Annotated in this window: 39 protein-coding genes (2 of these 39 only partly in view); 23 read left to right on the top strand and 16 right to left on the bottom strand. The window is 52.1% G+C overall.

Annotation, left to right across the window (positions count from 1 at the left end; all coding sequences use genetic code 11):
- Nucleotides 1-2,343: the 5' portion of a SusC/RagA family TonB-linked outer membrane protein gene (locus IEY24_RS25735; RefSeq protein WP_229223148.1), read on the bottom strand. Its footprint begins 804 nt before the window's first position; only the first 2,343 of its 3,147 coding nucleotides appear in the window; it begins with the start codon at nucleotides 2,341-2,343; its stop codon lies off the left edge, out of view.
- A gap of 246 nt (nucleotides 2,344-2,589) precedes the next feature.
- Between IEY24_RS25735 and IEY24_RS25730 the strand changes: the two genes are divergently transcribed.
- The 4 genes from IEY24_RS25730 (at nucleotide 2,590) to IEY24_RS25715 (ending at nucleotide 5,914) form a co-directional block, all read left to right on the top strand.
- Nucleotides 2,590-3,852 (top strand): ribulose-bisphosphate carboxylase large subunit family protein, encoded by a 1,263-nt coding sequence (locus IEY24_RS25730; RefSeq protein ID WP_188937814.1) that lies wholly within the window; start codon nucleotides 2,590-2,592, stop codon nucleotides 3,850-3,852.
- Complete coding sequence (locus IEY24_RS25725) at nucleotides 3,849-5,243, top strand: four-carbon acid sugar kinase family protein (RefSeq protein WP_188937812.1); 1,395 nt, start codon at nucleotides 3,849-3,851, stop codon at nucleotides 5,241-5,243. The genes IEY24_RS25730 and IEY24_RS25725 overlap by 4 nt, the downstream gene beginning before the upstream one ends.
- Before the next feature lie 105 nt (nucleotides 5,244-5,348).
- Nucleotides 5,349-5,582: a DUF433 domain-containing protein gene (locus IEY24_RS25720; protein WP_188937810.1), complete on the top strand. Its 234-nt coding sequence runs from the start codon at nucleotides 5,349-5,351 to the stop codon at nucleotides 5,580-5,582.
- Entirely contained in the window at nucleotides 5,579-5,914 is a 336-nt protein-coding gene (locus tag IEY24_RS25715) for a DUF5615 family PIN-like protein (RefSeq protein ID WP_188937807.1), read from the top strand. The genes IEY24_RS25720 and IEY24_RS25715 overlap by 4 nt, the downstream gene beginning before the upstream one ends.
- Here the strand turns inward: IEY24_RS25715 and IEY24_RS25710 are convergent.
- From IEY24_RS25710 to IEY24_RS25655, 12 genes are all read right to left on the bottom strand, one after another.
- Nucleotides 5,890-7,197 carry a bile acid:sodium symporter family protein gene (locus IEY24_RS25710; RefSeq protein WP_229223146.1) on the bottom strand — a complete coding sequence of 436 codons (1,308 nt, stop codon included), beginning with the start codon at nucleotides 7,195-7,197 and terminating at the stop codon, nucleotides 5,890-5,892. The genes IEY24_RS25715 and IEY24_RS25710 overlap by 25 nt on opposite strands.
- Nucleotides 7,197-7,865, bottom strand: coding sequence for an aspartate/glutamate racemase family protein (locus tag IEY24_RS25705; protein WP_188937805.1), 669 nt, complete (start codon nucleotides 7,863-7,865; stop codon nucleotides 7,197-7,199). The genes IEY24_RS25710 and IEY24_RS25705 overlap by 1 nt, the downstream gene beginning before the upstream one ends.
- A gap of 188 nt (nucleotides 7,866-8,053) precedes the next feature.
- A complete protein-coding gene (locus IEY24_RS25700) occupies nucleotides 8,054-9,652 on the bottom strand; it encodes a DUF5060 domain-containing protein (RefSeq protein WP_188937802.1) in 1,599 nt (532 codons plus the stop codon).
- Between the two features lie 2 nt (nucleotides 9,653-9,654).
- Complete coding sequence (locus IEY24_RS25695) at nucleotides 9,655-11,166, bottom strand: FGGY family carbohydrate kinase (RefSeq protein WP_188937800.1); 1,512 nt, start codon at nucleotides 11,164-11,166, stop codon at nucleotides 9,655-9,657.
- A gap of 369 nt (nucleotides 11,167-11,535) precedes the next feature.
- Nucleotides 11,536-13,872, bottom strand: a complete 2,337-nt coding sequence (locus IEY24_RS25690) for a DUF5703 domain-containing protein (RefSeq protein ID WP_188937793.1) — start codon at nucleotides 13,870-13,872, stop codon at nucleotides 11,536-11,538.
- Nucleotides 13,873-13,910: 38 nt separating this feature from the next.
- Nucleotides 13,911-14,807, bottom strand: coding sequence for a sugar phosphate isomerase/epimerase family protein (locus IEY24_RS25685; protein ID WP_188937789.1), 897 nt, complete (start codon nucleotides 14,805-14,807; stop codon nucleotides 13,911-13,913).
- A gap of 10 nt (nucleotides 14,808-14,817) precedes the next feature.
- Nucleotides 14,818-15,906: a sialidase family protein gene (locus tag IEY24_RS25680; RefSeq protein WP_188937786.1), complete on the bottom strand. Its 1,089-nt coding sequence runs from the start codon at nucleotides 15,904-15,906 to the stop codon at nucleotides 14,818-14,820.
- A 13-nt stretch (nucleotides 15,907-15,919) separates the two neighbouring features.
- Complete coding sequence (locus tag IEY24_RS25675) at nucleotides 15,920-17,470, bottom strand: MGH1-like glycoside hydrolase domain-containing protein (RefSeq protein ID WP_188937783.1); 1,551 nt, start codon at nucleotides 17,468-17,470, stop codon at nucleotides 15,920-15,922.
- Complete coding sequence (locus IEY24_RS25670) at nucleotides 17,470-20,673, bottom strand: DUF6298 domain-containing protein (protein ID WP_229223144.1); 3,204 nt, start codon at nucleotides 20,671-20,673, stop codon at nucleotides 17,470-17,472. The genes IEY24_RS25675 and IEY24_RS25670 overlap by 1 nt, the downstream gene beginning before the upstream one ends.
- An 8-nt stretch (nucleotides 20,674-20,681) precedes the next feature.
- Nucleotides 20,682-22,379, bottom strand: coding sequence for a pectate lyase family protein (locus IEY24_RS25665; protein ID WP_229223142.1), 1,698 nt, complete (start codon nucleotides 22,377-22,379; stop codon nucleotides 20,682-20,684).
- A 107-nt stretch (nucleotides 22,380-22,486) separates the two neighbouring features.
- Nucleotides 22,487-24,235, bottom strand: a complete 1,749-nt coding sequence (locus tag IEY24_RS25660; protein ID WP_188937780.1) for a RagB/SusD family nutrient uptake outer membrane protein — start codon at nucleotides 24,233-24,235, stop codon at nucleotides 22,487-22,489.
- Between the two features lie 14 nt (nucleotides 24,236-24,249).
- Nucleotides 24,250-27,378, bottom strand: a complete 3,129-nt coding sequence (locus tag IEY24_RS25655; RefSeq protein ID WP_188937778.1) for a SusC/RagA family TonB-linked outer membrane protein — start codon at nucleotides 27,376-27,378, stop codon at nucleotides 24,250-24,252.
- 463 nt (nucleotides 27,379-27,841) lie between these two features.
- Between IEY24_RS25655 and IEY24_RS25650 the strand changes: the two genes are divergently transcribed.
- A complete protein-coding gene (locus IEY24_RS25650) occupies nucleotides 27,842-28,324 on the top strand; it encodes a DUF7678 domain-containing protein (protein WP_188937774.1) in 483 nt (160 codons plus the stop codon).
- Nucleotides 28,325-28,399: 75 nt separating this feature from the next.
- Nucleotides 28,400-29,425 carry an ankyrin repeat domain-containing protein gene (locus IEY24_RS25645; protein WP_188937773.1) on the top strand — a complete coding sequence of 342 codons (1,026 nt, stop codon included), beginning with the start codon at nucleotides 28,400-28,402 and terminating at the stop codon, nucleotides 29,423-29,425.
- Here IEY24_RS25645 and IEY24_RS25640 read toward each other — a convergent pair.
- A complete protein-coding gene (locus tag IEY24_RS25640) occupies nucleotides 29,391-29,594 on the bottom strand; it encodes a hypothetical protein (RefSeq protein WP_188937771.1) in 204 nt (67 codons plus the stop codon). The two genes, IEY24_RS25645 and IEY24_RS25640, sit on opposite strands and share 35 nt — an antisense overlap.
- 72 nt (nucleotides 29,595-29,666) lie before the next feature.
- Between IEY24_RS25640 and IEY24_RS25635 the strand changes: the two genes are divergently transcribed.
- The 16 genes from IEY24_RS25635 to IEY24_RS25560 all read left to right on the top strand — a co-directional run bounded on the left by IEY24_RS25635 (nucleotide 29,667) and on the right by IEY24_RS25560 (nucleotide 53,981).
- On the top strand, nucleotides 29,667-30,911 hold the full coding sequence (locus tag IEY24_RS25635; protein ID WP_188937768.1) for an ATP-binding protein: 1,245 nt from the start codon (nucleotides 29,667-29,669) through the stop codon (nucleotides 30,909-30,911).
- Between the two features lie 13 nt (nucleotides 30,912-30,924).
- Nucleotides 30,925-31,698: an exodeoxyribonuclease III gene (gene xth, locus IEY24_RS25630; protein WP_188937765.1), complete on the top strand. Its 774-nt coding sequence runs from the start codon at nucleotides 30,925-30,927 to the stop codon at nucleotides 31,696-31,698.
- Between the two features lie 11 nt (nucleotides 31,699-31,709).
- Nucleotides 31,710-31,958: a hypothetical protein gene (locus IEY24_RS25625; protein WP_188937764.1), complete on the top strand. Its 249-nt coding sequence runs from the start codon at nucleotides 31,710-31,712 to the stop codon at nucleotides 31,956-31,958.
- A 75-nt stretch (nucleotides 31,959-32,033) separates the two neighbouring features.
- Nucleotides 32,034-32,753, top strand: coding sequence for a hypothetical protein (locus tag IEY24_RS25620; RefSeq protein ID WP_188937761.1), 720 nt, complete (start codon nucleotides 32,034-32,036; stop codon nucleotides 32,751-32,753).
- 64 nt (nucleotides 32,754-32,817) lie between these two features.
- The gene (locus IEY24_RS25615) at nucleotides 32,818-33,816 is read left to right on the top strand and encodes a TolB family protein (protein WP_229223140.1); all 999 of its coding nucleotides are present in this window, start codon (nucleotides 32,818-32,820) and stop codon (nucleotides 33,814-33,816) included.
- Nucleotides 33,817-34,139: 323 nt separating this feature from the next.
- Nucleotides 34,140-41,192: a type I polyketide synthase gene (locus tag IEY24_RS25610; RefSeq protein ID WP_188937759.1), complete on the top strand. Its 7,053-nt coding sequence runs from the start codon at nucleotides 34,140-34,142 to the stop codon at nucleotides 41,190-41,192.
- Nucleotides 41,193-41,225: 33 nt separating this feature from the next.
- Nucleotides 41,226-45,545, top strand: a complete 4,320-nt coding sequence (locus tag IEY24_RS25605; protein ID WP_188937758.1) for a type I polyketide synthase — start codon at nucleotides 41,226-41,228, stop codon at nucleotides 45,543-45,545.
- A complete protein-coding gene (locus tag IEY24_RS25600; protein ID WP_188937756.1) occupies nucleotides 45,533-45,832 on the top strand; it encodes a phosphopantetheine-binding protein in 300 nt (99 codons plus the stop codon). Before IEY24_RS25605 ends, IEY24_RS25600 begins: the two co-directional genes overlap by 13 nt.
- Entirely contained in the window at nucleotides 45,823-46,626 is an 804-nt protein-coding gene (locus IEY24_RS25595) for an alpha/beta fold hydrolase (RefSeq protein WP_188937753.1), read from the top strand. Before IEY24_RS25600 ends, IEY24_RS25595 begins: the two co-directional genes overlap by 10 nt.
- Before the next feature lie 187 nt (nucleotides 46,627-46,813).
- Nucleotides 46,814-48,022, top strand: coding sequence for a glycosyltransferase (locus IEY24_RS25590; protein WP_188937751.1), 1,209 nt, complete (start codon nucleotides 46,814-46,816; stop codon nucleotides 48,020-48,022).
- On the top strand, nucleotides 48,015-49,217 hold the full coding sequence (locus IEY24_RS25585; RefSeq protein ID WP_188937749.1) for a glycosyltransferase: 1,203 nt from the start codon (nucleotides 48,015-48,017) through the stop codon (nucleotides 49,215-49,217). The genes IEY24_RS25590 and IEY24_RS25585 overlap by 8 nt, the downstream gene beginning before the upstream one ends.
- A gap of 3 nt (nucleotides 49,218-49,220) precedes the next feature.
- The gene (locus IEY24_RS25580; protein WP_188937748.1) at nucleotides 49,221-50,531 is read left to right on the top strand and encodes a condensation domain-containing protein; all 1,311 of its coding nucleotides are present in this window, start codon (nucleotides 49,221-49,223) and stop codon (nucleotides 50,529-50,531) included.
- A complete protein-coding gene (locus tag IEY24_RS25575) occupies nucleotides 50,528-51,808 on the top strand; it encodes a condensation domain-containing protein (protein ID WP_188937747.1) in 1,281 nt (426 codons plus the stop codon). Before IEY24_RS25580 ends, IEY24_RS25575 begins: the two co-directional genes overlap by 4 nt.
- Before the next feature lies 1 nt (nucleotide 51,809).
- Nucleotides 51,810-53,093, top strand: coding sequence for a condensation domain-containing protein (locus tag IEY24_RS25570; protein ID WP_229223138.1), 1,284 nt, complete (start codon nucleotides 51,810-51,812; stop codon nucleotides 53,091-53,093).
- A gap of 127 nt (nucleotides 53,094-53,220) precedes the next feature.
- Nucleotides 53,221-53,388: a hypothetical protein gene (locus IEY24_RS25565; RefSeq protein WP_188937745.1), complete on the top strand. Its 168-nt coding sequence runs from the start codon at nucleotides 53,221-53,223 to the stop codon at nucleotides 53,386-53,388.
- Nucleotides 53,388-53,981: a GNAT family N-acetyltransferase gene (locus IEY24_RS25560; protein ID WP_188937744.1), complete on the top strand. Its 594-nt coding sequence runs from the start codon at nucleotides 53,388-53,390 to the stop codon at nucleotides 53,979-53,981. Before IEY24_RS25565 ends, IEY24_RS25560 begins: the two co-directional genes overlap by 1 nt.
- Here the strand turns inward: IEY24_RS25560 and IEY24_RS25555 are convergent.
- A complete protein-coding gene (locus tag IEY24_RS25555) occupies nucleotides 53,978-55,735 on the bottom strand; it encodes an ABC transporter ATP-binding protein (protein WP_188937743.1) in 1,758 nt (585 codons plus the stop codon). The genes IEY24_RS25560 and IEY24_RS25555 overlap by 4 nt on opposite strands.
- Nucleotides 55,719-57,464: an ABC transporter ATP-binding protein gene (locus IEY24_RS25550; protein WP_188937742.1), complete on the bottom strand. Its 1,746-nt coding sequence runs from the start codon at nucleotides 57,462-57,464 to the stop codon at nucleotides 55,719-55,721. The genes IEY24_RS25555 and IEY24_RS25550 overlap by 17 nt, the downstream gene beginning before the upstream one ends.
- Before the next feature lie 117 nt (nucleotides 57,465-57,581).
- Here IEY24_RS25550 and IEY24_RS25545 point away from each other — a divergent pair, with 117 nt between their 5' ends.
- A protein-coding gene (locus tag IEY24_RS25545) for an arylsulfatase (RefSeq protein WP_188937741.1) crosses the window boundary here: on the top strand, nucleotides 57,582-57,671 show its 5' end (the start). Its footprint extends 1,413 nt past the window's final position; the window shows 90 of its 1,503 coding nt (coding positions 1-90); it begins with the start codon at nucleotides 57,582-57,584; its stop codon lies beyond the right edge, outside the window.

The following is a 57,671-nucleotide window of genomic DNA, read 5'->3' as shown; positions in this document are numbered from 1 at the left end:
CAGTTGCAGCACTTTGTTGCGGTTTCTGGAAATGTTAAAATCGGTTGTCCAGGTAAATGCGCCCGTCAGGTTTTTGGTTGAAATATTCAATTCCACGCCCCGGTTGCGCATTTTACCAATGTTGGTAAGCTGAGTTGAGAAACCGGTAATGTCGGGCACCGGCACGAAAAGCAACATATCGCGGGTCACAGAGCTGTAATACTCGGCCGAAAGGTTAATGCGGTTATTGAAAAGGCCTAAATCAACGCCGATGTTGAACTGATTCGTCTTCTCCCATTTCAAATTCGGGTTCGCCAGACTGCTCACTTTCAAACCATTGGCCAGGTTTGTCCCATTCACATATTGCGCCGCAGCCAGCAGACTGATCGCCCCATAGTTCGGGATCTGGTTGTTACCGGTCACCCCGTAGCTCGCGCGAAGTTTCAGATTGTTCACAGCCGTCACGCCCGACATAAATGCCTCGTCCGAAAGCAACCAACCCGCCGAAACGGAAGGAAAATAGCCCCATTTGTTGTTCTCGCCAAAGCGCGACATTCCGTCTCGGCGCAGCGCTCCGGTCAGGAAATACCGGTTTTTGAAATTGTATTGAACCCTCGCCAGGTAGGATAGCAGCGACCATTCGCTGGCTGTCGTGTTACCGGCTGTCACCGTTCCGGCATTCAGTGTGTGGACGAGGTCGTTCGGGAAATTGTTGGCCGCCACGTACATGGTTTCGTCGCGCTGCTTCTGACTGGTGTAGCCAAGCAGGCCGGTCAATGCATGTTCGCCAAACTTCTTATCGTACGTCAATGTATTTTCACTCAGCCAGTTCAGCATGTACGCATCGCTCGCATTGCCCTGAGCGGCCAGTACAGCAGAATAGCCGTATTTCTGTTTATCATTCCAATAAAAATTGCTACGCGTATTGTAAAGGTTGCCGCTCAGGCTCGTACGGAACCGGAGCCCGTCGATGAGTTCGTATTCCAAATAACCCGTCGCCAGCGTATTGAACGACTTCCGGCCCTTATCTACCTCGCGTGTAAGCGAGTACGGGTGCCACAGGTTCATATCGGCAAAAGAAGTAAAGCGAAACCAGGTCGAATTCGGATCGCGGAAACCGAGGTTGCCGTTTTCATTGTAGACGGGAAAAATAGGGTCGCTTTGCAGGCCGAGGCTGATCACGTCACTTTTGCCTTGCGTACCCTCCGTACGGTCAAAAATAGAGGTTATTCCAATATTCAAACCTGCGCTGAGCCGTTTCGTAATCTGGGTTTTAAGGTTTGATCGCACAGCCAGGCGCTTGTAATAGTTAGCGTCCAGTACAGCCGTCTGATCCAGATAAGCGCCTGAAAACATGTACTGCGTCTTTTCGGTGCCGCCCGTGATCGTCACTTGGGCGTTATACGAAGGTGCCGTGCGGAACATCACATCCTGCCAGTCGGTACCCTTCCCGAACTGTTGCGGATTGGTCGTAAAGTCTTCCGGAATGCGTAATGTCGTCGGACGGGCGCTGTTGGGATCGCTCGCATTCCCCCCTTGTGCGGTCCATGCATTGTTTTTTGCATCAATGTAAGTCTCGATATACTGCTGCGCATCCATCATTTTCACGCGGCGCGTTACTTTCTGCGAACCGTACTCGACGTTCGCACTCACATTCACCTTGCCTGGCTTACCGGTTTTCGTGGTCACGATAATCACCCCGCTCGATCCGCGCGACCCGTAAATCGCGGCCGAAGAAGCATCTTTGAGTACTTCGATCGACTCGATATCCTGCGGGTTGATCAGGTTGAGATTGAAGTTTTCCAACGGCACGCCGTCCACAACAATCAGCGGGTTGGTACCGGCGGTAATCGAACTGATCCCGCGGATTTTAATCACCGGCGAAGCGCCCGGGGCACCTTGTGATTGCGAAATATTTACACCCGGCAGCGTTCCGGCCAGCGACTGGCTGACGTTGCTGAATGAACGGTCTTTGAATTTGTCATAATTGACGGAAATAACCGCGCCGGTCACCGCCCGCTTGCTTTGCGTTCCGTAACCTACTACCACCACTTCTTCGAGTGATTTGTTCTCAGGCACAAGCCTTACGCCGATGTCGGTGCGGGCACCGACAGTTTCCTCCACAGATTTGTAACCTACAAAACTGAATACCAGCACGGTAGCGTGATCCGGAACTTCGATCTGGAAAGCTCCGTCCGAATTGGTGGTCGTGCCGCGCTGGGTGCCTTTGATGACGACACTCACACCCGGCAGCGGGTCGGCGTCGCTTACACCCGTCACCCTGCCCTTCACGGACAGCGTCTGCGCATGAACCGCCGGAACTACCAGGAGACATGCCAGGATGATGCGTAAGAGTTGTTTCATAAACATTCAAACGATTAGGGAAGTAGTGATTTTCTTTTTCTTTCTTTTATATTCTAATTTTTACGAAAAGTATGAACAATTTTATTTTAAAAAAATATTTGTAAATTTTTTCTGTCTTATTTTTATAAATAATTGTTAAAATCGGGTTTTTGTTACTTCAAGATGCGTAAACAGGGCATTTAATCGCCTTTAAATCGAATCAAAAAGAACTATATTCGTAAGTATAAATATATCATCAGGAAATAAATGGAAAGAATAACGGCACGGTATTACATTGAAACCCCCTATCCAGTCGAAAGAGCAGCAACGGTGCTGGCCGGCGAGCAATCGTCGGGAACATTCGTGGCGGTGCCGGGCGAGACGGAGGAGCTGAAAAACCGATTCGCAGCCCGTGTGGAACAAATCGAACACCTCGAAACCGTTGCTCAACCAGCCATTCCGGGCGCTTCTTCCCCCGACGGATTGTATCGCCGTGCATTCGTAGACGTTTCCTGGTCGGCAGAAAACTTCGGACATAACCTCCCTACGCTTGTCTCGACCTTGCAGGGTAACCTGTACGAAATCACGCAGTTTACAGGCCTGAAACTCATGGATATCCGCTTCCCGGAATCTTACGCAAACTACTATTACGGTCCCCGATTCGGCATCGACGGCTGCCGCGAGCTTACAGCCACCGATATCGGCAAACCGCTCATTGGAACGATCATCAAGCCGAGTGTGGGACTTACGCCTGCGCAAACGGCCGAAACCGTGGGGGTACTGGCAAATGCAGGCATCGATTTCGTGAAGGACGACGAGTTGATGGCCGCCACCGCCAACTCCCGCTTCGAAGACCGCGTGGATGCGGTAATGCAGGTCATCAACCGCCACGCCGACCGTACCGGCAAAAAAATAATGTACGCATTCAATATCAGCGACGAAATGGAGCCGATGCTCCGGAAATACGAGCATATAGTCAAATCGGGCGGAACCTGCGCGATGATCAGCCTCAACAGCGTCGGCCTGTCGGGCACCAAGCGCATATGCGACCTGGGCGAGCTAGCGATCCACGGCCACCGCAACGGCTGGGGCATGCTGAACCGCCACCCATTGCTCGGTATCGAATTTCCGGCTTACCAAAAACTCTGGCGGCTCGCCGGTGTGGACCAGTTGCACGTGAATGGCATCCAAAACAAGTTCTGGGAATCGGACGATTCCGTGGTACGCTCAATTGCCTCGTGCCTCGATCACGCACCGCTGGATAAACCGATCCTGCCGGTAGTATCCTCCGGACAATGGGGCGGACAGGCATTTGAAACTTACCGTCGCACGAAAACCACCGACCTGCTTTACATGGCCGGAGGCGGCATCATGGCACATCCGGGCGGACCTGCGGCCGGTGTTGCCGCATTGCAGCAAGCCTGGGAAGGCGCTGTAAACGGCTTGACACTCGAAGAAGCCGCACGGCAATATCCGGAATTCGGGCAGTCGGTTGAAAAGTTCGGAAACCTGCAATTCGACCGCGCATGAGTTCCAGCAACGTGCTCCTGGCCTTTTATGGTGACGATTTTACAGGCTCCACTGACGCGCTGGAGATCCTTGAACGAAACGGCGTCCGCACCGCATTATTCATAGAACCACCGACGCCGAAAGACCTCGCCCGCTTCCCGCATATCCGGGCATTCGGCATCGCGGGGATGACGCGCGCGATGGCCCCGGCGCAAATGGAGGCTACGCTCCGCCCTGCGTTCGCGGCGCTTAAAACTTCCGGTGCGCGGCATATTCATTATAAAGTCTGCTCCACGTTCGATTCGTCGCCGGCCATCGGCAGCATCGGCAAAGCCATTGACATCGGAGCGGAAGTATTTGATCCGAAATTCACATCATTAATCGTGGCGGCGCCTGTGCTCGGTCGCTATTGTGCATTCGGGAACCTATTTGCAAGGATGGGCATCGGCAGCAACGGCCACATCCACCGACTCGACCGCCATCCTAGCATGAGCAAGCACCCGACCACACCGTCGGACGAAAGTGATCTACGGCTACATTTGGGTAAGCAAACGGGCAAACTCTGCGGCCTGATCGACATTTTACAGATCGAAAAGCCCCGGAAAGAGACCTCGGCATTACTCCAAACCATTGTCGAGGAAAATGATATTGTACTTTTCGACGGGCTTTACGAACACCAGATGCGGCGTATCGGCGCACTTATCGACCCATACGGAAGCCCCGCCGCGCCGCACTTTTCGGTTGGTTCATCGGGCGTTGAAATGGCGCTGACCGGATTCTGGAAAACCCAAGGTTTCGTCCAAAATCGCACCCAATGGCCCGATCCGGGCGAATCCACACCGTTACTAGTTATCTCCGGCAGTTGCTCGCCAGTCACAGCGCAGCAAATTGAATATGCATTGGCGCGCGGTTTCACCGAAATCACCCTCGACACACCCGCCATAGCAGCGGGAACGCACGACGCTGCCTTTTCAAACGAAACAAACAAAGCCATGCACCTGCTCGCGACAGGTAAAAGCGTGATCATCCACACCAGCAAAGGCACGCAGGACGAACGTTTTATACAATCTAATAACGTTCTAAAAAGCAAAGGCCTATCATCTACGGAAATTCAGGCACTTACCTCATCCCTGTACGGCGAAGCACTGGGCAGTATTGCCCGATACGTTATCTCGGCCTCTCCTACCAAACGCATTGTCATCGCCGGTGGCGACACATCGGGTGTGGTAGCACGGGCAATGGGCATCAAAGCGGTTGAAATGATCGCCTCTTTGTCCCCCGGCGCACCACTCTGCCGCGCATTTGCGCCCGGCACGGCTGCTGATGGGCTGGAAGTTGTTTTTAAGGGCGGACAGGTTGGTGGGGAGGATTATTTTGAGGTGGTTCAAAGAGGAAGCCGCACTGACCGATAGTAAGTCAGAGCATTCCTTCTGCTGATCCATATATAGTGGTTGATAAATAGCACTCCAAACCTCCTATTAACTTCGTATCTTTATTAAAATCAATCTTTCAAAATCATGCAGCACTGGCAGGAACGGATCAGCATTAATCCTGAAATAAGGTTTGGAAAACCTTGTATTAAAGGTACGAGAATAGCTGTACGTGACATACTGGGTTGGCTAGCGAGCGAAATGACATATGAGCAAATCATCGAAGACTTTCCACCAATCACCCGTGAAGATATTCTTGCTGCCCTGGAATTCGCGGAAAACGGGGAAGAAAATTCTAAAATTCTGATCACAGCAACATGAAATTTCTTTTTGACGAGAACATATCTTACCGAATCGTCAAAAAGTTAAAAGCCTCATTGCCCGATTGCATTCATGTTAGTCAAACGCCACTGAGATACGCCTCCACAGACCGCACCATTTGGGAATACGCCAAGGCCAGAAGTTACATTATTGTAACCTTTGATGCGGACTTTAAAGGCTTGGCCAACGTACTCTCATTTCCCCCAAAAGTCATCCTTTTAAAAACCGGAAACTGCTCCACAGAGTCCGTAGTGACCTTATTGCAAAATAGGCTGGGGGAAATCTCAAAGTTTAACAAATCTGAAATCTATGGCGTGATGGAGATCTCCTGAATCTCCTCCCCCCGGCTTATCTCGTTCCGCCGCCAGTAATTCGCCAATATTGACCCTGAAATATTCATCCAGGGACTAAATACAGCCGCGGCGAGCCCGACCGTCCCCAATTTCCCCATCGCCCCTGCCAGGCCCGAGGCCATTCCGCCATTTTGCAACCCCACCTCAAATGCCATTGTACGCGCCGAGGGTTTATCCAGGCCCAACAGTCGGCTTAGCCAATACCCAAAAAAATACCCGGCCGAATTATGCACAACCGACACGAAAAAGAGCAAAAACCCGACTTGCAAAAGATTGTCGCGACCGGCCGCGGTGGTTACGGTGGTGAAATAAATAATACCGAACATAGAAACGTAAGGCATATACCGGTCAAGTTTTTTGAATGATAATGTGGCTAAATGATACACCAAGCCTACCAGCACAGCACCAGCGAAGAATGACAGCACTTCCAGCGATTGCAATGCAGGTTCGGAAACCGCTTCGGCCAACCACGACCACAAGCCGAAAGTCAGCGATCCCAGCCACATCAAAGACACTAACGCTACGCTATAAACGTTTCTTTTTCCATGAGGCGTCGAAGTTTTCATAAAGTCGTGGATCAATGCGGCGCCTATGGGCACAATGACGATCTTGATGATCTCCATCATCATATCCAGAAACCGGATCTGAATGAGCGTTCCCGCGAGAATTTTCATGAGGAACGGGGTCAAAAATGGAGCGGCGAGAGTCGTCATAGCGGTTACGGCCACGGAAAGCACGAGGTTCGCTCTCGCAATGTAAACCATCACATTGGAAGCCAATCCGCTCGAACAAGAACCTAGAAGGATGACCCCCGCTGCAATTTCAGGGTCGAAATGAAAGACCTTAGTCAATGCAAAACCGGTAAGGGGCATGATGGTGAAATGACTGCACAGGCCAACGAGAACTCCTTTACCCGAGGTAGCAAGCTCCGAGAAATCACGCAGGCTCATCTGTATGCCCATTCCGAACATGACAAATTGCACCACGATAAGTATCAGCCACTTATTTCGCAGATCAAAATCTCCCACATGCAGCAAAGATTGCGGATATGTCATGCCGGCCACTACCGCAGCAGCGATCCAGGCCGTGTATTGATACCCTTGCAAAAACGGGACTGCGCCCATGCCGATAGCCGAGGCGACTGCCGTACCCAGCGCGACTGCCCTGAACAGCTCATCAGCCTGTGTTAACCATGCGAAAGCCAGTAATGCGAGGCCAAACGAGGCCAATGCAAGACATATTTTCCTAAATATCAGCATCATTATAATGGGTTAATAACCGAAGCCAGGTAACGTACCGCTTCCGGCGGGCTAGCTATAATCGGAACCGTTTTCTCCGCCTCCGACAGCGCGTCCACAACACGCGCCATCGACGCCTGCGCGAGCAGGATCACATCCACTTGCGCAGATAACTCGCGTAACGCTTGCGCGACCATCTGATCGTGCAAACCCGGATTTCCGCCCATCAGCGCGTCGAAAGCACCCTCGCAGAGCCTGGTGGTCAATTCACTTTCCTTTCCCGCAACCCGGGCACGACGCGTTACCAGATCGGCGGTCGGTTCCAGCGTAGTGGGCAATGTCGCCACCACGCCTATTTTCTTTCCTGTTGCAACGGCCAGATCCGCCATAGGCTGATCAACACGGAGCACCGGCACCGACGAAAGTGCGGCAGCGGCCTCCACAGCTCTTCCGATGGAGGAGCATGTTACCAGAATATGGTCCGCACCCGCCGCCTCGGCCGAGGCCACATAATCGACAACCCGGCGGGCCGTTGCCGGCACAAGTTTCCCTTTCGCGATGACATCCTTGATCAGACTATCGTCGACGATATTGAACACATTTACGCCCGGCAGGTACTCACTGCATAGTTGCTGAAAGATCGGCACGAGCGTGGCCGAGGTGTGAATCAATCCTAATGTTACTGGTTTCATGAATGAGCTTTCGGAAATCAATTGTGGACCTTGTAGCGGAGTGAAACGAAAAAACCTTTCGTTTATATTCTAATTATTTCGAAATTTAACTAAATAGAATAATTTCACAAAGACAAACCAAAAAAAGACCGGACATCGCCCGGTCTTTTTAATCCTTTACTATCTATGTTAACCAATCAAAGTCTTTGTCATTCCCGGTATTCTTTGATCCGGAGCGCTAGGTACGGCGTCACAGGCAAGCGGATCGATGTTCTTTTCTTGTCATAAATGCGGTAATCACTTGTTTCGGCGATCTCGAAAACCTCTGGTCGCACATCGACCGTCATATTCCAGGTGTCGATTACTTCTACCTTAAACTTCCTCCCTGCTCTCGGCCCGCCCTTGCGCGGAAGGCTGAATTGCCATTCAGGCTGCATATTTTTACCCAAATACACCAGGTAATAACTGCTGTCAGCACGCGACGTGTGATGGTCTTTCCACGGATCCGATAATTCCAGCGGACCGGGCGCCTCTTCCAGTATCTTTCTCAAAAAACCAATCCGTGCCGGACTACTGCCAATCAGGCGGCCGCCTTTGGCCCAAAAAATAGTGTCGCCCTCGTTTTGATACGTCTCCCCATGCGTTACATACGTACCCGCGATCACGCCCTGCCAGAATGCTTCGGTCATTTCCTCTCCGCTCAAATGGCCCCAGCGCTGCTGCAAATCGCCTTCATAACACACTTCGTCGTAAACCATGGGCTTGAAGAACACATCTCTTAGCAGCGTCGCCCTGCCAAAGTCCTCCACTGCCGAACCATTCTGAATACTGACATGCGTAAATTCCGACTTCCAGTTGTCGTAGTAAACGCTACCGTTATGGATCGAGCAAAGGTGGCCATATGGATCTGCATCCACGACGGCCTTCGTATAAACGTCCCAATCGGCGCGCGGCTTCGTTTTGACGTAATCAAACTCATTGGCCATCGACCACCATACATTGCGGAATGATGCCAAGCGGGCCGTCAGGTATTGAATATATTTAAGGTCGTTCTCCTTACCAAGACTATCAAATCCCCAATGACCCTTATCGTAAGGATGAAAAACGATCACATCCGCTTCGATACCCAGCTTTTTCAGATCGTCAATCCGATCTTCGAGGTGTTGAAAAAAAGCTGGCTCAAAACGCGAATAATCCCATTGAAATTTGATTTTACCTTTCGCATCCTTCTTTTCCGACGTTTTTACATAGGGATAGTACGGAGGCTCATTCTCCACATGCGAGTAATATTTCGGAAAAACACACATCCTGACCTTATTGAAGGGTGCATTCGCCAGCGTTTTAAGCGTAATTTCTTCCAAACCTTCGGGCTGGTGCGTCCAGGCATACAGCGTTGTACCGAACGGATAGTAGCGTTTGCCATCCGCATATTTAAAATGATACGTGTCAGCCACTTGAACCGGTCCGTGGTTATCCTTCCCTGGCTCCACACAAGTGAAAGTCCCTTTTTTGCCGTTGAGTGATTTGCTGTTGCTGGTCGTTAGATACTTCCATTTGCCTGTTTTTTGAGGCATAAACCGCACCTTATACTGGCCACTGCCATCATAAAAGCCCGCCACTTTTACCTTTTCCGTACCATTTGAAAACTCGGCCGACAGATTCACGTCAGCGAAAGGATTTCCGGTTCGCGGTCCTGGCAGCGTCACTTCAAACCGCTCCCACCGCTCCACGGGGCGCTCCACACCATCCTGGCCGGAAGCACTAAGAATACACCAAAAAAAAGCAAAAAACAGATAAAAAAACTTCATGTTCAATGTGTTATATAAACTTGCGGAACAGAGCCCACGGCTTCCTGCCAACCGCGATAGACCGTTTTTACCGCATCGTTGGCAGCATTGGGCGCGACAGACAAATGCCCTGCGTTTAATTTCTGCAAATAGTCGATATCAGGATAAACACCTGAATATAAACCCGAAAGATATGCTGCGCCCAGTGCCGATACTTCCGGAAATCCGAGGTTAACGACCGGTTTTTCCAGTAAATCCGCAAGCATCTGTACGACGAAATTATTGGAGGTTAACCCTCCGTCAATTTTCAATTCCTGCAATGCGATCCCCGTATCAGTTTCCATGGCCACGATCACATCTTTGATCTGAAATGGAATGGATTCCAGCGCAGCGCGTACGATATGGTTTTTATTTGAATTAAATGTCAGGCCGGTAATCGACGCTTTGCGGTTCATGTCCCAATGCGGCGCACCAAGTCCGCTGAATGCCGGAATAAGGTAAACGCCGCCGCTATCTTTCACGGAAAGCGCCATGGATTCCGTCTCCCGGATGTCACTGAACAATCCGAGATGTGTTTTAAGCCACTCGATCGTCGCTCCGCAGGTCACAATCACGCCTTCCAGCGCATATTCTACCCGATCGCCCGCACTCCACCCGATCGTCGTCACCATTCCCTGATGAGACGCTTTCGGCTCGGGGCCGATATTCATTAAAATCGAAGACCCGGTTCCTAATGTAGCCTTCGCAATACCCGGGAAGAAGCAACCTTCCCCAAATGCAGCCGCATGCGAATCGCCGATCATCGCTGTGACCGGTATGGATGCTGATAACAAACCACCAAAGTCAGTCTCGCCGAAATGCGAGGACGACGACTGGATATCAGGCAAATGCAAGCCATCCAGTCCAAACGACCGGATCAATTCCTCGTCCCAGGAGCGTGTTTCGAGGTTAAAGAAAAGCGTGCGCGACGCATTCGTATGATCAGTGAGGTAAGCACCTCCATTAGTCAGCTTGTAAAGCAGCCAGGTATCAATCGTGCCAAAAAACGCGTCGCCGTCTGAAATAGCTTTCCTGACACCTTCATGATGAAGATTCAACCAGATTACCTTCGAGCCGGAAAAATACGGATCGGCCAGCAGGCCGGTTTTTTGCCGGATCATTCCTTCCAATCCCGCAACCCGCAATTCCTCGCAAACCGCTGTCGATCGCTTGCATTGCCAGACTACCGCATTATGCAGTGGCTTTCCGTCATTATCCCACAGCACGAATGTCTCCCGCTGATTGGAAATTCCGCACGAACGGATGTCCTCTATACGTCCCTCTTTTGCCGTAAAATCCGCAATGCATTTCGCAACCGACGTCAATACATTCTCATAAATTTCCTGCGGATCCTGTTCCACAAAGCCGCCATCGAGGTACATGGTACGCAACGGTTCGCTGCCCCGCGCCACAACCTCTCCTTTTTTATTAAAAATGACGGATTTAGTACTGCTCGTACCCTGATCGATCGCCAGAACAAATGGGCCGTTCAACATTCCGGAAGCCTTGTTATGAACTTGTTAAACCATTCTTATTATTAAAACAAAGAAAAGAAAAACAATCGAAAACAAAGCTAAAAATAGATGGAAAAATATTAATTTATTTATGTGATATACTAGCTAGGGTGCAATTTTATCCCGTACAGACCGTCCGATCAAAAGACAAGCAAATAATTTTAGTGCAGAACAAATTGCCAAACAATCTGCAAAAACGGTTACAATGTTCCTTTCCTGAACATTCTGGAATCCGTGCTTAATCGCTGCAACAACCACATAAATTAAACAGCCCAGTAGACTAACCGCCAAAACTAGCACTATTTAAAAACCATGTCAAGACTCTAACTTTATTTAAACGTTTACAATCGTTTAAAAGCGATTAGCCACACATTTAGAACAAATTACGTCATTTCTTCGATTCTCCGGCGTCACTTTCAGGTTCACCATTTTACCTCCTTTCCACTCTCCTTCGACGACCGTATTCAGCGGTGCGTGGAGCTTAAATTGCACATCCCAGTCGTCTGGCCAGGTGGGCAGAATGTAGATCGAATCAGCATGGGTCTGCATGAGCATTTCCTGCAAGCCGATCATCCCGGAGCCGCCCCAATTATGGTCGGGTACCCAGTCGTGGCCGGGACCCCAGAATGCGGGGAAGCGGCGGCCGGAGTTTTGCAGCTTTTTAATGGTCAATGCGGCAGCTTCTTCCGTAAGCCCCAGTCGGGCGCAGAAGATATTATCCTGGTGCCAGCTGGTGTGGTTGCGGTTTTTGATCGCTTCGGTGTCGTATTTCCAGGTATTGACAGCCGTTTCAAGATCAGGCTGACCGATGCCGTAAATGCCGTAGGGAAAAACTGGGTACAATTGCGGAATTTCAGTGTTTTGGATACGCTCCCACGCTTGTGCGGGAGCGATTGTCCGGTGGCCTTGCATTTCGCGGAAGCTCAGCGGCGGAACGCGCCTCAGTATCTCCTTCCAGTGCGTGCGCTGCGCCTCACTGCCATATTGCGAGGGTAATGCTACCATCCTTTCGAGCACGATTTTTAAACCCGCAACCGTCGTCACGGAATTATAGGCCATTTTATAAGTTTCAGCGGCGCTTCCAGGGAACAGAACCAAATGCCCGTTCTGATCAAGTTTCGCCGCGCCGCGTTGGGCGGCCAGGTATTGGTAATGCTCGTCGAAAAACACGACACAGCTTTCGATCAATGGAAGGTACCGCGTAATGTCTGTTCCGGTAAAATGCTGCTGGTCGAGGATCATCAAACAAAATTCCAGCGAAGTATCCCAAAGATATTCCAGCCATTTGTTGTATTCCAATCCCGGATCATAGCCAGCAGGCCGTTTGGAACCATATTCGGCATAGTTGGGCAGGCCGAAATTCTCGATTTGTTCCGTAAACGACGCCCCTTTGTGTCCCCAATAGTGCTGTGTACGGATTTCTGCATTGCCTAAAATCCGCAGATAAAATTCAAACTGCGGCTTCATCATCTCAAAATCACCGCTTTTGAGCATCGGCCAATAAACGAGCCGTTGGTTTTGCGCGGTAAAAATGCCACCTCCCCAATTTCGGTGATCGGCTGTAAAATGATATGAACTATCCACAAAAACCGGGTCATAAGTAAAGAGCCCACCGTTGAATTTGGTCGGATAGGTACCATATGCATTGCATCCGAGCATGTAGCGGAAAAGCTGATAGTTACGTCCCACCTGCCATACCGGCGAGGCGCTATCTTTGTTGCTGGCATTCAATGCAATATAACTTCGCTGCCAGTATTGCTTCCACCATTCAAGCGTTTTAACCCACTCCGTCGGTTCCGCTTTGGCAACAATTTCAAAAAGCCCCTTCTTCCAAACAGCAAAGTCCTTCTGCTGATCGGTATGCAGGTAAATATTCAGTTTAACGTTCCGGGATGGGGATTTGCTTTTCAATCCGAACCCGGTGAAAGGCGTATCGGCATACTTGCCGCCCGATATTACCTTGTCGGCGACCATGCCGGTGCCCGCCATCCAGCCGCCGTAAGTCAGGTTTTTCAGCGGGTTCCAAAGCTTCGATTTGACGTCTTCCAGTTTTTGCTGACTTACAATGGCATCAAAAACCGTTGAATCGCGGTTCCGGTGGTAAAATAGCACGCCGTTGTTTTCATACCGGACGCTGTCGGGAAAAACGGCGATGCCAGGTTTTGCCCATTTATAAGAGCTGGCGCTTCGTGCATTGCCTTTCAACTCGCCGGGAACCGTCCGCCAGCTTTCATACCAGGCCTGTGCGGAAACGGGGCTGCTGCCATTGATATCAACGTGGATCACGGGTTTGAAAACATCTATCCAAACCTTGATAATGACGTTCAGCTTGCCTTTTTTGCCGGTTACTTCAACATAACCCTCGTTCAATTTCAACTCCTGCTGAAAACTGCCGCCCGCTTCGAACGGACTCGGCGAAAGTCGCACACGCACGCGTCCGAGCTTTGGCACTACATTGTTTTCATCAAAAACGCCGCTGCGCGAAACATAGAACAGCAAATCGCCCTGCTCCACCCATACATTCAACCCCACATCGCCCCCGCCGCAAGGCATCGATTCGCCAGAATTTCCACTCTGGCTCGGCCATTTCAAATTGTACTGTTCCGGCAAGAAACCCTGCGCATGTACACCCCAATGGCCTGCAACTATTAATAAAATCAGAAAGAACCGGCAATAGCAGCGATACATGGCGGATGGTTGAGAGGATCAAACTGGGAAGGCCAGCGTTAAAATCTGGACTGGAAAACCGTTTTCATAAAAGCGGTATTCGCGCTGAAATTACCTTTCACATCGCGCGGCCTGGCAGCGTCCCGCGAGCGCTCGATGACGAGCCAGCCTTTCCAGCCCATTTTGTCGAGCGTGGCTTTCACTTTCTTCATGTCCAGTCGTTTGTTGTTTTGCAGCCAGACGCCGTCCTCGTCGGTGCAGTGTATCTGGCAAATGCGGTTTTTACCTAAAATACGCAGCTCTTCGCAAAGATCGCGGCCTGCTTTAAGCGGATTTGAAAAATTGAAATAGATCTTAATCGACTTGGATCCGATCTCGTTCAGCAATTCCACCTCTCCTTTTGCGTCCAGTGCAGTTTCAATCCCAATTACCACACCAGCCTTTTCAGCCATTGTACCAACCGTTTTTAGCCTCTCTACGATCGCAGGCCGCAATTCCGGTTTTTTGACCAAATCTCCCTGAATACCAAGTGGTAAAAAAGCAATTTTAATACCCATCAGTTTCATGGTATTAATACAATCGCCCACCGTCGTCTCGGCGCCATCGCGTTTCGCGAACGACTGCGCATAAAAACCGGTCATGGCCAGCGAACAGATTTCGAGGTTCAACTCCTTCGCTTTGTCGAGATATTGCTGGCGCACAGCCGGGTCGGCGAGTTTGTTATCGAAAGTAGGCCGGTCACCCAGGCCGCCCATGTCCACTTCAAGGCCGTCGGCACCGATTTCGTCAGCAAGCGGTAATGCGCTTAGTTTCTGTCGTTTCAGGATCATCAGATCGATCACAGCAATTTTATAGCGTGATTTTTTCACCGGACCAGCCATGGCAGCCACCCACGGCGAGAACGGCAGCGCCGCCAGTCCGGCAGCGCATATATTCAGGAAATTTCTTCTTTTCATTGTTTCTAAATCAAATAGGCCACTGTTCGTCTACGATCACTTTGCCTTTCAGCTTCGACGGATCGATTTTCACGTGCTTGATGCGTTGCCTGCGCCAGGTGTACACAATGTGCACCATCCCATCGGCAGTCTGAATGACAGACGGATACGAATACTGGCTGATCGGCGAGTCTTCCAAAACCAGCACCGCCTCCCAGTTCTTACCATCTTTCGAAACAGCCACATTAAGCGGTGTCCGCGGCCCTTTTGGTTGACCGACCGGCGGTTTCACGTGATTATACACCAGCAATTGCCGGCCGTCGTTCAAAGTCACGGCATCGGTCCCGGAGTTATTGTTAGGTAAACCCGATGGCGCCACCTCCGACCACGTCTTACCACCATCTTTCGACCACGATTCGACGATCGAACGGCTCTGGCTGCGGCAAAGTATCTGCATGTCGCCGTTCGCATAGGTAAGCAGGCTCGGTTGAATGGCCTTGATCGTTTTGCCATCGTTCAGCGGCCCTACTTTCCGCCATGTTTTACCAAAATCGGGCGTTACTTCGAAATGCAGGCGCCAGCCATTCTCGCCCTCGGTGCTCGACGGGCACCACAGCTCGCCATTCGCCAGCAATACCGGCTTATTTTTCACGGGCCCCAAATAGCCTTCCTGCAATTCAACGGGTTTCGACCAGGTTTTGCCATGATCTTTGGAAGTGATCAAAAAACCTTTCCAGCCCGCCACATTTGGTCCTACCTTGTAAAAAAGCATCAGATCGCCCTTCGGAATCTGGTACAAGACCGGGTTCCAACAGGCATAGCGTAGCTTTTCGTTCACTATTCCATTGGCCACTTCGACCGGCGCCGACCATCTGTCGTTTTCCAACCTGCTTACCCAAATCCCTACGTCGGGATTTCGCTCTTTCGTACCGCCAAACCATGCCGCAACAAGCCCGTGCGGTGTTTCCGCAATGGTGGAAGCATGACTTTCCGGGAACGGAGCGGTGTCAAAAATGTTTTCATCTACCAGAATACCTTCCTTAAAATTCTGTGCGTTGGCAGACAGTACCAGAAGGGCTGCAGCACCGCCGAAGAGCCATTTTCGTAGTATTTTTCGCATGGTTTGGGTTATGTTATGGGTTAATTAAAAGCCTTGAAATCGTATCGGAAGAAGCCGCCTTTTTGCCATTTACAAAAACCTGCAAGCCGCGTCCCTTTTTATAATGGCTCCCGTCGCGGTCCCAAAGAATAGTGAGGCGCTTGCCGTGGTAATGCACGTCGTCGAGGCAAAACCACTCCCATTTATCCTGCGGTATGAGGGGATTAACTTCGATTACCTCGTCCGTACGAGGGCGCAAACCCACGAGCCCGGTGATAATCAAGTCATTAAATGTCGAGTGATTATAGTAGCGGCTGCGCTCCTGATCACCTTTGAGCCAGTAACCCGTCTTTTCGTCCAGGTATTCTCCGATATAAGGCCTGCCACGGTAATACTGCGACTCTACGTACTTTTCCAGCAAACCAAAATAGGTCGTATCGGCGACCACTTCCGGCTTGGGCGCATTGAGGCGGTTGGCAAGGCCGGTCAGCGTCTGTGCGGTGGCAAAAGGCCACACTGCGCCGTCCCACTCGCATTGGCAGCAGCCGTGCGTTCGGAACTCCGGGTGCCTCCGCTCGGCAGTTGTAAGGCCGAATGGCGCATTGAAACCCTTTTGGTCGGAAACCTGCTTCCACGCCGCATCCTGTTCATCATCAGGAATATTAAAATACCAGGGAATAAACCCGATCGCCTCGCGTACCCCGGCAAAAGGCCCCTTACCGCGCTTCTTTACCGTTTCAAAAAAGGAGCTGTCGGCATTCCACAATTTACTGCGTATCAACCGCTTCAAGGTATCCGCTTTACTTTCATAGAGCCCTGCTAATGCCTGGTCGCCCTTCAATGCGGCAATAGCCGAGAGTGCTTTGGCATTACCATACATATAGCTGTTGATCGTGGGACGCGCATTCTGCTCGCGGCGGCCTCCGCTGAGCGATTCTTCCATGCCATCTTTCACATCTGTTTGCCAGAAAAGCCCGCTTTCGGTCCGGCGATCTTTTTCCCAGGCTTTGTATTCCGAGTCGAGGTCCGGCAGCATATCGAGCAGATACGCCTTGTCTTGCGTCACTTTGTAGCGATTGTAGAGCGCATCGGCCGTCCAGCTACTGAAATTGAGCAGCTTTTTCATGCGGGAACCGTCATTGCCCCGGAACCACACATGCACATTGTCGTTCAGATAACGCTGATCGTGCAGCCAACGGCCTTCGTAAATGTGATGGCCGAGCGCGCAACTGATCATATTGTATTTATCTGCATAATTCCTGTCGACCAGAAACTCGGTAATCACAAAGCCCTGCGGCGTGTTGTGAATGTGCTTCCGGTAGGTCCACCAGCGGTAATAGTAGATCTCGCGAAAATTATCCTGCGGACAGTCGAATAGCGGGATATTGGCCTTCATCCACTCCCACGACTGCGCATTAGGGATTGCATTCACCTTATTTTCATCCTCCATCCGGTTGAAATACGCCACATGATGCCGGTAATCTTCCGCTTTCAAAACCGCCGGACCGGCTGTTTTACGCGCACAGCCCGTCAAGCCTGCCAAGATGATACTTAATATTCCAAAACCAATTTTTAGATACCTCATTACTTTTTCGAAAACCAATAGATAACCGGCCCCGCCTCTTTGGAAGACAGCGAAACCATTTTCCCTCCTTTCATTTTTTCAGGTTTACCCAAAAAAACGCCCGTTCGTGCATTGATACGATTCAATTGATAACTGCCTTTGAATTGGGTGAGGTCTGCCTCCCCTGACCCCTCCTGATAAATGACCAGCCCTTCGCCTGGTCTGGCTAAAACATATTGCCTGTTGCCCTGCGGCTCCTCTTTCTTTTCCGGTTGCCCTTTTACATCTAGGGGCTCCATCATTGAAACCGCCTCCAAAAGCGCCTTAGGCAGGTCCGGTACCGCACTCACCGAGCCACCCGCCAGCAGCACTGCCCACGCGTTTTGCTCGGCACCGTTCGCATTATAGAGCACCGCTTTTTCCGGATATCTCTTTTTGTATTCCAAAACCGCATTATAAACCGAGCGGAATGACACTTTACCCGTTTTCTGGATGCGCGCGTGCTGGCGCGGAGCGAGGTTCTTGCCGCCTTCGGGTGCATAATCGGTCCCATTTTCGCGGCGGTGCCAGTAACGAATGTCAATAATATCGACCAGCGCGGCATATTTCGAATCGGCCAGGATCGCGTCCTGCACGTCTTTGGTGGTGCTTAATGCTACCAATGCGTTTTTGCCCTTTTCCCGCTCCCATTCACCGATCACATCCAGCCAGAACTGCGCAAAATGCAGCGGCCCGGTATATTCGGCACTAATGAACTGGATCACACCGCTCTGATCTACGAAATTGTCCAGGCATTGCCGGATGTAGGCCCGGTGCAATGCTTTCCGCTCCGCATTGCTGACATCGTAAAACTGATCGGCGATGAAAATGCGCTTGTCGCCCGCATAAGGTGGTGGTTCGGGAAAGCCTGTCTGGTTGATGTTATTCGCAGTCCGCCACGGGAAATCCGCGTAATGCGCACCGGCTTCGAGGATATTGTGCTGGAAATAGTTTTGGTGGTACAACAAAAGTCCCTTCTGGTCCGCCAACCTTACAAACTCGCGCAGGCGGTTCCAGTACCATTCATTATAATGCTGTAAATCGTATTTGCTCAGATCATCCCAGGCGGCATCCTTCCCGCTTCGGGCAAATGGCTGTTCATAGAATGGGGCCCAGGTTTCGCCATCCATGCGGCGAATGCGCTCGTGATCGTCGCGGCGGCGGTCGTACCAGAGGCCGTAATTATGATCCACGACGGTAATGTGCTGCTTTTGCAGCGAATCGGTCATTTCCGACAAATCATCGGTCCAACCTTTACCCACGCGGCCGGGCACATAGCGGGTAATGTGCGGTTTGGCAGCATTCACATCGTGTGGGCGTATGCTGCCCCGCCACCAGGGAACTTCGTGGCGCGCACCGGTCACCAGCTCATTTCCGCGTACGAGTCGTCCGTTTCGAATGCTTAATGCGGGTAGTGTGTTAGTGTTTTCTGTTTTTACTAAACCAATTTCATCAATCGATTTGACCGGGAAACCCACGGAGGAGCCCTCCGGGGAAACGGCCACTGTCATAGGGTTGCGCTGCGCAGATTGATCGATCCAATCTGTCAATAAAACAGCGGACCGATGCGAACCTGCGACCAATGCAGCGGCCTGGTCGAGGCTGGGGCTACTGGATGCTTCCGTTTCCTTCGGCAGGAGAAAAGATCTGGCCAAAACCTGCTTTCCAAGGCGCTCTGCCAGTTGTGCATAATAGAGGCTGCGTGGCTGAATGTGCTCATTTACATTCTCCCAAAAACCATCTCCTGCAAAAGCCGCCCACGCCCCGAATGCAAAGTTTTGCGTCCCCGGCGGTACGAAATTCTCGATCCGAGAAGCCGAGCATTGCCAGAATACCGAATTAGCGGCCGTCCAACCGGCACCCTGACCGTCCTGGCCTCTGTTTTTAAAACTCAATGCATTCCCATCCACATTCACGATATCAAACAACACACCGGAAGCCCAGCTGTCAATGGCCCCGCTGAAACCGTTCGATAACCGGGATTCGCATTGCACGAATGCATTCGGGCCGGGGGCAATGTAGCCGGTCGCGAAATCATGCAAGCCATTTTCGGCGTAGCAACGCTGGAAAAGCGTCTGCCCGCCTTGTGTAAAAAAGGTATTCCGCCGCTGCCCGGCAATCTCCGAAATCGGCTCCAGCGACTTGCAATCCTCCACGGTAACCTTCGAAGCCGATTCATAAACCGCCACCGCCGATCCCGCCAAATGCCGGAAGGTAACCTGCCTTACCCACGCATTTTCCGAATTTTCGAAAGTAATTCCCATCCAGCGATGGTTCTCGTCTTTTAAGTTTTGGGGATCAAATGTAGATTCAATACGGATGTTTTCAATCCCAACATGATCAATACGTCCTGCCCATTGATAAGGCACTACAAAACCACCGCCAATTTGGGCGTCCAGTGCAGTCGTAATGGGCGCATCGATGGTAACTTTCCTGCCCGAAACACCGGTTACCGTCCGGTCCCAGCTCATATCGCGCTGCCCCGGTTTCCAGCCTAGCCAGCCTGTTTCGCCACCGAATTCTTCCATTTTCAGACTTCTGATCCATTCGGCGGTAGAGGGCCGCAAAACACGAATGCGGTCACCAATTTTTAATGAGCTTGCGTTTTCAATCTCAAAACTTAGCGCACTCACGGGCACATAATGGTCAGAAACACGCAGTTTAGGTTTAAATACCACATCATTATTCCCTAAAACCCGAATCACCGTCTCCCGCGTACGCCCATCCCCGAGCAGTACTGTTCCATGCTCTCCCATTCCGACCCCGCGAATGACCACACCTGACTTCTTCACGACAATACCAGATAAAATCCGATGCGTTCCGCGCCCGAGCAACACCGCGCCCCGCAACCCGTTCGCATCCAACGGCAAGCTGCCCACGTAGTCGATCGCCGCCTGAATGCGTGCTGTGGCGTCACCCTCTCGGGCAGGCACAGTCACGCGTATGGGGGCGTCCGGGATCGCCTGCGCTCCCGCCATGAAGCCCGCATACGAGAAATCGACAATGCGGTTGCCGAGCGAATCGGGCGCATAGGCAAGCCGGCCGTCTTCGGCCAATGTGACCGGCGAAGGCGTTTTCGACTTCTTTTGCCCAAATGCCATGGGTACCAAAAGAAAATACAATCCTGTCAGCGACAGGATCGTATCGAATTTCATCACCTTAACCAAGTATCTCAGTCTGTCCAAAGCAATACTTATTTTTGGCCCGGCGCACTTTTCAGCGAAGCCAGGGTATCATGGTTGTTTTTAGGGTTTTTCCAATCCATTTTCTTCTTCGGATCGATGCCGTTGATGAACTTCTCGATGTTGGAATACCCATCTCCGCTCATGTCCTTGCGGGCATCCGACGGGTCTTTCGGGTTCAGGCCGTATTTAACTTCCCAGTCGTTGGGCATGCCGTCGTCGTCCGAATCCGGGTAAGGCGTTCCTTTATACTCGGGGTAACCTCCTACCTGTGAAATGTCGGTGATAATGCCGTTTTTGTACGAATCGATCGGCAGGCGGCGGTGCTCAAACTGCTTCTCCGGCAATTTTACATTATCCAGCGGATTGATCTTCCCTGTACGTACCTGTGTCGTCACGCGCGCATCCACGGGATCGCGGCGCGGGAGCGTGGCGCCTGCATTCGCGATCACGTAATCGAACGATTCTTTCGCGCTCATGATCGGGAACTGCGGCATCGGAAGCGGCTCGTGCCATCTGATGTTGTCTGTGTATTTACCCGCATCGGCATGGTCTTCCACCTGTACGCCGCCATCCCAGTTGTTTTTCGTGACTTTGTCGTAGCCTTCCATGATGTTTCCATTCACATAAGCACGGCCGTAAACCTGGTATTTCAACTTGCTGCGGCCCGCTTCCGGTTTCAGGATCCGGTAACCGATCGGCGAGTCTTTCGGCGTTTCGGGACCGGGCTTGAAGTAGTTGTTCACAATATTATACATCGCGCGGTAGTCGCCGCCGTCAATGGAGCGGTGCACCCAGTTGAAGACGACATTGTTTACAAAATTGAATATACCGAACCAGCCGATCGACGGGTTACGGCCCGCATTATTGGCCCAAAGGTTACGCATGAACGTGCAGTTCTCGCCACCCAACGTACTCCCGAATGCGTGGTTCCAGGTATCGAGCGTTTCGGAAAAAATGGAGTTCTGAATGGTGATGTTGACAGTCGGCAACTTTTGTTCCTGCGCACCGGTGCTGTCGTTGTACATATGCCGGTACATCGACATATTCTCGTCCAATCCCCAGCTTGCCGACACGTGGTCGATCATGATGTTGCCGATCGGGTTACCGCCGATGGAATCGTCGCGGCGGCCAACGAATGTCTCCCCACGGCGGAAACGCATATGCCGGATCACGACATCGTGGGTATTGATCCACACGCTTTCGCCCGCCACACAAACCCCATCGCCCGGCGCGGTTTGCCCCGCAATGGTAATGTACGGCGCGCGGATAATGAGCGGCGTTTTCAAACGGATAATACCCGCCACATTGAACACGATAATGCGCGCTCCGCCTTTTTCGCAGGCGTCACGCAGCGTCCCCGGACCACTGTCGGCAAGGCTTTTCACAACGTAAACCTGCCCTCCGCGACCACCAAAACTGAATGCACCACCGCCCTCAGCACCCGGAAACGCCGGAATGTCGGACTGCGGCAGATCCACCGGACGTGCCGCCCAGGGAATATAAGGCTTACCCTTTTTCGCCTCGGCTTCAATGATCGGCAATGCCTTCTGCCACGCAATCTCCGACTTGCGCTCGGCCTCCGCCAGGAGCGAATCGCTCGTTTTTTTGGCGGCTGCTGGGATTTTCGGGTACTGCGCAAAGACGGCTGTGCCAAGAAGCATGCCTGCTAATGCCAGTTGGAGTGAATGTTTGGGGATAGGATTCATTTGTACGTTTTAGGTCTATGGATTAGTAGATATTATCGGATGCACGTTGTCGCGGTACGGACTGTCTTCGACCGCCGGGCGGTCGAAGGGTATTGCGAAATGCCCACCTATTTCAAAGGATCAAACGTCCCCGATGGCCAGCCGATATTCTGTTCGAGCCGTGGGTTGTTGGTCAATGCCTGCTGCGGGATGGCGAAGAAATAGTACTCCGGTTTCCAGTTAACGAGGTATTTGGTATCCAGCTTTTTAGGCACGATTTCCAGGTAGTTTTTGTAAACAGAGTCGAGGTTCATACCGTCGCGGCGTGCTGCGAAATCTTCGGGAGCAGATGATTTCAGGTTAATGGTCACCCCGTTGCGGCTTTTGCCGTTCAGCAGGGTTTCAAATTTCTTCCAGCGGCGCAGGTCGTAAAAGCGCTTGCCCTCGAACGCGAGCTCCACCTGCCGCTCGTGCAAAATAGCTTCAAACATTTCCGCACGGGTCATTTTAGGGTTCAAACCATAATAACCATCCGCCCCTGGGTCGATACCGGCACGCTTGCGAAGCTCGGTCAGTTGGGTATACGCCTCGTCGAGTTTATTCACGCCGCAGGCAGCTTCCGCCAAATTGAGCATTACCTCGGCATAACGCATTTCGATCCAGTCGGTGCCGGCATTGGCCACTGCGCCTGGTGCGAGGTTCGGGTCGATGGCTTTGCGGACATAGAAACCGGTAGAAGTGGCTTTTTGCTCAACGGTTTTATTGTTTACAAAATAGGTCCACAACCGGTAGTTCGGGTTGCCGTTGATCGCCCAGGTAGCGCCATTGAATGCGATGGTCTGGTTGAAACGCGGATCGCGGTTTTTATAGAAAAGCTGTGGGTCGTAGCCGGAGCCTTTTTCATCGATATTCCTGCCATTCTTCATCGGAAATGTCTGCACGATTTCCCAGGTAGGCTGGTTGGAACCGCCCGCGGTACCGAGGTAAGATGGCCGTGTATTGTTGTCCCAGGTCATATTCTTGTTGATCTGATCACCCACCTTGTTATTGTAGCAGGTAACCCAAACCGCTTCGGGGTTATTCACCTCCTGGAACCACAGATCGCTGAAACTGTTATGCAGCTTGAAGCCATTTGCAGTAAGCAATTCGATGGCTTTTTTGTTGGCGTCATATGCCGCCTGCCAGCGCTCTGCCAGCTCGCCTGGGTTGTGTTGCGGACTTGCGTAATGCAGGAGAATGCGGCCTTTGAAACCCGCCGCGGCACCGCTCGTAATGCGGCCCCAATCGTTGGTGTTGCCCCAACGACCGGGCAGGGTGGAAATGCTGTAATCGAGGTCCTTCACGATGAGCGCAATGCTCTCGGAAGTACTGCTGCGCGGAATGGCCGCTTCTTCCTTGGCCTCCTCACCTACCCCTTCGAGCGGTTCGAGCACCATGGGCACACCACCGTAAAGCTGCACAAGGTCCCAGTAGCGGAAAGCGCGAATGAACGTTACCTGCCCCATCAGGCGCTTCCGGGCATCCTCACTCAAACTGCCAGTCGGCAACTTGGCCAGAAACTGGTTGATTGAACGGAGCTTACCATAGTTGTTCGTCGCATTCACGCCTATCCCGAAATCCTGTACGGTATTGACCTGCACGGTGCCTTCGAAAAACCGGCTTTCACCTCCTATCTCGTCGGTACATTTCAGGAAATCGCCCGTGGGCCAAGTAGGCAGGTTCTGGTCATAAACATAATCCACATAACCCTTTGCCAGCAGGGTGTCGTTAAAAACCTGCTCCTCGTTGAATGCGGAAAGGTCGGTTTTGTCGAGTATATTTTCACAGCTTGTCAATGCAAAGCCGAGAAATCCTGCTATTATCCAATGCTTTTTCATCGCTGTACCGATTTTTAGAGTGTAAGGTTTAATCCCAATGACCACGTGCGCATCTGCGGGTACACATTATAGGAGCCCGAGGCAGCCTTGTAGTCGTACGGGTTGAAGAAGGTGACCGGGTTTAAGCCCACACCAATAATTTTTGCTGAACTGATTCCCAACTTTTTGGCGACATTCTGGCTTAGCTGGTACGACACATTCAGGCTGCGCATATTGAACGCAAATGCATTGCGGAACCAGAATGACGACACCATCGAGTAGGTTTCTTCCCAGTATGGATCGGGATATTTCGCATTCGGATTTTCCGGTGTGTAATGGTCGGCCCAGAAAACGGGGCGGGATACGTCCTTCGCGGCTTTTTTGCGCGCGTCGCCATCTACGAGGCCTTGCCCGCCGAACGAACCGGCCGTTACCACATCCACCTTAAACCCTTTGAAACCGAAACCGAACGACAGACCGAACGTGTAGTGGTTATTCTCCTTTTTGGTCAGATATTCCTGGTCATCCTCGGTGATCTTGCCATCCGGTGCGGCGTAACTGCCGTCGGTCTGGCGCGGGCCGCGGATATCCTGGTAGTAGAGCATCCCCGGCTTCGGAGCGTAACCCATAATGGTGTAATCCGGGTTCTTTTCAAGGAAACGGTCCACATCTTCCTGCGAACGGAACATGCCCAGGTAGCGATAGCCCTGCAAGCCGCGGTCGCTCGACCGGCCCGTGGGATCCTGCCAGCTGCCGCGGTTGGTAGTGGCCACGTCCACGAGAACGTTCTTGTTATCGCTCCAAGCGAGGAATGCGCCGATGTTGTAATCGATGTTCTTGCCGATGCGGTCGCTCCAACCGGTTGCAAATTCGAGGCCGAACGAGTTCACCGTTTCAAAGTTCTCGGCCGGCATCACCGAACCGATCGTAAGCGGTACGGACGAGGTGAGCGTCGTGAGTAAATTGTAACCATGGTCGTGGTAAGCATCGATGGTCGTCGACAGCCGGTTGTTCAGGAACGATGCGTCGATACCCACATTCTTTTTCGTCACATCGTCCCAGCGCCCGTAGTAGTTGGGCAACTTTTCGAGTTTGATACCCACCGTGCGGTCGCTGTTGCCGCCAAACACCGCGCCATTTGAAGCCTGCGGCGTGTAGCGTTGAAGCCATTGCCAGGCCGCCGTGCGGTCGCCGCCCAGGAAGCCGATGGACCCGCGCAGTTTCAGGTTGTTGATGAAAGGTAATTTTTCGCGAAAAAACCGTTCTTCGGACATCACCCAACCAGCCGAAAGCTGCGGGAATGTACCCCAGCGGTATTCCGGAGCAAACTTCGTGGAAGCATCGCGGCGGAAGGAAACTTCGAACAGGTAGCGGTCGGCGAAGGAGTAGTTCAGGCGGCCTACATAAGAAAGAATACCGCTTTCGTTGGCCGCATTCGGGCCAATATCTTTCGCACCAAATGCCGACATCAGGTAATCGTTGCCGCCTTCAAAGATGCCTTCCTTCATCGTGGCAATGCTTTCAGTGTAAATTTCCGATTGCTCGACCAGCGCCAGCGCACTCACCGAATGCCGTCCGAAATCACGGGCGTAACTCAGGTTGAAATTCAGCTGGTAACCGTCGGTGTAGCCAGGGTTGAAGCGCAGGCGGTCGCCGTTGTTGAGGCGGGTTGGCGCATTGGGCGTGCCGCCGTAAATGTGCTTGTTTTCTCCGAGCATCGAGAAGCCGTAAGTTTTATAATAGGTCCCAAACTGCTTGCCCCAGTCGTTGCCCAGATTCTTGTTGTACACCGTGCGGAGTTTCAGGCCGCGGATGAACGGTACATTGTATTCCAGATAAGCATTGACATTCAGCACCACATTCCGGGCGCGGGTGTAGTTGTTCAGTTTTTGTGCCTCGAAGAAATGGAAGCCTGTTGCCCCCGATCCGCCCGGCAGCAATACCGGTAGGCCGTCGACGTAAGGTGGGATGAACTGCGGTGTATTAAGCAGGTTAGTCACATCCTTTTCGACATTCTCCCCGCCTTGTTTCAGGTAAAACAGCTTGTTGTCGGACAGGTTACCGCTTACGCCCAGTCCTACTTTAATATGCTTCGTCACGTTCACATCCGTGCTCGCGCGGAAATTCCATTTTTTGTAGCTGATATTATCGACATTACCATTCTGAGCGAAATAGGTTGCCCCAGCGAAGAAGGTCGCGCGCTCGGTACCGCCGCTGATATTCACCGCATGGCGGGTGTTGAACGACGGCTTCCAAGCCATATCGAACCAGTTATTGTTGTTGTTTTTGAAATATTCGAGTTCGTCGGCTGAATAATATTCCGGGTCGTTGGCTGCGAGGCCGCGGCTTCGGTTGAAGTCGTTCAGATAGGTCGCATGCTGAAAGCCGTTCATCATTTTGGATTTATAGGAAGCATCGGAAACGCCCACCGTCGTCGTGTAGCTTACGGTTGGCTTGCCTGCTTTTCCGCGTTTCGTACGCACGACCACTACCCCTAATGCCGCCCGTGCACCGTACACCGCCGCCGCGCCATCTTTCAGGATCGAGAGATTTTCAATTTCGGAGGCATCCAGCAGCTGGAAATCCGCTTCCGAACGGATCACGTCATCGATAATATAAAGTGGGGAGTTGCTTCCGCCGTCTTTCGAGGCTTTTGTAGGGTTACGGATCACGATCGAGGCAGGCGTGCCCGGACGCGCCGTACCGCCCGAAACGTTGACTCCCGGCAGCTTGCCCACCAATGCGGAAGAGATATCGCCCACGGGCAGCTCCTCCACGTCCTTCATTCGTACCGTCGCGACCGCGCCGGTGAGGTGCGAGCGCTTCTGCTCGCCATAACCTACCACCACCACATCTTCGAGTGCTTTCACATCCGGTTCGAGCACCACCGTGAGCGAACCCCGGTTGGCCACGTCGATCGTCTGTTTCACAAACCCGACGTAGCTGATAATCACGTTAGCGCCGCTTTCCGGCACATTCAATGTAAATTTCCCCTCGACATCGGTAGCTGTTCCCGAATTGGTTCCCGAGATAAGGATCGAAACCCCTGGCATCGGTTCCTTCGAAACGCCATCGATCACAACCCCTTTCAGTACGCGGTTCTGCGCCTGCACAGCCAAAGCCGCCAGCAGCAGGGTAAAGATGAGTAGAAGTGGTTTTCTCATGTAATTGAGTCATTTAGAATATAACTATTTCAAGATATTCGCCGGTTTTCATTGATAAAGTCCAATTGAAACCACGATCAAGTCTATTTGACCCCTTCGATTCCCCCAAACATTTTACGGGATTTATTTCTGCACACGATACCGGGAACGATTGCATTGGGTAGTACAAGTTCTACTTCGCATCAAGTTAGTGTAAATTCGACACATTTTCGATTATTTGCTTTTAGTAAAAAATTGAAAAATAATCGAAGCATTTATTGCACTATTCAAATACAGTAAGCTGACACTTTTTCTCGCATTTGCATTGTTTTGAAACCGGCCGCGTGCGGCTTCTGGTACATCGATTGCTTATCAAGAATCGGTATAAATCCAAATTTCTATCCCTAATGCACAAAAAGCATCCAAGCCGTTGAATCCATCCCGGAAGCTGTGTATGTTTGAATGAGTGCTACTTAGAAGGGATATGGTGAAGCAAAAAGTTTATCGGAAACACATACAACTTACTGACTTTCAAATCAAAAGATTATACGAACTCAGTGAGTTCGACGGCATCGACCCGGCGGAGCATGCTATGCGTGCCATCGATGCCTATCTGAAAAGCAAAAAGACGGAAGTGCCTGCCAAGAGCCAGGTGCAAATCCGCACGAAGGTAAAAGACCAAAGCAACGACCCACAGATCGAAGGTGCGGTGTGGCTTTCGGGAACCGTGAACCAATACGAGTTTTCGGCGCTCATCCTTAAAACACCTGCCAAAACAGCCATGGAAAAGGGGCGTATTTCCAAACTGTCGATCTGGGACCCGGTAGTTCGAAAAACTACAAACAACTTCATTGGCGCATGTATCGTCAACTACGACCGTGGCTGGGACATCCGCCCGAGTCGTCGCGCCGAAATCTACTACCATCCCGTAAAGTCATTGCTCGACGAATTTATTGCCGCACATTAAAAAAGCACCTTACCACTAAATAAATAGCTGATTTACAAATCGCTATGACTGACGGGGTATGGCTAATTTCGCGGCATGAAAACAATCACACTCGCGAACTGGTGTCTTCTTGGCCTCTATACCGCCTTTCTCATTGGGTTGCTTTTGTTTAGCCGCTCCGGCTCGACAGACGACCGGCTGGCCACCGCGTATATCGTCTTGCTTTTTATTCCGCTGGGTATCCTGGCGGCTATCAACCTTCTTCCATTTCAATTTACCCGCATTGCAGTTCTCGTCCTATGCGTTACCCCGCCCGTAACAGCGTTGCTTATGCTGATCACGTCGCCCATCATCGGAAAATGGAAGACCGCCACCTGGGCACGCGAGAGCGCGGAATTAGCCGATGGTTCCTACTATTTCAAAGATGACCAGCGCAGGAAACTGGCGATGTCCATCGTGGCGCTCGACGCGGAACAGCTCGCCGAAGACCTGAAACAACCGATACCCACCCTGAACCAGACGGCCCGCGAGCAGGTCACGTTGCTAGACTTTGCGGCAATGCAGGGACTCGAAGCCGACACCGTGCGCCTGATCGCCTGTTTGGAAGTGCTTTTAAAGAATGGCGCGAAAATTGACAATGGCGACCCCGCGCATACGCCTACCCATTTCCTGGTACGCGGCTACTCCCCCGCCCTGCTGAAATGGTTCCTGGAAAACGGCGCCGACGCCAATGCGCGCACGGCCGGCAAAGGGATACCTCTTTTGTTCGATGTCGTATGCGGTGAAAACTCAGAACCAGCCAGGCTGCAAAAGGCCGAACGGGTACGGATGCTGCTGGAACACGGGGCCGATCCTAATGCGAAAATCCCTAAGGCCGACGAGCTGACGCTGGAATCGTCGATCCTGCTGACGGCGGCCGATTTGGAACTATGGATGATCTGCGATATGCTCATCGAAGCCGGGGCCGATATTCATTACCAAACCCCAGGTGGTTCAACCATCGCCAGTTCGGTGGGATACCAAATCAAAAATCACCATTCTTGGGGTAAAACACCACCCGACGATCTGGTAAAGCTTGCTAAACGCCTCAATTTGCCCGTAGCGTCAGGTACGCCGCAATGAATGCGATAATTGCGGCAATAGGTCCCAAAACAAAGGCGGCCGTCATGGTCGCCTCCATCGACTTGTCGTGGGAGTTGGAAGATAATTTTGTAATCAAAAAATAACCACCCACAGCAGCGATCAGATAGGCAGCGATCGCGATAAGCAGTGACAAGAAGAAGATTTTCATGCAGAGGAAGTCTAGGTTATCCGGAACCCGGCACCTAAATTTACTAATCCACCTGCTTTCCGCACTTAAAAAATGGTACAACCGGACGACTTTTTATTTGCCGACGTTGAAAAGGTAAAACAAATACCTATCGTTCAAACCGTATTAGAGGTAATCTGTCGCTCAACGGGCATGGGTTTCGCAGCTGTGGCGCGCGTCACGGAAGACCGCTGGATCGCATGCAGCGTGCAAGACGAAATCGGATTTGGGCTTAGCGTGGGTGAAGAACTGGAAATCGGCACCACCATCTGCAACGAAATCCGCGGCAGCGGCCAGGCCGTCGTGATCGACCATGTGGACGAAAACGAATTTTACAGCGGACACCCCACCCCCAGGATATATGGTTTTAAAAGCTATATTTCCCTACCTATCACCTTGAAAAGCGGAGCGTTTTTCGGAACACTATTTGCCATCGATCCGAAACCCAACCAGTTGCAGAACCCGCGCGTGATCGGGATGTTCCATCTTTTCGCGGAGCTGCTTGCATTTCACCTCGACAGCATCCAGCTCATGGAGCGCACCCGTGCAGCCATGCACGACCTGGCCACTCAATTGCTTGTTCCGAACGACGAAACCAGGCAGTATCGTCATATTTCGAGCCATAATTTGCAGGAACCGCTCCGGAAGCTGCGGACTTTCAGCGATATGCTGGTCAATGCTACCGATCGCTACGAGATTGAAAAGGCCAGGGAACTCGCCGTGAACATCCGCAGTAGCGCGCAACAGTTCTCGATGATGATCAAGGACTTGTCCGACTTCTCGGGACTGAAAGACAGCGACGCACTTACCAGTGTGTGCCTGGACCACGTCGTGGCAGACGTTACCACACAACTGCAGCCGCAGATCGAACGCCGGAATATCACCGTCGAAACCGACCGGCTGCCGTCGATAATGGCCGTACCCCACCAAATGGAACAGCTTTTTTTCCAACTGCTGGACAATGCCGTCAAGTTTTGCGGGCACGACGAGCCGCCACGTATCCGGATTTCCAGCCGCGAGCTGGCACTGCACGAAATAGACGATCTGCTGCCGGAGCCCCTTCAAATGGCTTACGCGGAGATCAGCGTGGAGGACAATGGTATCGGGATCGGTGATTCCCAACTCGAAAAAGTGTTCGACATATTTGCCCGTCTGCCGACCGGCTCTTTCAGACAAGGAGAAGGCGTAGGGCTAGCCTACTGCCGTAAAATCGTTCGCAACCACAAAGGCATCATCAAAGCGGAAGCTAACCCGGGAAAGGGCACGACATTTGTTATCACCCTTCCATTGTCACGTTAACTACCCGAAAAAAATGAAAATAGCGACTTATAATGTGAATGGTGTTAATGGCCGCCTGCCCGTCCTGCTCCGCTGGCTGGACGAAACCGCGCCGGATATCGTTTGTTTGCAGGAATTAAAGGCCCCGCAGGAGAAATTCCCCGAACAGGCAATCCTTGACGCCGGCTACAAGGCCATTTGGCACGGGCAAAAGAGCTGGAACGGCGTCGCCATACTTTCGCGCGGCGACCTTCCCCGCGAAATCCGCCGCGGGCTGCCCGGAGATCCGGACGACACCCACAGCCGCTACATTGAAGCCGAAATCGGCGGTTTGACCGTCGGCGGCTTGTACCTCCCCAACGGCAATCCGGCCCCGGGGCCTAAGTTTGACTACAAACTTAGCTGGTTCGACCGCCTCATCACGCACGCGGAAGGACTCCTGGCGGCAGAAAAGCCTGTGCTGCTCACCGGTGATTTCAATGTAATGCCGACTGAACTCGACGTGTACAAACCCGAAAGCTGGGTCGAAGACGCGCTCTTCCGGCCCGAAACCCGTGCAGCCTTCGCGAAACTGACCGCACAGGGCTGGACCGACGCGCTCCGCACATTGTATCCCAATGAAAAGATCTACACTTTTTGGGATTACTTCCGCAATGCATTCGCACGCAATGCCGGCTTGCGCATCGACCATTTCCTGCTCAGCCCGCAACTGGCGCCAAGGCTCGTAGGAGCGGGGGTCGACAAACAAGTGCGCGGCTGGGAAAAGACCAGCGATCACGCGCCGGTCTGGATAGAACTGAAAGATTAACCCTATTGCTTATGAAGACAATTATTTACGGATGTATGCTTATTGACGCCACCGCGGCGCTGTTTCTCTTTTTTTCCCTTTTCAGCAGCGGACAGGATTCAGCGGGGAAGGGCATGGTATTTCTCCCGATACTGGCGCTTGTGGCGTGTATCGCCGGTGCCTGGTTCCTGCTCGGGGCGGGACATTCCGGCTGGGCGCTCACGATAAGCGGGTTTCCCGTGATCATCATTGCCTACCTGGCGTTCATCAGTTTTACCTAAAGAATATTAAAAGCTCCACGGGTGCGTAGATTACCGCCAGTTTTGCTTTTTGAGATGATAATTCAAAGCTCTCCTATGGAAAACACAATAGCCCGGATCCTGTTCATAGTACTGGCAATCTGCCCGTATTTAGCGCATGCGCAGCAACCTAAGGTATTTAAGGTTAAAGCGGGCGAATATCCCGACAAGGTAATTCCCTATGCCGACCGGTACCAGTTCGGCCAATTCACGACAGGCAAGGCAGATTTTGTCGATGGACGCACGTCTCAGGCACGTTTCAATTACAACTATATCGGCGGCCATGTGCTTTTTGTGGATGCCAAGCTGGATACCCTGGAAATCATCGATAAGGCGATCCTGAAAAACATCACGATCGGCGATAAATCCTACCGGTTCGACAAGCGTTTCGGATACTGCGAGGTTGTCGGCACCTTCAACCGCGCCAGCCTGGGCAAACGTGAGGTACTGGCCAGGATCGGCACCGAAAAAGGCGGGCCCTACGGTATTTCCTATACAGCATCCTCCGTCACAACCTACCGCTCGTATTCCAGCGATCAGGCCGCCGCGTCCAAGAAACTCAATCCCGATGCGGCAGGCGTATTCTCCCACCGGACAGCCTATTACCTGATCGACAACAATAACCGCTTCTACATCCCCACCGCCGGAAGCCTCAAGAAGCTCTACCCTGCACACAAAAAGGCGATCGATCAATACCTGAGAACAAACCCGGCCGACTTCGGTAAGGAGCAGGATTTGATCCGGCTGCTTACTTATTGCGATACCCTGCCAAAGTAGTTTCATCGCAACGTTTCGGAGCCACTTTGTGTCACTGGGGATACAAACTTAAAACGCTTCGGATATGAGAAAGCTCCTGCCTGTAATTTCCCTCTTTCTGGTATTCAGCTGCTGGCCTCCTGGCATGGACCCAGACAAAAAAGATGGTAAGTTTCTTTCCGACGTCGTTAACCTGGAAGAGATCAATTCGGAGTATGACGATTACAATTCGGACCTCCCCAACAATCGTCACGGAGATTTGGAGCTTGTGTTTTCGTCGAGACGGGAGAAAAAAGATGTGCTGAATCTGGTGCATATGCATGCCTATATGGATTATGACAAGCACCTAAGTCTGAAAAAAGGCCGAAAGCAGACGGGAGGTTATTTTTCAGGTGACATCTATAACAGTGCACAACAACTGGTCGGCAAAGCAAACGGTAATTTCAATGTGTATGGCCCGAAGTTCCTCTCGCTCCGGGACGATTTGATTAATTATGGCACGGAGGATGACCTGTTCCTTTTCTATGCCGACGATTCCTCCGGTAAAATGGATATCAAATATACCAGGCGTGGCACTTCGGCCCCCGAGCCTGTCAGATACCTGAATTCTCCCGCGAACGACGCCTACCCTTCCTTTTCCTGGACAGGCGATCGTATCTATTTTTGTTCCGATCGCGATGGCAACTTCGATATCTACGAGGTAAAAATCCCACGCAAGGAAACAGAGAAAATTACCATTGAAAGCATTGTAGCACCGCCAAAATACGAGCTAAGAAAAGTCGAGGAACTTTCGGGCCCCTACAACGACAAATGTCCTTACATCCAGCAAGACATGATGGTATTCGTGTCCGACCGGCCCGGAGGGCAGGGAAGCGAAGACATCTACTATTCCGAATACAAAAACGGCAAATGGTCCACACCGATCAACGCAGGACCTCGGATCAATTCTTCGCATAATGAGTACCGTCCTATTCTCCCCAGCTTGCCGAATTTCAATTACCCGCTGATGCTCTTCTCCTCCAACCGCCCGGGGGGCAAAGGAGGGTACGATCTCTACATGACCGGTCTTAAACGGGACTGGTAGATCGGAGATTACCGAAGAGATTAAGCACCAAAGGCCGCCATCGCTGGATACATTCAGCGGGGCGGCCTTCAGTATTTACGGGCATGCAATCCAGTATAGTCGAAATGTTGAAATTATTTCACAAATAAATACCACACATGTGGCAATTTCTTGTAGTAAGATTTCAATTTGCCAATAGAAGTAATTTCTCGAATTATAAAATATGTATCTTTCGCCATGAACCGGACGATATCAGTTAAGACCATCCGTTATTCTCCCGACCCTTCCATTCATCATCCTCAAAATGAGCCGATTAATACAGATTTACTAAAAAGAACTACGTTATGAAAAACCTGGAAATGATCGGCATTAGCCCGATGGAGCGACCGGATACAGGCCTGGCGCTGGCACTGTCAGAAGCAGGCGCCTTCCCGGTAATCCACCTCGGAAGGGATCAACAAATCGCTACGAAAGCGTTGAAAAAAATGGCTGCCAAAAGTAAAAAGCCCTTTGGCGTATGCTACTCCGACAACACCCTCCTGAACATCCATTTACCAGAACAAGTAACCTTAGCAATACTACCATATGGTCTGACTTTTCCTAGCCCGTCATATTCTCTTCAAATCATCTATCAGGTCCGCAGCGTGGACGAAGCACGGCAGGCGAAAGCGTCAGGTGCAACAGGCCTCATCGCCAAAGGCAATGAGGGGGCTGGCCTGGTTAGCAACGACTCTTCCTTCATCCTCTTTCAACGTATAATGAAGGAGGTTAGCGGCATTCCGGTATGGGTGCAAGGCGGGATCGGCGTCCACAATGCCGCTGCGGTAACAGCTCTCGGCGGACGCGGTGTCGTACTCGACAGCCAGCTGCTGTCATTTGCCGAATGCGCTGCTCCGGCTTCACTGAAAGCCATCAGCGAAAAGCTGAACGGCAACGAAACCCGCGTAATCGACGGTTTCCGTGTGCTCGTACGGCCCAATTCGCCCCCATTGCCCGCACAACCCACACGCGAGGACCTGCAACCGCTATTACACACACCCGATCTTGACAAGGGGTACCTCCCTCTCGGGCAGGATATTGCCATCGGTACGGATCTTGTTAAACAATATAAAAAACTTTCGCGGCTCGTATTTGCCTTCAAGGAGGCCATGCACGGCCATTTGCGGCAAGCCAAACATCTTAACCCGCTCGCAGCGCACAATGCGCTCGCGCAGGCACTCGGCACACACTACCCTATTGCACAGGGCCCTATGACGCGCGTCAGCGATGTACCCGCATTTGCGGCAGCCGTCGCCGAGGCCGGCGCACTGCCTTTTGTAGCATTATCACTCCTGAAAGGCGAAAAGGCCCGCAACCTGATCCGTGAAACACGTGAGCTGGCAGGCGACAAGCCATGGGGCGTTGGTATTCTCGGCTTTGCAGACGCCGATCTGCGCGAGGAACAACTTGCCTACATTACCGAGGAGAAACCACCGGTGGTACTCATCGCAGGCGGCCGTCCATCGCAGGCCAAACCATTGGAAAAGCTGGGTATCAAGACATTCCTTCATGTTCCGTCGGCGCCACTGCTCGATATGTTCCTGAAAGAAGGGGCCAAACGATTCATTTTCGAAGGCCGGGAATGCGGTGGCCACGTAGGGCCGCTTTCCAGCTTTGTACTTTGGGAAAAGCAGATCAACCGGCTTTTGCAGGAAGAACAGACCGAGCAGCTCGAAGTGTTTTTCGCCGGGGGAATCCACGACGCGTTTTCAGCGGCGATGATTTCAGTAATAGCGGCACCATTGGCCGCCCGGGGCGTTAAAGTAGGTGTTTTGATGGGCACCGCTTATCTCTACACCCACGAGGCCGTGGCTACCGGCGCCATTCTGCCGGGTTTCCAGGCTCAGGCATTGGAACATACCGAAACGATACTGCTCGAAACCGCTCCCGGGCACGAAACCCGCTGCCTGGAATCGCCTTTTGCAGCTGACTTTAATGCAGAGAAGGCGCGAATGGAAGAAGCGGGACTGGATAAAAAAGAGATCTGGGCGGAGCTCGAAAAACTGAATGTCGGCCGGCTCCGCATTGCTTCCAAGGGCATTGAGAGACAAAGTGAAAACCTGGTCGCGATTGAACCGGAAGCGCAAACGAGGCGCGGCATGTATATGATTGGCCAGGCGGCGGCGATGCTCGACAAAGTCATGACCATGCATGAGTTGCACGAAGACGTGGCGACCCAAAATTATACATACATCGAGCAGGCGTCTCTGCCAAAAGTCCCGAGAAGAAAGAAAAAAGCGTTGAATGTTGCCATCGTCGGAATGGCTTGCATTTATCCCGGTGCCCGCAATATCGAAGAATTTTGGGGCAATATCCTGGCCGGCAAAGACTGGGTGACCGAAGTCCCTGACGCCCGCTGGAACAAGGAGCTATATTACGACCCTACCGTTTCCGACGGCAGCAAATCGCATTCGAAATGGGGAGGTTTTATTCCAAAAATAGATTTCGACCCCGTAGAATTCGGTATTCCGCCGCAGTCGCTGGCGGCTATTGACCCTACTCAACTGCTGAGCTTGCTCGTAGCGAAGCAGGCGCTTGAAAATGCGGGGTATGGAGCGGATACGAACCGCGACAACGTATCGGTGATCATCGGCGCGGAAGGAGGTAACGACCTTGCCAACAACTACGGCTTCCGCTCACTATACACACAGTTTTTCGGAGAAATCCCCAAGGAACTCGACGACGCATTACCCAAACTGACCGAGGATTCGTTCCCGGGCGTGCTCGCGAATGTGATCTCCGGCCGCATTACCAACCGCCTGAACCTGGGCGGTCGCAACTATACCGTCGACGCGGCCTGCGCTTCCTCGTTGGCGGCGATCGACCTGGCATGTCAGGAGCTGATTCTGGGCCGCTCCGAAATGGTCCTCGCCGGTGGCGCCGACCTGCATAACGGCATCAACGACTACCTGATGTTTTCCAGCACCCACGCGCTCTCCCGTAAGGGGCGCTGCGCTACTTTCGACTCGGAAGCCGACGGTATCGCCCTGGGAGAAGGTGTGGCCATGGTGGTGCTGAAACGCGAGGAAGACGCATTGCGCGATGGCGACACCATTTACGCGGTCATCAAAGGGGTGGGCGGTTCGAGCGACGGTAAGAGCCTCGGTCTCACCGCCCCGCGAAAATCGGGACAGGTAAAGGCCCTGGAACGTGCCTACGATCAGGCGGGGATCTCCCCGGCGGAACTAGGCCTGGTGGAAGCGCACGGCACCGGCACCGTAGTAGGCGACAAAACCGAGCTCAGTGCATTGACCGAAATGATGCTGGCCTCCGGCGCATTGACCAGCCAGACGCACTTAGGCTCGGTCAAAACGCAAATAGGCCATACCAAATGCGCAGCCGGACTTGCGGGCCTCATTAAGGCTGCATTGGCCGTATACCACGGTATCAAGCCGCCGACCATTAACCTGAAAACGCCAAACACTTACTATAATCCCGAAACCAGCCCGTTTGCGTTCCAGACCAAACCGGCCCTTTGGACAGACAATCGCAGGGTGGCGGGAATCAGCGCATTCGGTTTTGGGGGGACCAATTTCCACGCCGTAATCGAGAATGCGTCGGCCCAAAAGCCGCGTAAATCGGCAAAGGCGTGGCCTGCTGAAATGCTGGTATTCCGTGGGGACACGCTTGCCGAAGCGTTGCAACTTGTCAAAACTGCCCATGATATTCTGGGGAACGAATCGGTTTCGTTGCGGGATGTGGCGAATAGCTTGAATTTGTACGGCGAAAAGCCCGTGCAGCTTAGCATTGTAGCTGAAAGTCATAGCGATGCACGTGCCAAGCTGGCCCTGGCGCCAACCGGTACAGAAGCGAAAGGTATTTACTATACCAAAAACATTGCTGGCAAAGTAGCGTTTATGTTCCCTGGCCAGGGCAGCCAGCGTGCGGATATGGCGCGCGATTTGTTCGTGGCATTCCCTGCGATGCGAAAGTTGTTAAAAAAACATCCTGCCTATCAGCAGGTCATCTTCCCGGATGCTGTTTTCAACGAACAATCTGCGCGCATTCAAAAGGAGAAAATCAAAGATACACGTCTTGCACAACCACTGCTGGGTATTGTCGACCTGGCGATCGCCGAACTGTTGAAAGATTTTGGTATACAACCTGATATGGTAGCCGGCCACAGCTACGGCGAGCTGCCTGCATTGTGTTTTGCAGGTGTATTCGAAGACAGTCAGCTCGTTCCGCTCAGCGAAAAACGCGCCAAATCGATCCTGGACGCGATCGGCGACGACAAGGGTGCCATGGTAGCCGTGAATTGCCCGGAAGATGAGCTGACCCGCATTGTGTCGGAGATCAACCATATTTACCCGGTTAACCACAACTCGCCGCGTCAATGGGTGCTGGCAGGCACCACTCCCGCTATTGCAGAACTGACTGCAAAACTGACCGACCTGAAAATATCCTTCCGCCAGCTGGAAGTAGCCTGTGCGTTCCACAGCCCGCTTTTGGCAGGTTCGAAAGCACTTTATACCGAGGTGTTACGCGACGTACCGTTCAATGAACCTGCTGTTACAGTGTGGTCGAATACCAACGCGGCGCCCTATCCTGTTTCGCCGGAAGCCATTAAGGAACGCCTCGCCGACCACCTCGTGAGACCGGTGCGTTTCTCGGAAGAAGTGGGGCAAATGTATGAAAACGGCGCCCGTATTTTTATAGAAGTAGGCCCCGGGAAAGTGCTTACAGGCCTTACCAAGTCGATTATAGGTAAAGAAGAAATCTGCCTCCACACCGAAGACAAAGACCAGCCGGGCATCGTGCAACTACTGCACACCCTGGCTGGCTATGTCGCCACCGGCAGAAATATCGATTTTAACAAACTTTTCGAAGATCGCGACGCCCGGGTGCTCGATCTCGACAAGCCGGAACAATACCGCAAGAGCCTCACCACCTGGCTCGTCGACGGCCAGATGGCGCTTCCATTGCACGGAAAATTGCCCGCACACGGCGCATTGCCGGTAACCGAGCCGCTCAAACTCGCTGCATTTCAGCAGCCGACAGTTCCGATAGGTGCCACTGCGGCTGGCGCAGCAATGGCTGGCAGTACCGAGGCCGAGCGGGTTGTTCACGAATACCTGAATAGTGTGAAATACCTCATTCAGGCCCAGCGTGATGTGGTATTGGGCTACCTCGGACAATCTGTGCCGCCGTCGCGAAATATCGACGTGTACGAGCCTGCCCCGGGAGGACTTACGGCCAATGCCCCGTCACCGTTGCCGATTGTGATTGAAAAAACCGCTCAGGCCGCGCCTGTACCAGTTACTGCCAGGCCGGTTATCGATGTGAAAGCATTGGTCATGCAGGTAATCAGTGATAAAACAGGCTACCCGCAGGAAATGCTTGGCATGGATATGGATCTTGAAGCCGACCTGAGCATCGATTCCATCAAACGCATGGAAATCATCGGCGAGTTACGCAAGCAGCTGGGCGGCTTCGAGGCTGGTCAGCAAAGTGAGGAGACGGTGATCGAACAGCTGGCAGCTATCAAGACGTTGAATTTACTGGTTAACTGGATTACCGAACACCAGCAGCAAACCACGGTCGTCGTTCCCTCCACCGAAAACGTGCCGTTGAGCAAACTGTCGGTGACGCAGGACGGCATTATCGAAGAATGGTCGGAAAGCCGCATTAAATCGGTGCTTCTGGAAGCTGTGAGTGCAAAAACAGGCTATCCACAGGAAATGCTAGGCATGGATATGGACCTCGAAGCCGACCTGAGCATCGACTCCATCAAGCGGATGGAGATCATCGGTGAACTTAAAAATAATATCGATGGGCTAATTCAGATTTACCAGGAGCGCGGCGAAGAGTTGGTCGAAAAACTGGCGTCCATCAAAACGCTGAACGGATTGATCGACTGGTTGTCGGAAGCAATGACCGGCGCGCAGGATTCCATCCAGAAAGCGGAAAGTCTGAATGTCGTCCCCATTCCGAAAGCAGTATTGAACGAAAAACTATCGCGCCTCCGCTTCGGGTTAACACCCTCGGTTATTCCGGTACTCGATCCCGCGGCACTGAAAGGCAAACGGTTCGCAGTAACCGATGATGCCGGTGATGTTGCGACGTCCATTAAGTCCCTTTTCGAGCAGCATGGTGCGGAAGTGAGCATTATCTCAACCGAAGAACCCTTGCAAGGCTTTGATGGGCTGATCATCCTCAACATTTTCACTTCCCGCCTGAAACCGACGATCATCGAATCGTTCTCGCTGATCAAGAAGTTGGATTTCGGCAAAGTAAAATGGATTTACACGGTTTCGGACACCCAGAGCGCGCTCGATAAGGATACCGACGTGAAGCTGCTCCGGCATTTCCAGGGCTATGCCGGTCTTTTAAAAAGCCTGGATAAGGAATATGACCAAACCAAATGCCGGTTGGTGAGCTTCACCTCACAGCTTGCGGCGGATAAAATCGCGGGCATCACATTAGACGAAATCCTGCATACCGACGAGCCTTGCGAAGTGGTTTACGAAGGTAACCAGCGACAGACTGTGGAATTGATCCGCTCTGAAATCGCGACGGGCACCGATCCGGATATTCATTTGGACAAAAAATCGGTCATTCTCGCACTCGGTGGCGCACAAGGCATTACTGCCGAGCTGACCGTACGTTTCTCGAAAGATTACCCCTGCAATTATGTGCTCGTAGGACGTTCTACCGACCCACGTACAAGCGCCGATCAGTCGTTTGCAGGCTTAAAAAACAAGGAAGAAATCCGTAAACGCATCATTTCCTCCGGAGCATTTAAAACCCCGGCGGAGGTTGAGAAGAAAACGGAAGAAGTCCATAAAGCGAACCAGATCCTCGGTACCATTTCGGCACTCGAAGCTAATGGTTCGACGGTAACTTACCATTCCCTCGACCTGCGTGACGAAAAGGCGCTGATCGCGGTGGTGGAAGGTTTGTACAACCAATATGGCCGCATCGATGGCGTGATCCATGGCGCGGGACTGTTGGAAGACAAGCTGTTCCACCAGAAAACACCGGAATCGTTCGAGCGGGTAATGTCTACCAAAGTAACGCCATTACGCGTTTTGGCGGAGCATTTGAAAGATGATGTGCAGTTTGTGACCCTGTTTTCGAGCGTGGCCTCCGTTTACGGCAGCCGCGGGCAAACCGACTATGCCGCCGCCAACAGCGTGCTCGACAAATATGCCCGGGAGCTTCAAAAGAAAATAAAAGGCAAGGTAACGGCCATTAACTGGGGGCCCTGGAAGGGTACAGGCATGGTATCGCCTTCGCTCGAAAGGGAATACGAACGCCGTGGTATTCCGCTGATCCCGCTCTACGACGGCATGGAAACATTTGTCAATGAACTGAAATACGGCACCGAAAGTCAGGTGCTGATCATGGCCGAATAATGAGCGCGACGCATTGAACAACTTGTGACCATCATGAAAAGAAATGCAGATATTGCCATTATCGGTATGTCGGGTATTTTCCCCGGGGCTGGCGATTTAAACGCCTTCTGGGAAAATATCCGAACCGGCGTAGACGCCATTGAAACCGTTCCGGAAAATCGGATGGGCAGCCTTTTCTTCGAGAAGAACGGCGTCGCGGTGGACCGGTTTTACTGCCGTCGCGGTGGTTTTATAGACAATTATGCCGAATTCGATCCGATCCAGTTCGGCATATTACCCCTTGCCGTGGAAGGCACCGAGCCTGAACAGTTACTTGCATTAAGCCTCGCACATCAAGCACTGGTTGATGCCCGCGCATTCAGTAACGGCGCCAATTTTGCCAAAACGGGTATTATCATCGGCAAGGGAAACTACACCGGTCCGGGCGCTACGCGCGCGATCGAGATCGTGCGTACGGGGCAGCAGATCGTGGAAGTGCTGCAAAGCATTCTCCCCGATCTCAAAAGCGAAGATCTTGAAAAGATAAAAAGTGAATTTCAGCAGAAAAAAGGCCGGTTTTCGGCCGATACTGCGATGGGCCTCATTCCCAACCTCACGGCCTCGCTGGTAGCCAACCGCCTCGACCTCGGCGGTACCGCCTATACCCTCGACGCCGCCTGCGCGAGTTCGTTACTGGCGATCGACCACGCCGTGCAGGAACTCAACTCCGGCCGGGCCGATATGATGATCGCCGGCGGTGTGCACGCCTGCCAGAATGCGCCGTTTTGGAGCATATTCCACCAGCTGGGCGCATTGTCCAGGAATCAGCAGATCCGGCCGTTCGACCAGCGTGCCGACGGGCTGCTTATCGGCGAAGGCTGCGGTTTTGTGGTATTAAAAAGACTTTCCGACGCGATTGCCAGCGGCGAACGCATTTATGCTGTGGTGCAGGGCGTGGGCGTATCGAGCGACGGCGCGGGCGCAAGCGTAATGAGCCCCACCGTGCACGGGCAGGTGAAAGCGATCCGCCAGGCATGGGAAATGGCCGGTATCGGCACCGACCAGATCGGCTACCTCGAAGCACACGGAACCGGCACGCCGCTGGGTGATAAAACGGAACTGGAAACGCTTGCTGCCGTATTTGGGCCAGATGGCGCCAAAGCCGGGATTGGCTCTGTGAAATCAATGATAGGACATGCGATGCCCGCTGCGGGTATTGCTGGGATTATTAAAACCGTACTCGCATTGTACCACGGCCAGCTACCTCCTACCCTGCATTGCGAAGAACCCATAGAAGCATTGGCCGATACGCGTTTTGCACCTGTGAAGCAACTTACCGACTGGCATCAGTCGGGTTTGCCGCGTTATGCGGGTGTGAATGCATTCGGATTTGGCGGGATTAATGCGCACGTTGTGCTGGAAGGTTGGGACAAATGTCCGGAAGATAGTGCAGACAATGTATTAAGTAACAGTACAAACGTCCGAATTCGCGACGAAGTTTTACTGCTCGCTCGTCCCACGCACGAGGCACTTCTTACGGCATTAGAAACCGGCGAAAAAGAAACCGGCTCCGGCAACTACCGTGTCGCGATTTTCGAACCCACACCCGAGCGCATTGCCAAGGCCATTAAGATTGTTACTAAAAACAATATCTGGCGAAACAAACAGGACATCTGGTATACCAGCGAACCTTTGCTCACTAACGGCGGTAAAACTGCATTCCTTTTTCCCGGCCTCGACGGCCTGGCAGGAGGAGAAATCGACAGCGTGGCTGATTATTTCCAGCTGCCGCGCTTTGAGGCGAGCGAAACCGGCGAGGAGCAATCGGTTTTCAATACTGCCATGAAACTGCTCGAAAAGAGCAGGATACTCGATTCCGCCATTAAAAAACTGGGCGTAAAACCCGACATGAATGCCGGCCACAGCCTTGGCGAATGGCTTGCCGGCCGCTCATCCGGACTAGCCTCCGAATCATCGGTATTACAACTTCTTACCCGGCTGAACCCGGAGCTTTTCGAAGTAAAAAATACGAAATTCCTCGCTGTTGGCTGCGGGTATGACCAGTTGAAACCGTGGCTGGAAGGCCGGGAGGACATTTATCTGTCGATCGACAACTGTCCGCAGCAGGTCATTCTTTGCGGTACTATCGAGGCTGTCGAGGATTTTTCTACCATTTTACGCACCCATCAGATCTTCCATCAGCAGCTACCGTTCCAGTCCGGCTTCCACTCGCCCTTCGTGAAGGACAAGCTGGACCGGATCTTGGACGGTCTGGAAACGATGGAGTTCCAACCCACGGCCATTCCGCTCTGGTCGGCCACGACGCTGGATATTTATCCCGAATCGTTCGATGAAATCCGCTCGCTGAGCGTCGAACACCTCGTAAAACCGGTGCGCTTCCGCGAGCTGACCGACAAGCTGTACGCGGAGAATGTGCGGATGTTCATTCAGGTCGGTTCGGGCGGGCTGGTAGGCTTTGTAGATGATACTTTGAAAGGCAAGCCATACAGCGCCATTGCTTCGAATGTACCGATCCGCGGCGGTTTGCAGCAATTACAGCGGGTAATGGCCGCATTATTTGTGGAAGGCAAAAATATCGACCTCGCATTCATGGGCATCCAGGCACAGCAGCCCGCGCAGCGCAAGCCAATGAAGCTGCAATTGGGGTCCCCATTTGTAACAGAGCTGGATTCTTTGAAGAAAATTACATTTACGCAGCCGAAAAAGGAATTGGCGATGGACGATGTGGCCCATCCGGTGATGCAGGCACTGTCGGCGAACCTGGATGAGATCGCGTTCGTGCAGTCGGAACTTGCGGGGCTGTTCCGAAACAGACCGGCGGCCATACCCATTGCCCGGCCTGCTGACTCACAAACGGCCATTAAGCCACCCGTGCAGAGCCAGCGGCAGCCGCAGCTGCCGCAGCAACGGCTGCCGTTCAAAAAGCAACTCGACATTTCACTGCAAAACAGTCCATGGCTCATCGACCACTCGCTTCTCAAACAAAAGCCTGGCTGGCATTGCGTGGAGGATATGGACCCGGTGATCCCGATGACGATGATTTTCGAGCTTTTCGGCGACATTGCCCGCGAGCAGGCCCCCGAAATGCGCGTGCAGAAGATCATGGTTATCAAGGTATTTCAGTGGATGAATGTGGTGGAACCGTTCCGCGAAACGGTTGCCGGTGAGTGGAAAGCTCCTAACCGCGTTTACCTGGATCTGGATAAATATGCCAATGCGGAAGTACAACTTTCGGAAACGAAAGGGATACCCGAAACACAGGGGTACGACATAGGCGAATCGCTTGGCATACACATTACGCCGGAGCAGATATACCGCGAAAATATGTTCCACGGACCTGCTTACCAGGGAATCAGGGAGGTAAAAAATGTGGCTAAAAACGGCATTACCGGTCTCATTGCCGGGGACGCGGGTAAGGGCTCGCTACTCGATAATGCAGGCCAGCTTTTCGGCCTCTGGCTTCAACTCACATTGACCAAGGACCGCATTGCATTCCCGGTGAAGATCAACGAAGTAGAGTTTTACGGGGATATGGAAGATCAGGCGGGCGTTTTCGAATGCACGTGCCGCCTCACCGAGCTTACCGACGAGTTTGCCAGCGCCGATTTTATCCTCAAACGCGATGGAAAAGTATGGTCGATCATTCGTGGCTGGCAAAACCGCCGTCTGGAAATCGACGACAAGCTCTGGAACGTCTCCATGGCTCCGTTGCAGAATGTACTGTCGGAAGAAGTGGCGCCCGGGGTGTTCCTTTTCCGCAATGCCTACCAGCGCGTTGTTTCATGGGATTTTATTCTAAAAAGATATTTCAACCAACCCGAAAAACGGCACCAGCGGGGATTAATGCCTACTAAAAAGAAGGAATGGATGATTAGCCGGGTGGCAGCCAAAGACGCCACGCGTATGCTCCTGCTGCGCGGGCGCAAGGAAGCTTACTTCCCGATCGAGTTTGAAATACGGTCGGATGAGCTGGGCAAGCCGTTCCTGGATGGTGCGATGACAGGCGGAATCCACATTTCGCTGGCGCACAAGAACCTGGTAGCGGTTGCCATCGCCAGCGAAAAAGGCCCCGTTGGGATCGATATTGAAGAAATACAGCCGCGGAGCGCGGGATTTACCGAGATCGTTTTTACCCCTTCCGAAATGAAACTACTCGAAGGCCGCGACGCCGATGAATGGATGACGCGCTACTGGGTAGCAAAGGAAGCATTTGGCAAAATGCTCGGCAAAGGGCTAATGGGAAACCCGAAAGGCTACCAGATCGAGGAGATTAAAGAGGATGCATTGCGCATCCGGGATACATGGATCAATACTATCAAACATTTTAATTACATCATCGGATGGACCAACTGATACAGGAAAACAAGCTGAGCAAAGAACAGATTTTCGAAACCCTCAACCAGTTCATTACCGAGGTAATCGGCGAGGAGTTTGTGGAAGAAATGGATATTACACCTGCCAGCTCATTTACGAAAGACCTGGAGATGGACAGTATCGAGATCGTCGCATTCTCGGAAAAAGTCAAAAACCATTTCGGCCCGAACATCGATTTCACCGGCTGGCTGTCGAACATGGACCTCGACGAGATTATCCAGCTGAAACTCGAAAATATCATCAATTATATTCAGGAATGCCAATAATCGATCTACCGAATATCCGCCTCCACGTGCAGGAACTGAACCCCGCGGGCCGGGAAACGATCATCATGGTCCACGGGATGTTCAGCAACCTGGCTGTGTACTATTTCAATATCGCCCCCATGCTGGCGAAGCATTACCGCGTGGTGCTGTTCGACATGAAGGGGCACGGTATGAGCGAAAAAGTACAAACCGGCTACGACCTCACCTCGATGACCACCGACCTGCGCGACCTGATGGACGAGCTCGGCATCGAAAAGGCGCATTTGGCCGGTTACAGTTACGGTGGATTGGTAGCATTAAAAATGGCGACCCGTTTCCCGGAGCGCGTGGGTAAACTGGCGATCATCGAAGGCCCCGATCCGAGCGAACAGGAGACGCTCGCGATCATCGACACGTACAGCAAAGAGTTTCTGATCCATTACATCGAAAACTTCGCCGATACCACCCGTTTGCTGGCTGGAAAAAGGCAATTGGAGAAGAACCACCGGATGTACGAGTTCTTGTTCAATGAAACTTCCATCCGGTCGGATATGGAGGGAGAAAAGGCATTTTTTAATGATCCTGCGGTGGCAGCAATCACGAATGACACTTTGCTGATTTATGGTGAAGAATCCAATTGCGTGCCTTCGGGCCGTACGCTGGCTTCGAGAATACCAAATTCGAGGCTGGTACTGGCCCCCGGCGATCACAACGTGCCCGTACAGCAACCGGAGGTGATTGGAAAGGAGCTGATAGAGTTCTTTGTGAGACATGACGAGATGATCGTGACTGGTGCTCCGGCGGACTGTGGCTGAAGCCACCAGTATGGCATGCACCAGTGTCCCCAGGCTGAAGCCTGGGGTTGCACTGTCGAGCGTGCGTAGATATAGTGGCGCAAGTGCGACGATAGCACAACCCTAGGCTTCAGCCCAGGGCAGAGCGCATCGCAGCCACCGAGATAGATAGATAGATAGATAGATAGATAGATAGATAGATAGATAGATGTCAAAATTCGCTTTTATCGTCCCGCCGCTAACAGGCCACATCAACCCGACGCTCAGCGTTGGCGCGGAGCTTCTCGCAATGGGCCATGAGGTGGCGTGGATCAGTCTGGACGAGCAGTTGCAGACAAAATTACCCGCGGGAGGCCAGCTGCTGGTGATCCGTTACGACCAGGCCGATTCCGAAAAGCAGGCCAATGCTGAATACCTCGACATTATCACCAAAAAGAATGTGTACGGCATCGAGAGCATCAAGTTCCTGTACGAAGAAGTACTCGTGCCATTGAACCGCTACATGTTCGACGGTATGATGCAGATCCTGCAAAGTTGGCAGCCCGACGTCGTCATCAACGACCACCAGGTTTTTGCCGGCGGTATGGCGGCGCATTTGCTCGATATTCCCTACGCTACATCGGTAACCGCTCCCGCAGCCGTGAAAATGATGGAAGATTTACCCAAAATCCACGAATGGGAGGTGAAGCAGATTATCGGCCTGCAACGGGAACTGGGCATTGAAGGCGAAAAATCGCTCGCTACCTCGGAGTTGCTCACACTCGTTTTCACGTCACGCGAATTTTTCGGTGAAATGGAGCTTCCGGACCATTACCGTTTTCCCGGGCCCGTAATCGCCAATCGGGTTGCCGATATTTCTTTTGATTGGGCAAAATTAAAGAGTCAAACCGTCCCTAAAATCCTGATTTCTATCGGTACTACATTCGATCATCAGTTCAAAAAAGACTTTTTTACGAAAGTGGTTGATGCATTTGGCGGGGAGGAAATATTTGTGGTGGTGGTGTCAGATGACACTTTGTTCGAAACGTGGCCTTCCAATTTTTTGGTACAACAACGTGTGCCCCAGCTTGAATTACTGCCGCACCTCGACGGCGTCGTGTGCCATGCGGGTCACAACACCGTCTCGGAGGCATTGTCAAATGCCTTGTCGCTGGTAGTGGTGCCGATCGCTTACGACCAGTCGCACGTAGCCGGGCGCGTGGTAGCGAACGGGTGCGGGGTGAGGCTCAATTTCAACCGGTTTAAAGCTCCGCACCTTAAAAAGGCGGTCAACGATATATTAAATGATCCGGCTTACCGGATCGCGGCGCAGCGCATCCAAAGCTCTTTCGAGCGTGCGGGCGGTACCGGCACCGCGGCGAAGTGGCTAGACCAGATACCAGTCAAAGTCTTCCAGAATGTCTTCCAGAATGGCTAAATTTCTATTTGTAGTACCTCCGTTTTTCGGGCACATCAGCCCTACGCTCAGCGTGGGCGCGAGCCTGCTTGCCCATGGCCATGAAGTCGCCTGGACGGGGCTGGTCCCCCTCCCAGACAAACACATTCCCGAAGGCGGGCGCTACATGCTGCCCGAAGCGGAACTCGCGCCGCATCAGGACGAGATCGAACGCATACTGAAACGCCAGGACGACGGCCCGTCACTTTCAGGGCCCGAGGTAATGAAGCTTGCATTGGAAGAGACTTACATTCCTTTTGCGAGGATTATGGTGCCTGGCGTAGCACGTGTTGTCGACGATTTCCAACCGGACGTCATCGTAAACGACTGCATTACCTTTGCCGGGGCATTAGTAGCCCATCTTAAAGGCATTCCGTGCGTGACCACCACGCCCGTACCGCCGGATGTCATGGGCGACACGGCCAACTCGGCCCCCAAAATATTCGAATGGCAGCAGAACCTCATCAAAGGCCTGCAACGCGAACTTGGCATTTACACGGACGAGTTTGTGATCCATTCGCATCAGATGAATATCGTGTTCACTTCCAAAGAGTTTGCCGGATTTCCCGAGCCGGAAGCGCATATGAAGTTTGTAGGCCCGGTTAAAGGTCGCCCGAATGAAACGCCTTTCGATTGGGAACGACTCGAAAGGGCTACTACGCCCAAGGTATTCGTATCGCTTGGCACCTTGCTGGTTGATATCAGAAAAGAGTTTTTCCTGAAACTCATCGAAGCATTCGGCAACGAGCCGATTACCATCGTGGCGGCTACCGACCCATCGGTGATCGACGAATGGCCCGAAAACTTCATTGTGCAAGGCTTTGTGCCACAGGCCGATATTATTCCAAAAATGGATGCGGTGATCTGCCATGGCGGCTTCAACACGGTGAACGACTCGTTCATGAACGGCCTGCCGATGCTCATTACCCCTATTGCATACGACCATTTCCATACTGCCGCGTTGATAGAAAATGCCGGTTGCGGCATTAAGGTACGATACAAACGCCTGCGCGTCGCCGATGTAAAAAATGCGATGCGGGAACTGCTCGAAAACCCGAAATACCGAAATGCGGCCCGGCATATCCGCGACACTTTCAATGCGGCTGGCGGCAATGCGAAGGCGGTGGAACTGCTCGAAAATTTCGCCCTGGCAAACCGTGTAACCGAAAATGCATAGCCGATGAAACGAAACCTGCTTTTCCTCGAAAGGGTGCTTTTTGGCAATGGTAGCGAGCCTTTTCACGGGGTTTATGCACTAAAAATCAATGGGCAGCTCAACCAAGGACAACTCCGCACCGCGCTTGCCCGTTTGCAGGAAAAGTATGCGATGCTGCGCACGGCCATCGGTATTGATGCTACGGGGCTACCTTTTTTTCACACACCACCTTCCCGGCCGGATATTCCACTCAGAATTGTGGAACGGGCGGATGACGACGACTGGAACCGCGAAACAGTCCGTGAGCTGGGAACATCGTTTGATATCAAAAATGGCCCGCTGCTGCGTATTACCTGGATCCGCTCGGCCGAAGTTTCCGACCTCATTATGGCCTTCCACCACTGCATGTGCGACGGTGGTTCGGGTGTAGCATTGCTCAATGATCTTTTGACCTTACTCGACGACCTTCAGGCGGAAATCGGCAAAGCACCGGCGTTTCGAAACATCCGCGACCTGATCCCGGCCGAATTATTGCACAACCGCCGCAACCGCTTCAAAGCAAAGTTTTCGGCTGCGTTGGTACATGCGGGGCTATCGCTGGGCTCATTGTTTATTTCCACCAAAAGGAAATCCGGCCCGCGTTCGGGCGGCCCGCGCACGGGTGATTACCTAGTCAACTGGAAGCTAGGTTCGGAACAGTCAAAAGCGCTTTTTAGACAGTGTAAAAAGGAAGGCGTCACGGTCAATACGGCCATCGGGCTGGCATTAATGGAAGCTTTCAAAGCAATAAATGGCCCAGGCGCGCATGGCAAGGCTACCTGCCCGGTGGATATCCGCCGCTATATGCCCGAAGTGAAGCGTGATATGCTTTTTTCGTATGGGTTAGCTTTGAATATCGGCCTCAAACAAGCTTTCGGAAACAGTTTTTGGGAAAAAGCAAAAACACTGCAAATCCACGTTTCCAAGCAGATGGCCAGGCTGGACCCTTATGAGTTTACCATGATCATGGAAGCTTCGCATCGCTCCGTCCATAAGCTGCGCCGCTTTTTGACCTACGCCAAGGTGGGCAACGATTTTATGTTTTCCAATATGGGTAAACTCGATATTCCTGCCCAATTCCGGCATTTCACAGTCGAAACGATTTACAGCCCGACGGTAATAGGGCCGTTTGCGAACCCTAATACGATCATTACCACCACTTTCAAAGGCCAGATGGATTTTTCATTCGTATCAAACCAGGAATTTATGCAACGGGCAACCGCCATGCAAATCCGGGAAAAAGCAATGGAAATCCTCTTTGAAACCGTATTCATACCAGATTCCGTACGCCTATGAAAAGAAGGATGGTTTTTCTGGAAGCCTCCATGTACGCTGGCGCGGATACGCCGGTGAACGTCGTGTTTCCGGTGAAAGTCGAGGGTTTCTTTGAGGAAAGTGCCGTAAGGAATGCATTGCAGAAAATCCAACAAAAACACCCTTTCCTGCGTGTAACCGTAGAAACCGGAACCGACGGCATTCCGTCGTACGTCACGCAGGAATTGATAGAACCCATTCCATACCGCATGATTGAAAGGCAGTCGGACGACGATTGGCTGGCAGAAGCAGAAGCCGAATGGAGCACACCTTTCAATGCAAACAATACCCCATTGGCGCGACTCGTATGGCTCCGCTCTGAGCAGGTCTCCGAACTGCTGATCGTTTGCCACCATTGCATCGGCGACGCCACCTCCATTATCACCCTCATGCGGGAACTACTCGAATGCCTCGCTGAGCCCGGCACCACGCTGCATCCCTATGCTCCTTTCTGCCCGGAAGCGCTTGTTCCTGCCGAAATGCGGCAAAGCCAACTCAACCGCCTGGCCGGAAGGTCGCTGGCCGTTGTTACCCGCCTCTTCCTTTGGGGGGTAGCCTGGATGAAGGCAGCCCAAAAAGACCGGTTTTACACAATCCGCTGGAAACTCAGCGAAACAGAAACGGCCACATTGCTCTCTGCATGCAGGAAAGAAGATATCAACCTCAATGCCGCATTAATTCTAGTCTTCATGCGTGCATTTGGGCGCGCTCGTAATGTGCGTACGAGTGGGCAAATGTTTTCGTCCGTCGATATGCGCAGGTTCTTACCCCAGATCGGCAAGGATCACCTGTTCGCGTTTCCATCCATGGCCGGATTGAAAACACCGAAAGACAGTACCGGCTTTCGTGCCCAGACAATCGCCGTGAAGGAGAGTTTGTACAAGCAATTAGCGAAAACAAACGCACCTAAGCTACTGTTTTTCAGCGAATACCTGCTGCCATTATATTCCCGGACCAGTAAATATGCCAAAGCTGGTAGAGGTGGCCACGATTTCGCATTCGCCAATATCGGCCGCATTCCGTTGAACGAAACTTACGGACAAATCAGGGTCAGGGAAGTGTACAGCCCGTTTTCACGATTTCCGATGGGGAATCCTTCGAAAGTTTCGGTATCGACATTCGGCGGCCGGATGGACTTCGCGTTTCACTCCGAAGAACAATATATAACCAGGCAGGATGGCGAATTCATTATCGGTACTGCCATGGCCCTGCTGAGAAAGCATTTATTGGAAGCTAAACCCGTTACTATCCAGGATTGAAATGAACAGACCAATGATTGTCGGAGAACGGATCATGTATGCCGATGGACTTGTACCCGTCAACTGCGTCTTTGCGGCTTCGGTTGAAGGACATTTTTCCGAACAGCAGATCACATCCGCGCTTGCAAAAATTCAAAACCGGCATCCGTTATTGCGCACAAATGTAGCGTGGAGCAGGACAAATATCCCTGTATTTGTTACCAACTCATCCATTTCGTCGATACCAATCGACATTATCGAGCGGACATCCGACGTTCATTGGGAAGAAGTAAGTCTGCTGGAATGGGAAAGGCCGTTCGACCTAACCACAGAACCGGCCGCGCGGCTGGTATGGCTCCGATCCGAAACCGTTTCCGATCTGTTGCTGGTATGCCCGCACTGCGTTTGCGATGGTTCCGGATTCGTAACGCTCATGCGCGAACTATTGCTGCTCCTCGACGATCCGGAAATGAACCTGGAACCTTATGAAGGTTTTCAATCGGTCGACGCGCTGGTTCCCGCTTCCATCCGCGAGAGCCGGATGATACATTGGAAAGGCAAGCTGTTTTCATCGCTCGCAAGAGGCCTTTTCGCGATTTTGAATCCTAAACCTGCGCCTCGTGAGGGAAGCTATTATCTGCTTACGCATACCCTCGACAAAGAAACGACCTCTGGGCTGATCAAAAAATGCAAGGCCGAAAAAACGACTGTCCAGGCAGCATTATGCACGGCCTTGTTGCTCGCATATCAGTCCGTTAATGGAAAAACGTCGCGCAACAAAGTCATCAGCCCCGTCGACATACGGCGTTACCTGCCGGGCGTCGGCCATGATCATCTGTTTGCATTCGCGCCCATTGTAGAGCTTTCGCTTAGCAGGAAAGGGGCGCAACACGACTTATGGCAGGAAGCACGGCAACTGAAACAGGCACTTGTTGAAAAAGCCGACAACGTCAACGCGGCGGAGATGCTATTCATTACCGAATATTTCCACAGTTCCACCAACGCATTGCTCAGGCACATGCGCTCCACAACAGGCAGCCACGACATCACCATCTCCAATATGGGTGTGCTGGACATACCTTCGCGCTACAACAATTTCATTGTCGGAGCCATTCACAGCCCCTCGGTGGGGTTTCCCTGGCGCAACCCCAATACACTGGTAGTAAGCACATTTGCAGGAAAAATGAACTTTTCCTTCTGCTCCCACGAAAGTTTCCTGCCCATGATCGACGCGGAAAAGATATGCCGGGAAGCGATGTGGATGCTTTTGGAAGACACTCGTACTGCGGCTCCGCAACAGGTGTAATAGATCTCTCTTTCATTATCCGGGTTAATTTGTAATTTTGCTAACTCACGTTCCAATGCGGCTCTGATTTAGACCATCCAAACAGATCACCGCTCGCTGAAATTCATTGATTTAAACATTACACAAAATGAAATATTCAGGCGATACCATTTCCAAACCGGTCGTGGGACGTGAAGCAGAAGCGCTGTCACAAGCTATCAAAACTGGCGGCTACCTGGCCAACGAAGAAGCCTGGGCCACCATTCACAGGATCACCGAACAGATCAAAAAGGAAAAATCAAACGCGCAGAAGTAATGCCCTATCCCAAATTCTCCGGGATAGATTTTTCACAACACGATGTCACCGAATTCAATCCAGATCGAACGGATGTTGGGATTGGTTTTCGTTGTGGTCGGGGTGAGTTTGTATCCTATATCAAAGGTCAGAAAATTCGAAATGAGCTAAAAAGCTTCACCAGCAAATGCTGGCTCGTGAGCTGTGAAGAAGGCCTTGCGGCATACATTACGTTACTGGCGGATAAACTAACAATGGGGGCACCCATTCTCATCAATGAAGATGTTCGCTATACTACTTTTCCGGCCGTAAAGATTGGCTGGTTGGCAGCTGATCCTCGGGCCAAAGGTTCCGGCCGGAGGCTGATGGACTGGGCGATGAAATATGTCATATTAGAATTGGTTCCGCGGCTCGGAATCCGCTTTATGACTGTGGACGCATTATTCGACGCCGACTTGCCGGAAAAGCCGTACGATGCATCCGGATTTTATGCAAAACTGGGCTTCCGTTTTACAAACCCCGACGAGCTTCTACCTCCTGCCGATGGTTTTAGGACTATGTATTTTGACCTGATGCCACTTATTCAGCAAATCAATGCTATAAAACACTCCTAACTAGCCCTATTCCCTTTCAACAACATCCCCATTGCATCGCTCAATGACCCGGCGCGGTTTACTTCGCCGGAGTTGACGAAGAAGATTTCGTCGGCGTTTTCGATGGTGTTGAGGCGGTGGGCAATGATGACTTGCGTGGTAGATTCCGGGAGCTGTTTCAGAATATCGCCGAGCAGCTTTTCGGTAACGGTATCGATGTTGGCCGTGGCTTCGTCGAGTATCAGCAACTCGGGGCTGCGCAGGACGGCACGCATGAATGCGATGAGCTGTTTTTGACCCAAACTCGCAGTGTCACCGGTTGCGGAGACTTTTGTTTCCAGGCCGTCTTCAAACAATGCCAGTATTTCCCCCAGATTGGCGCTGCGGATCACCTCTTCCAGTTTTTCGTGGGAAAAATCCTTTAATTGATCGTTGCCGTAGAGGATATTCTCACGGATGGTGCCGGAGAAAAGGAACGGCTCCTGCAAAATAAAGCCGATCTTCCGGCTCCGTTCTTCGGGCGTATAGGTGCGGATGTCGCGCCCGTCCAGCAGCACAATGCCCTCGCGCGGGTCGTACAGGCGCGCGATGAGCGAGGCCGTGGTGGTTTTTCCGCCGCCGGTCGGGCCGATCAATGCATAGGTTTTGCCCCGTTCTAGTTTGAAATTGACCTGATGCAGGATTTCACGGCTGTCGTAACCAAACCGCACGTCGCGGAATTCCAGCAATGCGCCGTCGGTTTTACGGGTTGTTTCCGGCTCGGGCAGGAGATCGGTTTCCAATGCAAGGATCTGCGAAACACGGTCCCAGCCGGCCATCGCAACCTGAAAACTGGCCCATAATGCCGCAAGTTGACGCAACGGATTATAAAAATTGGTCGCATACGCCAGGTAACTCACCAGCAGCCCTACACTGAACTCGCCCAGGCTGATCAGATGGATTCCGTAAGTCAGCACGACGAGCTGGGCAATATTGGAAAATAACGAATACGTAGGCAGGAAAACGTTGTTCGCCAGGCCCGCGCGAATGGCCGTGCGGTAATTTTCCAGGTTAGCCAACTGGAAACGCTGCCTGAAATAGTCGCGGCGGTTGAAAGCAATCACCACTTTGAAATTGTTCAGGCTTTCCTGTATTTCTGCACTCAGCGCACCGGTACTTTTGAGGTTTTTGGCATTGGTAGCCTTCACCCAGGGCGACAATACGATCGTAAAAAGCAGGATCACAACGGCAGGCGCCAATGCCGCCGACCCCAGTTTTACATTAATCACCATTAAGAAAATCCCCGCACCGAGCATCGTAAAAATACTCCCCACAAATTGCATCAGCGATTGCGAAAAGAACTGATTCAGTTTATCGGTGTCGTTATTGACCCGCGAAATGAGGTCACCGGCCTTGTTCTGGTTAAAAAACGCGACCGGAAGCTGCTGCAATTTATTGAAAATGGCATTTCTGAGGGTAAACAGCAGCCGCTGCCCCACCCCGCCCATCAGTTTGGTCTGGGTATAGGCGGTAGCAAGTCCGAGCAGATACATCACGAGCAGAATACCTCCGAAAACGAGCAGCCCATGAAACTGTTTCGTCACCACGTACCGGTCGATCGCGCGGCCGATCAGGTACGGGCCGACCAGGTTCACAGTAGTATTCAGCGCAATCGCGCCCAGTGCCAGCGCCAGGTTGCCGCGTTCGTGGGAAATCAGTTCCAGCAACTTTCTGAGCGCTTTCAGCGTCGAGGTTTTCTGCCGCTCTTCTGAAATTTTATTAAGATCGTAGTTCATAGTTGCTGGTGCTTTGTTGCGAATTGAAAATCTGCACGTATTCGGGGCTTGTCAGCATCAGCTCGTCGTGCGTGCCGCAGCCGATCAGCTCGCCTTCCATCAGTACCACAATCTGGTCATAATGCTCGATGGCCGCTATTTTCTGCGTCACGGAAATCAATGTAATGCCGGGGTAGTTCCGCTCCACATTCGCCAGGATCTTCTTTTCGGTCATACTGTCGACCCTCGCTGTAAAATCGTCGAGCAGGAGTATTTTCGGATTCATGGCCAGTGCCCGCGCAAGCATAATACGCTGCTTCTGCCCGCCGGAAAGGCTCGCACCGCGCTCCGAAACAACGGTATCCAGGCCTTCGGACAAGCTTTCGATGAATGCCGTCAGCTCTGCCGTGTCGATCGCTTTTTGCAAAGATTCGTCCGTTACCGTCGTGCTGAATGCAATGTTTTCGCGGATACTCATATTGAAAATGATACTATCCTGAAAAACAAAGCCGACCTGGCGGTGAAACGACTCGCTGTCGTAATAATCGATCGGGTGATCATCAAAGGTAACCCTGCCTTCCTGCGGCTGGATAAGCCCGGTGAGCAGGTACAGCAACTGCGTTTTGCCCGCGGCTGTCGGGCCGATCACGGCAATCCGCGAACCAGCATTTACCGACAGACTAATATCTTTCAATGCCGGCTTTTCGCCGTAACGGACAGTTACCTCCTCCAATGCGATATTACCAAGTAACAACGCGGTAAAAGCACCTGCCTCCACCGGATCCGCAACATTCAAAACAGCCGAAATCCGCTGATAGGAAGCTGTGGCCTGGGCGATCACATTGCTCATAAAACCGATGACAAGAATTGGAAAAATAAGAATGCCGAGATAACTGTTGAATGCGGCGAAACTGCCCAGGGTCATATCGCCCTCGATCACGAAATGTCCGCCAAGCACGAGGATCGTCAGCATCGAAACGTTGGCCGTAAACGTCACCACCGGAATAAGCCCTGCAAAAAGGCTCAGAATGGCAAGCCCGAAGCCCTTCGCTTTGGTATTCGCTTCCAGGAATTTCACATATTCAAGCTGCTGGGAATTCACGACCCGTATCAATGCAGAGCCGAGAATGCTCTCGTTAATGATCTTATTAAGCCAGTCGATCACCTCCCGGCTTTGTACGAACAATGTGCGGACTTTCTTCAAAGTAAAGGCAAACATCCCCCCGATAATGGGAATGATCGCCAGGACCGTCAATGCCAGTTTCCAATTGATGCTCAGTAGCAACACACTCGCCCCGATGATGAGGAAAAGCGACGAGACGATCGCGACAATGGCCTGGGACACAAACATTTTAATCGAATCGATGTCGGCCGTAAGGTTGGTAAGCAGTTTCGCGGCAGTGGTTTGTTCGATAAATGCGTGACTTTGTTTTGAAATCTTGTCCGACAACCTTGTCCGCAAGTCGCGGGCTACTTTTTCGGAAGCGTAGGTCTGGATAATACTTTGCAGGTATGCAAATACGAATATGAAAATCACCGCGCCGGTGAACTCGACTAGCGTCACGTTCAGGTCGAAACGCCCCTGGGTGTAATCATCGATCCCGTCGGCCACCAGCTTGGGAAGCCAGAGGTTGATACCGTTGCTCAGCACTGCAAACAGCAAAAGCAGGAAGACCAACGCCTTGTATGGAGCCAGTAAGCTGAATATGCCCGGCTGTTTGGGCTTTCCGGGGTTGGCTTTTTCAGACATATGGGTTTAGATTAAATACGGCGGCAAATATAGCAAGGTATATTTTTGAATCACTGCCCGTTACCGTGGTTAAATTTTGGTTAAATTCCCGGCCGTCTAAATCCAAACCGCATCTGAATGAGACTCCTTAACCTCTTTTTACTGACATTAGCAATTACGCACTTCGCCATGGCCCAGCAGGCCAAACCGTCGCCCGGCAGGCTCCCG

Source organism: Dyadobacter endophyticus (assembly GCF_014641595.1).
GTDB lineage: Bacteria > Bacteroidota > Bacteroidia > Cytophagales > Spirosomataceae > Dyadobacter > Dyadobacter endophyticus.
The sequence above is the reverse complement of the archived record's forward strand: the minus strand, read 5'-3'. Positions and strand labels throughout refer to the sequence as shown.

Bases quoted from the DNA above. Each gene is read 5' to 3' on its own strand.
- IEY24_RS25575 (WP_188937747.1), top strand. From the start codon at position 50,528: ATGAAAAGAAGGATGGTTTTTCTGGAAGCCTCCATGTACGCTGGCGCG.
- IEY24_RS25565 (WP_188937745.1), top strand. From the start codon at position 53,221: ATGAAATATTCAGGCGATACCATTTCCAAACCGGTCGTGGGACGTGAA.
- IEY24_RS25615 (WP_229223140.1), top strand. From the start codon at position 32,818: ATGAGAAAGCTCCTGCCTGTAATTTCCCTCTTTCTGGTATTCAGCTGC.
- IEY24_RS25675 (WP_188937783.1), bottom strand. From the start codon at position 17,470: ATGAGGTATCTAAAAATTGGTTTTGGAATATTAAGTATCATCTTGGCA.
- IEY24_RS25650 (WP_188937774.1), top strand. From the start codon at position 27,842: ATGGTGAAGCAAAAAGTTTATCGGAAACACATACAACTTACTGACTTT.
- IEY24_RS25665 (WP_229223142.1), bottom strand. From the start codon at position 22,379: ATGAATCCTATCCCCAAACATTCACTCCAACTGGCATTAGCAGGCATG.
- IEY24_RS25570 (WP_229223138.1), top strand. From the start codon at position 51,810: ATGAACAGACCAATGATTGTCGGAGAACGGATCATGTATGCCGATGGA.
- IEY24_RS25690 (WP_188937793.1), bottom strand. From the start codon at position 13,872: ATGTATCGCTGCTATTGCCGGTTCTTTCTGATTTTATTAATAGTTGCA.
- IEY24_RS25595 (WP_188937753.1), top strand. From the start codon at position 45,823: ATGCCAATAATCGATCTACCGAATATCCGCCTCCACGTGCAGGAACTG.
- IEY24_RS25610 (WP_188937759.1), top strand. From the start codon at position 34,140: ATGAAAAACCTGGAAATGATCGGCATTAGCCCGATGGAGCGACCGGAT.
- IEY24_RS25600 (WP_188937756.1), top strand. From the start codon at position 45,533: ATGGACCAACTGATACAGGAAAACAAGCTGAGCAAAGAACAGATTTTC.
- IEY24_RS25705 (WP_188937805.1), bottom strand. From the start codon at position 7,865: ATGAAACCAGTAACATTAGGATTGATTCACACCTCGGCCACGCTCGTG.
- IEY24_RS25720 (WP_188937810.1), top strand. From the start codon at position 5,349: ATGCAGCACTGGCAGGAACGGATCAGCATTAATCCTGAAATAAGGTTT.
- IEY24_RS25655 (WP_188937778.1), bottom strand. From the start codon at position 27,378: ATGAGAAAACCACTTCTACTCATCTTTACCCTGCTGCTGGCGGCTTTG.
- IEY24_RS25725 (WP_188937812.1), top strand. From the start codon at position 3,849: ATGAGTTCCAGCAACGTGCTCCTGGCCTTTTATGGTGACGATTTTACA.
- IEY24_RS25730 (WP_188937814.1), top strand. From the start codon at position 2,590: ATGGAAAGAATAACGGCACGGTATTACATTGAAACCCCCTATCCAGTC.
- IEY24_RS25560 (WP_188937744.1), top strand. From the start codon at position 53,388: ATGCCCTATCCCAAATTCTCCGGGATAGATTTTTCACAACACGATGTC.
- IEY24_RS25620 (WP_188937761.1), top strand. From the start codon at position 32,034: ATGGAAAACACAATAGCCCGGATCCTGTTCATAGTACTGGCAATCTGC.
- IEY24_RS25710 (WP_229223146.1), bottom strand. From the start codon at position 7,197: ATGATGCTGATATTTAGGAAAATATGTCTTGCATTGGCCTCGTTTGGC.
- IEY24_RS25685 (WP_188937789.1), bottom strand. From the start codon at position 14,807: ATGAAAAGAAGAAATTTCCTGAATATATGCGCTGCCGGACTGGCGGCG.
- IEY24_RS25585 (WP_188937749.1), top strand. From the start codon at position 48,015: ATGGCTAAATTTCTATTTGTAGTACCTCCGTTTTTCGGGCACATCAGC.
- IEY24_RS25660 (WP_188937780.1), bottom strand. From the start codon at position 24,235: ATGAAAAAGCATTGGATAATAGCAGGATTTCTCGGCTTTGCATTGACA.
- IEY24_RS25680 (WP_188937786.1), bottom strand. From the start codon at position 15,906: ATGCGAAAAATACTACGAAAATGGCTCTTCGGCGGTGCTGCAGCCCTT.
- IEY24_RS25590 (WP_188937751.1), top strand. From the start codon at position 46,814: ATGTCAAAATTCGCTTTTATCGTCCCGCCGCTAACAGGCCACATCAAC.
- IEY24_RS25550 (WP_188937742.1), bottom strand. From the start codon at position 57,464: ATGTCTGAAAAAGCCAACCCCGGAAAGCCCAAACAGCCGGGCATATTC.
- IEY24_RS25695 (WP_188937800.1), bottom strand. From the start codon at position 11,166: ATGTTGAACGGCCCATTTGTTCTGGCGATCGATCAGGGTACGAGCAGT.
- xth (WP_188937765.1), top strand. From the start codon at position 30,925: ATGAAAATAGCGACTTATAATGTGAATGGTGTTAATGGCCGCCTGCCC.
- IEY24_RS25715 (WP_188937807.1), top strand. From the start codon at position 5,579: ATGAAATTTCTTTTTGACGAGAACATATCTTACCGAATCGTCAAAAAG.
- IEY24_RS25640 (WP_188937771.1), bottom strand. From the start codon at position 29,594: ATGAAAATCTTCTTCTTGTCACTGCTTATCGCGATCGCTGCCTATCTG.
- IEY24_RS25625 (WP_188937764.1), top strand. From the start codon at position 31,710: ATGAAGACAATTATTTACGGATGTATGCTTATTGACGCCACCGCGGCG.
- IEY24_RS25580 (WP_188937748.1), top strand. From the start codon at position 49,221: ATGAAACGAAACCTGCTTTTCCTCGAAAGGGTGCTTTTTGGCAATGGT.
- IEY24_RS25645 (WP_188937773.1), top strand. From the start codon at position 28,400: ATGAAAACAATCACACTCGCGAACTGGTGTCTTCTTGGCCTCTATACC.
- IEY24_RS25555 (WP_188937743.1), bottom strand. From the start codon at position 55,735: ATGAACTACGATCTTAATAAAATTTCAGAAGAGCGGCAGAAAACCTCG.
- IEY24_RS25605 (WP_188937758.1), top strand. From the start codon at position 41,226: ATGAAAAGAAATGCAGATATTGCCATTATCGGTATGTCGGGTATTTTC.
- IEY24_RS25635 (WP_188937768.1), top strand. From the start codon at position 29,667: ATGGTACAACCGGACGACTTTTTATTTGCCGACGTTGAAAAGGTAAAA.
- IEY24_RS25700 (WP_188937802.1), bottom strand. From the start codon at position 9,652: ATGAAGTTTTTTTATCTGTTTTTTGCTTTTTTTTGGTGTATTCTTAGT.